The following is a 57,138-nucleotide window of genomic DNA, read 5'->3' on the forward strand; positions in this document are numbered from 1 at the left end:
CCTTGCCCTTGATGGGGAGGATGGCGTGGGCGATGCGGGGGCCCAGGTCGCGGTTCGGGTTGATGGCGTATCCGGTGGGTCCGCCGAGGGAGGCGCCGATGCCGACGACGAGGAGCGCCACAGCCAGCGGGCCAAGCCCGGTCGGCGTCGAACCGAAGGCGATGATCACGAAGACGAGGACAAAGGTGCCGATGATTTCGGTGACGAGGTTCCATCCGTAGGAGCGGATGGCGGGACCGGTGGAGAAGACACCCAGCTTGTTGGCGGGGTCCGGCTCGTCATCGAAGTGCTGCTTGTAGGCCAGCCACGCCACGACGGCGCCGACAATGGAGCCGATCATCTGGGCGGCGAGGTACCCCAGCGCGTTGCCGAAGTTCTTGTCGACGTCCGGGGCGAAGGACCCGACGTCCCCGTTCACCCACAGGCCCACGGTGACCGCGAAGTTCAGGTGGGCGCCGGACAGGGCCGCGACGAAGACGCCGGCGAAGACAGCGAGCCCCCAGCCGAAGTTGACCATCAGGAAGCCACCGTTATTACCCTTTGTCTTTGCCAGGGCAACGTTGGCTACGACACCACAACCAAGCAAGAGCAACATCATGGTGCCGAACGCTTCGGCAACAAATACTTCAAGAGACATCTTTGACTCCTTGTGTGTATTTACTTGTGTGCAGGCGCCGCCGCCTGAGCGGCCCCCTTCCCCCGGCAACACCTGCCGTTGGATGGCCCCACCGCCCAAGGGCGGCGGGGCCGATCCCCCGCGGACCTTCCGCTAGGCGATCAAGCTTCGAACCTCGACCCGGTGCGCGTCGGCGAGGACCGCCTCGGCGTGGCGGATCTCGGCCGCCGCGGCCTCCTTGTCCCAGCCCAGCAGCGGTGCGAGCACCGCGGCCAATTCGGCCAGGAGTTCAGAAGTCACCAGACCACGGAAGGCAAGCGAGGTGCGGCGGATCAGGATGTCGATCAGATGACCGACCTGCTCGTTGCGCACCATGTACTCCACCTCCCGGGAACTTAGTTCCTTAGTGGAACTGAACACGGAATCTTCGCCCTGCGCAAGGAACTCGATCACGTCAGTGGCGCGCGCGCCGTAGCGCGTGAGCAGAACCCCGATGCGCTCCTCGTCGTAGCCGGGCCTGACCGCGGCGGCAATCCACTGCTTTTCCGCCTGTTCACCGGCAGGAAAGCCCTCGCCTCCGCCGATGGCGAGGTTGGCCGTCGACTTCCTGCGGGGGACGCCGAGCACCGCAAGGGTGTCGTTGGCCAGGTGCTCGGAGAGCGCCCGGAACGTCGTCCACTTGCCGCCCACGAGGCTCAGCGTGGTCACCTTCCGGCCGCCGCGCTGTTCTTCGCGCTTCTCGATGCGGTAGTCGCGGGAGACGAACCCGGGCGAGGTGTCATCATGGCGCGGCAGCGGCCGGACGCCGGAGAAGCTGTACACAATGTCCTCCCGGCCGACCTGAACCGCCGGGAAGACATGGTGGACCAGGTCGAAGAAGTAATCGATCTCCTCGTCGGTGGTGACCGCGGGAACGCTCATGTCGGCGTCGACGTCGGTGGTTCCGACAAGCACGCGGTCGCCCATGGGGTAAATCAGCACGATGCGCCCGTCGGTGTGCTCGAAGAAGATCTCGCGACCGTCGGTCGCCTCGAGGAGCGCCTCGGAGTCGAGGACGATGTGGGAGCCCTTGGTGCCGCCCATGAAGGAGCTTCCGGCGCCGAGGGCCGCGTTGGTGCCGTCGACCCACGCCCCGGTGGCGTTGATGACGACGTCGGCCTCGAAGGTGAAGGTGGTGCCGGTGAGTTCATCACGGAGCAGCACGCCGTCGTCGGAGGCGCCGATGGCGGTGACGTAATTCACGGCACGTGCCTCCGGGTTGGCCAGCTGGCCGTCGCGCAGGACGTCGAGGGTGAGCCGTTCGGGGTTGTGAACGGATGCGTCAAAGTAGGTGGCGGTGTACTTCACGTCGGGGCGCAGGTCCGGCATGAGGGCCAGCGACTTCTTCCGGCCGACGAACTTGTGGCGGGGAACCGAGCCGCCGTCGCGCGAGAAGGAGTCGTAGAGGCTCAGCCCGACCTTGATCAGGAAGGCGCCGCGCTCGGTGGGCTTTCCCTGCTTGTGCGTGAGGAAGCGCATCGGGGCCGCAAGGATGCCCGAGAAGGTGCTGAAGATGGGGATGGTGGTCTGCAGGGGCTTCACGTAGTGGGGCGCGACCCGCAGGAGGCGGTTGCGCTCAACGACGGATTCGCGCACCAGACGGAACTCCCCGTTCTCGAGGTACCGGATGCCGCCGTGGATCATGTGGGAGGAGGCGCCCGAAGCGCCCTGGGAGTAATCGCCACGCTCGACCAGGGCGACGTCGACGCCCTGCAGCGCGAGATCGCGGAAGGTGCCGACGCCGTTGATCCCTCCGCCGATGATGAGTACCGAGGCACGGGGACGCTCGGAAAGCTTTTTCACCTCGGTCCGCGGTTCGCTGACATTGCCGCTGGCACTGTTGCTGTCGACGGTGTTCATTAAGGCACTACTCCGTAACCGTAAGGATTCTGCTGATATGGGACTGCCTGACCCATTCTTCGAACTCTGGAAATTGCAGTCAACTAAATTGCACAAACGTGCACGACAGGGGTGAGAATAGACTGGTGCCCCACCATGAACTCCCCCGCCCGCGCCGGGCCCCGACCGAAAGGGAGGGCACCGGCCACCGGTCCAGGGACGCCCTCCGCGCGGCCCAGATGTACTACCTCCAGGACCTGACGATGGACGCCATCGCCCGGGAGCTGCGGACGTCCCGCTCCACGGTGTCCCGGCTGCTGTCCATGGCGCGCCAGACCGGCCTGGTGCAGATTTCGATCAACAACCCCGCCGAACGCGCGCCCGTCCTTGAGCAGCAGATCCGCCGCCGCTTCGGCGTCGAGGCACACGTGGTGCCCGTCGCGGACAGCGTGAGCGACTCCGAGGCACTGGAGCGCGTGGCAATCCAGGCGGCGCGCACGATCAGCCCGCTGATGGACTCCAACGCGATCATCGGCGTCGCCTGGGGCTCCACCCTCAGCGCCGTGAGCCACCACCTGACCCGCAAGGACATCCACGACAGCACGATCGTGCAGCTCAACGGGGCCGGAAACACCCAGACGACCGGCATCACCTACGCCAGTGAGATCCTGCGGCGCTTCGGCCAGGCCTACGGCGCCCGTGTTGAGCAGTTTCCCGTCCCTGCCTTCTTCGACCACGCCGACACCAAGCGGGCGATGTGGAACGAGCGCAGCGTGCGGCGCATCCTCGATCTCCAGCACCGGATGACGGTGGCGGTCTTCGGCGTCGGGTCGATCGACGCCGGGATCCCCAGCCACGTGTACAGCGGCGGGTACCTCGACGACGAGGATCTCGCCCAGCTCGCCGAGGACGAGGTGGTGGGCGATGTGGCCACCATGTTTTTTCGGGAGGACGGCAGCCACCGGGACATCCTGCTCAACCAGCGCAGCACCGGTCCCGACCTCGACCACCTCCAGGAGGTCCGGCGCCGGATCTGCGTGGTGTCCGGGGAGACGAAGATCAATGGGCTGCGGGGGGCGCTGGCCGCGGGCCTTGCAACGGACCTGATCCTCGATGAGGCCTCCGCCCGCCGGCTGGTGCAGCTCGCGGCGGACGAGCAGCCCGGCGGCGCTCCAGCGCGGCTGGCCGGCACGTCCCGCGCCGATCGGTAGAGTCGTTCCATGCAACGAGCCCCAAAAGTTCCCCTGAACAACGGCGTGGAGATCGATGCCGTGGGGTACGGCGTCTACAAGGTGCCCCCCGCCGACACCACCGACCTGTGCACGCTGGCGCTCGAGGCCGGCTACCGCACCCTCGACACGGCTACCATGTACGGCAACGAGGCAGGAGTGGGCGAGGCGGTGCGCCGGGCGCTGGCCGGCGGTCGAAAGCGCAGCGACATCTTCGTCACCACGAAGGTCTTCAACCGGGACCAGGGCTACGACTCGACGCTCCGGGCCTTCGATTCCTCCCTCGACCTCCTCGGCCTTAAGTATCTCGACCTCTATCTCATCCACTGGCCCCTGCCCGAGCGCGGGCTGTACGTCGAGACCTACCGGGCCCTCGAGCAGCTCTACCGGGACGGCCGGGTGAGGTCCATCGGGGTGTCGAACTTCCAGCGGCCCCACCTCGAGCGGCTCTTCGGCGAAGCCGGGGTGGTGCCCGCACTGAACCAGATCGAGGTGCACCCCTACCTGCAGCAGCACGACCTCCGGGCCTTCCACGCGGAACATGGCATCGCCACCCAGGCGTGGAGTCCCCTCGGGCGGGGCCACGTGCTGACCGACCCGGTCATCACCGGTATCGCTGCCGATCTGGGCCGCACCCCGGCCCAGGTGATCCTGCGCTGGCACCTCGACGGCGGGAACCTCGTCATCCCCAAGGCGAGCAGCGCCGAGCGGATCCAGGGCAACCTCGACGTCTTCGATTTCACCCTCGCCCCGGACCAGCGGGCGGCCATCGACGGGCTGGAGCGGGGCCACCGATTCGGCTCCCACCCCGACCGGGTGAACTCGTGAGGCTCCACGGCCCGAATGCCGGTACCGGGCCCACCGCAGCAGAACCGGCCCCGGCCGCTGCTGCCCCGCGCACCGCGCAGGTACGGACCGTTCCCTGGGAGGGGAGGCTCCAGCGGTACTGGGACTTCGCACCGCTCGGGCCCGCCGGCCGGCCGGCCGCGCCCCAGGATGCGGCGGAACCGGTGATGTTCCTGGTCCACGGCTTCCGGGGCGACCACCACGGGCTGCTGCGGATCGTCGAGGGGCTGCCCGGCTACCGTGTGATCGTGCCGGACCTTCCCGGCTTCGGTGCCTCGGAGGCGCTGGCCGGCGTCCACGACGTCTCCGCCTACGCCCGGTTCGTCCGCCACAGCCTCGAGGCGCTGGGGCTCGGGCCCTCGACGGTCCTGCTGGGCCATTCCTTCGGCTCGGTCATCGCGTCGCGGTTCGCCGCGGACAACCCGGGCCGCACCGCCGCCCTGATCCTGGTCAATCCCATCTGCGAGCCCGCCCTCGAGGGCTCGAGCCGCCTGGCGTCCCGGGCAGCAGAGCTGTATTACGCCGCCGGCGCCCGTCTGCCCGAACGCCCCGGCCTGGCGCTCCTGACCAACCCCCTGATCGTGCGCGTCATGAGCATCTTCATGGCCAAGACCCGCGACCGGGCGCTGCGCGCTTACATCCATGACCAGCACGCCCGCTACTTCAGTGCGTTCGCGGAGCGCAGGGTGGTCCTCGAGGCCTTCCGGGCCTCGATCGGTGCCACGGTCCGCGACAGTGCCGCCGACCTGACCGGCCCGGTCCTGCTGATCGCCGCCGAACTCGACGACCTGGGGTCCCTCGAAGGACAGCGCCGCCTCGCGGCGATGATCCCCGGGGCGCGGCTGGAGGTCCTTGCCGGTACCGGACACCTCGTGCACTACGAAAAGCCGCTCGAGGCCGCGGCGCTGGTCACGGCCTTCCTGCAGGAGGGCCGGAAGTGAAAATCCTCATCGATGCGCGCTTCACGCGGACCGACCACCACGATGGGATCAGCCGTTACGGGGCAAGCCTGATCGGTGCGGTCTCCACGCTGGCCGAGGTCACAATGCTCATCAGCGATCCGCGGCAGCTGGCGCTGCTTCCCGAGGTGCCCTACGTCCTGGCTAACAGCCCGCTCTCCCCCGCCGAGCTCCTGGTGGCGCGGACCGTGAACCGCCTGCGCCCCGACGTCGTCGTCAGCCCCCTGCAGACCATGGGGACCTGGGGCCGGAAGTACCCGCTGATCCTGACCCTTCACGACCTGATCTACTACACCAATCCCGCGCCCCCGCCCTTCCTTCCGCTGCCGGTGCGGGCGCTGTGGCGCCTCTACCACCTGGCCTACTGGCCGCAGCGGCTGCTGCTGAACCGCGCCGACGTCGTGGCGACCATCTCTGAGACCACTGCCACCCTGATCCGGGAGCACGCCCTGACCCGGCGGCCCGTTCACATCGTCGGCAACGCCCCGCAGGAGGCCGCCGTCGTCCGCGATCCAGCGGTCGCGCCGGAGAAATCCCTCCTCTACATGGGCTCGTTCATGCCCTACAAGAACGTCGAAACGCTCCTCGCGGGAATGGCCGGGCTCGGGGAGTACACGCTGCACCTGCTCAGCAGGATCACGAGCGAACGCCGGGCTGAACTTGAGGCCCTGATCCCGGCCGGTGCCACCGTCGTCTTCCACAATGGCGTCAGCGACGAGGAGTACAACCGGCTCCTGGCCACCGCAACGGCGCTGATCACGCTGTCGAAGGCCGAGGGCTACGGGCTGCCGGTGATCGAGGCGATGGCGGCGGGAACCCCGGTGATCGCCAGCGCCATCCCCATCTTCCGGGAGGTGGGCGGCGGGGCGGCCCTCCTGGTCGACCCGGACGACCCGGCTGCGCTCACCGAGGCCGTCCGCGCCCTGGGCTCCGCCGGGCGGTGGGCCCGGGCGTCCGCGGACGGCCTGGCGCAGGCCGCCACCTACACCTGGGAACGCTCGGCCCGACAACTGATTGACGCGGCCGAGGCGGCGATCAAGGAGCACCGAAGCTGAGACGCGGGCACCGGCCGGGCTGCATTACCGATGCCGTTCCGGAGCCGCGGCGGGCTCCGGAACGGCGCTGAGGCTAGCTGCTGCGCTTAGTGCTGCGGATCCGCAGGGCCGCCGCGGCCGGCACAGCGATGCCCGCGGCGAGCAGGCCCGCCAGCAGGGCTGTGCCCGCATTGTCCTCGGGGGTCGAGACCGCAGCGGTCTGGATGTTCAGCCCGACGTTGGTCTTTCCGGGAGCGGGCGCAGCGGCGGGCGGGGCCGCCGGAGCAAGGACGGGCTGGGGAACCACGACAGGAGGCAGCCCGGTCTGACCCTCGCAGGCGGCAAGGAAAGCCTTGAAGAGATCAAGGAGATTCGTCATGGTGGCCTCGTCGAGGTCGATCCCGGTAAGGGCCATCTCGAACTCGACGAACGCCTGCTCCAGGACCAGGCCGGCTGCTGCAATCTCCGGTGTGTCGATTGAGGCGGTAAAGGCCGCCTCGAGGCCGGGCAGGGCGTTCCCTGCCGCGTCGAAGCGGTCCTGGGCCGCGACAAGGGCCGCCTCGGCCGCCTCGATCGCCTGCGGGTCCCCGGACTTCACGGCAGCTGCGTGCTTCAGCTTCGCGTCCTCAAGGGCGGGGACGGCGGCGTCGAACTCGATGTAACCGGCCTCGAGGGCCGGGCCGGTCACCGCGGCGGCGACCTCGATGAGCGCGGAGTAGGCCTCTTCCGCCTGCGCCATGGCGGCGGCGGCCGCTTCGAGCCGCGTCACCGACGCCGCGGTGATTCCCGCCCCGGCCAGCGCCGAGTTGAACGCGCCCGCAGCCGTCAGGCATCCGGCGTCCCCCGGCGCGGCCGTTGCTGCCGGCGTGCCGAGGAAAAGCCCTCCGGCCAAGACAGCGGCCGCGGAACCCGCTGCAGCCCATTTTTTTGAAATCATCACTGGTTTTTCTCCTGAAGCCCGGAAATGCCCCGCAGGCCGACCCCGCGGTGCCAGCTTGCGGCACCCTCCGTCGGGCGCCGAAAAAAACGGGCGCTGCAAAGCCCGTGGACGCCGGTTGGAAGAGTTGCCGCTGGTCTTGATGCACCAGGACTCAAAGAGAACTGGGAATCGTCTGAGTTTCACCCGGAAGACCGCTGTGGGTCCAAAAGTACAGAAGGCATGTCGATATAGCAATTACGCCCAGTCCCACCCGTAACGGCGTATATTTCCCGTTCTTTTGCCGCTCAGAAATTGAGGACTATTCATCCCGCCAGTCGCGGTGGCCCCGAACGGTCCGAGCGCGGGGGACCGGGACGGGCGGCCAGCGCAGGGGTTAGGCCGTGCGGGGAGTACCGGCGAGGAACTGCACGGGCGGTTCCTGGCCGGACCAGGTGCCCATCAGCGCGTGGGGTCCCCGGATGCCCCCGGACAGGTCAGGCACCCGGAACAGGACGAGGTCAAGGTCCCGTCCGCGAACAGGAGTCTCACTCCCGGCCACGCCGCCGTCAAGGGTGCCGGGATCAGGCACGGGCAGGCCGCGGAGTACGGTGACGCTTGCGGACTGGAGGGACGGCTCAAGGCGGCCGTCGACGTCGACGAACTCATCAGCCTGGCCGGGGCCTCCGAGCAGCGCCGTCGACACCACCGCACTGTAGACCGGGTCGACGCAGGCGTCGTAGACCCACCGCTGCCCCAGGATCGAATGGTCCATCGCACCGACGAATCCTGACTCCGCTCCGGCCAGGGGTGACGATCGGTAGGTCAGGGGAATCTGCACCACCTCCCGGCCGGTGGTGACGAGGAGGGTTTCCATGCCGACCTCGCCGTCCGGGTCGTCGAAGCGGAACGAGGCGACCTTCTGCAGATCGGTAACGCTGTTGTTCCTCCACCAGGGCTGGGCGGGCAGCCAGCCGGCGAGGAGTTCCAATTTGGTCGGGCGCAGCGTTGCTCTGTGAAGGATGGCCATATCCCTTAGCCTAGGGACTCTCAAGGAGGATGACAGGACTATGTCCGGGCAATTTTCAGGAAGATCAGAATTTCCGCGCAAGGAAAAGCGACGGATGCGCCCGAAAGTCCGGATGCGTTGGTCATTTCCGGGTGCACCGCGAACCAGCATGCGACCAGCGCCCCCGAAAACGACCGCCGGGCCGGAAATATCGGGCGCGCCTGTCGTTTTCGGGTCCTCGGGGCACTAACGGGTTCCTAGATCGACGCCCGGGGCCGACCATCCGGAACCGGTGGGCACAGCGGCAACCCGAGGGTCCCGGGTTCCGTGGGCCCGGCGTTCCGGCTACCTCAGGATCCGCTCGATGGCGGCCGCGGCAGCGCAGACGCGGGCGCCGATCTCTTCGGCCGCCACCTCGCTGCTCAGGTAGACAACCGCAAGGGCGGCCGGAAGCTGTCCGGTGACCCGGATGGGGGCGCCGATCGAACTGACACCGGGAATCACCTCGTCCCGGCTGAAGGCGAAGCCGGTGCGCGCCGCCGTCCGGGACTCCGTCCGGTACGGCTCCCCCGGCGCCAGTTCCTCCCACTGCTCCTCGGTCAGCGCCGACTGGATCGCGATCCCGGGCGCTCCCGCAGCGAAGGAATGCCGGGTGCCCGGCCGCTGCACGAGGACCCCTTCGCCGCGGGGCGGTTCGACGGCCACCAGGGTGACGCACTGGCGGCGGTCCCACACGGCGATGAAGGCGCTCATCTGCAGCGACGCGGACAGGGCCGTCAGCTCGGGCAGCGCCGCGCTCTGCAGCTTCCGCGCCACACCCCGAGCCAGGGCCGCGAGCCCCGGGCCGGACCAGAACCGTCCGCCGTCATCCCTGAGCACGAGGGAGTGATCTTCAAGGGTGCGCAGAATGCGGTAGGCGATGGACCGGTGGACCCCCAGGGAGCCGGCGATCTCGGCAATGGTCATCCCGGAGGTGGACTCGGCGAGCACCTCAAGGACCCGGATGCCGCGCGAGAGGGTCTGCGACGTGGACGACGCCGTGGCCTTCGGGGCGCTAACGCCCGGGGACACCGCTGATTCCCCGATGCCCATCCGGCTCACGCACTCCCGACCGGACGGGCCAGGAGCTGGGGCGCGAAGAACGCGGCCAGCTCGGCGGTGGCCGCCAACGGCAGAACGTTCGCCACGTACTGGTCCGGACGGACGACGACGACCGCACCGGCCCGGTCGATGCCCCGCAGGTCGAAGATGTCCGCCGCCGGGTCCACCGCGTAGACCTTGTCGTAGTTGGTGAGCCGGAACGGCCCGACCGGGGGCTGAAAGACGCCCGGCACGTCCCCGAGGTCGATCTGGGTGTGCTTCTGCTGGTGAATGACCACGACGTCGAACCATGCGTCGGGGTCGAGGCCCTGCGGGGTGGCCGCGAGCGGCGACTCTGCCGCATGAGCCATCCAATTGGCGAGCGCCGCCACACCGGATCCGGCACCCGGAGCGGCCGCGTCGGCGAAGACGTAGATCCGCCAGCGGCCGTCGGCGGTCGCCTGGTGGCCAAGGTGCAGGGGAACGCCGTCGCACACGCGCACGACGGGCGCGGACTTGAACCGCTTGCCGATCGGGAAGCCGGAAGCGATGTCCTGGTGGACGGGTTCGGCGATCAGGAGGGAGGGCGAGTACTGGGTCATGAAGCCCATCGGGAATTCGCCGGTGCGCACATAGAAGTCCTCAAGTTCGGAGGGGTCCTCAAACTCCTCCGGCTTCTTGGCCATGAGCGTCGACCACTCCTTGTCGAACTCGATGAGGTTCTTCGCCACGACCTGGCGCTCCGCCGAGTACGTCGACAGCAGGGCCTCGGGGCTGCGCCCCTCCAGCACGTGCCCGAGCTTCCAGCCCAGGTTGAAACCGTCCTGCATCGATACGTTCATGCCCTGGCCCGCCTTGGCGCTGTGCGTGTGGCAGGCGTCCCCGGTGATGAAGACCCGCGGCGTGCGGATTCCCACCTCGTCGGGGAGGACGTCGTCGAACCGGTCGCTGAGACGGTGGCCCACTTCGTACACGCTGTGCCACGCGACGTGGCGGACGTCGAGCGTGTAGGGGCTGAGGATCGTGTTGGCCTTGGCGATGATCTGTTCGAGGGTGGTCCGGCGCACGGCGCCGTTGTCGTCCGGTGGGACCTCGCCCAGGTCGACGTACATGCGGAACAGATGCCCGCCCTCACGCGGAATGAGCAGGATGCTGCCGCCCCCACCTGACTGGATGGCGCACTTGAGACGGATGTCGGGGAAGTCGGTGACCGCGAGCGCGTCCATCACGCCCCAGGCGTGGCGGGCCTGGTCTCCGGCCAGCGTGCAGCCGATTGCCCGGCGCACCCGGCTCCGGGCACCGTCGGCGCCAACCACGTACTTGGCCCGCACGGTACGCGGAGTACCCGCCCGCTCCCCCGCGGTGTGCGTCAGCGTCACCTTCACCGGGTACCCGCCGTCGCCCGTGACCTCAAGGTCCTCGAACTCGAAGCCGTAGTCCGGGGTCATCCGGGCCGGGGAGTTCCGCATGAATTCCGCGAAGTAGTCGAGCACGCGCGCCTGGTTGACGATGAGGTGGGGGAACTCGCTGATCACCGCCGGGTCGTCCTCGGGGCGGGCGGTGCGGATAATCCGCGCGGGATCGGCGGGGTCCGGCTTCCAGAAAGCCATCTCGACAATGCGGTACGCCTCCTCGGTGATCCGCTGGGCGAAGCCGAAGGCCTGGAAGGTTTCGACGCTGCGCGCCTGGATGCCGTCGGCCTGGCCGATCGCGAGCCGGGCATCCCGCCGCTCCACGATCCGGGTGGTGATCCCGGGGAACTGGGACAGCTGGGCGGCGGTGATCATGCCGGCGGGGCCGGTGCCGACGATCAGCACGTCGACCTCGTCGGGAAGGTCTGCAGGGCGGTCGATGCCGGTGCCGGCCGCCGGCTGGATGCGGGGATCACCCGAGACGTATCCGTGGTGGTGGAACTGCACGGGCTTCCTCACTTCGTTGTGGTGAAAGTTCGATTATCGAACGCCTCGTTCGACTATCGTACGGCTGATGCTACTGCCGGGCCGGTGACCGGACAAGGCCCAGGTACCCGCGGCGTCGCAGGACCCGGGGGCCCGCCGGGAGCGGCAGCCCGGCTCGTCGGCGGGAAGCGGCGTGCTGCCGCCCTTGACGCGCCCTCCGGCTCCTCCTAGGCTTCGTATACGATTTCGTACTTCCTGAGGAGCACCCCCTGGAACTGGCCACCGCATCCACCCTGGCCGCGGCCCGCAAGGTCATCGCCGTGCATCTGAACTATCCGAGCCGGGCCGCCCAGCGGGGACGCACCCCGGAGCAGCCTTCCTACTTCCTCAAGCCCCCGTCCTCCCTCGCGCTCAGCGGATCGGCTGTCGAGCGCCCTGCCGGGTGTGAGCTCCTCGGCTTCGAGGGCGAGATCGCCCTGATCATCGGCAGGCCGGCACGCCGGGTGGGCATCGACGCCGCCTGGAGCCACGTCGGCTGGGTCACCGCCGGCAACGACCTGGGCGTCTACGACCTGCGGTACGCGGACAAGGGCTCCAACCTGCGCTCCAAGGGAGGCGACGGGTTCACCCCTATCGGCCCGGGCCTCCTTCCCGCGGACTCTCTCGATCCGGCCTCCCTGCGCATCCGCACCTGGCACAACGGCGCCCTGATCCAGGACGACACCACCGCGGACCTGCTCTTTCCCTTCGCTCGGCTCATCGCCGACCTGTCCCAGCTGCTGACCCTTGAGCCCGGCGACATCATCCTCACCGGCACCCCCGCAGGGGCCTCGGTCGCCGCGCCCGGCGACGTCGTCGAGGTCGAAGTCTCGGATGCCCGGACGGCGGGCGGCAGCCCCGGGCCCACCTCCGGGCGGCTGCTCACCCGGGTCGAGCAGGGATCGGTTTCCTTCGCGGACTTCGGCGCTCTCCCCCGGTCCGATGACCTCCAGCGGGAGGAGGCGTATGGATCCCGCGAAGCTGCGGGCCTGCCGGAACCGGAACCGGTCCTCACTCCGGCGCTGAAGGCAGCCCTTGAAAGTGTCTCCACCGCCACCCTGTCCTCCCAGCTCCGCAGGCGCGGCCTGAACAACGTCAGCATCGACGGCCTCACCTCCACCCGTCCCCAGCGGCGGGTGGTGGGGCTGGCCCGCACCCTGCGGTACGTGCCCAACCGGGAAGATCTCTTCGCCAACCATGGCGGCGGCTATAACGCACAGAAACGGGCAATCGACTCCGTCAACGAGGGTGAGGTCCTGGTGATGGAGGCGCGCGGGGAAAAGGGAACGGGCACCGTCGGCGACATCCTGGCCCTCCGCGCCCAGGTCCGCGGCGCCGCGGCCATCATCACCGACGGCGGGGTCCGGGATGTCTCCGCCGTGGCTGCCCTGGACATGCCCACCTACTTCGCCAATCCCCATCCCGCCGTCCTCGGCCGCCGGCACATCCCGTGGGACACCGACATCACCATCGCCTGCGGCGGCGCCACGGTCCAGCCCGGTGACATCATCGTCGCGGACGCCGACGGCATCCTGGTGATCCCGCCGGCCCTCGCCGGGGAACTCGCCGAAGATTCCATCGCACAGGAGCGCGAGGAGGCGTTCATCGCCGAAATGGTCGAACAGGGCCACAGCGTCGACGGGCTCTACCCGCTGAACGCCGCCTGGCGTACCCGGTATGACGAGTGGGCGGCGGAGCGTGGCTGAGGCCGTTCCGGCGGCACCCGCCGGCAGCAAGTCCGAGCAGGCCTACGCGCTCATCAAGGCCCGCATCGTCGAGGGCACCTACTCCCCCGGACACCGGCTGGTGCTCGCGCGGATCGCCGGGGACCTGGGGGTTAGCGTTGTGCCGATCCGCGAAGCGATCCGCCGGCTCGAGGCCGAAGGCCTGGTGACCTTCGAGCGCAACATCGGGGCCACCGTGGCGGGGATCGATCCCACCGAATACCTCTACACAATGCAGACCCTCAGCATCATCGAGGGCGCGGCCACCGCGTTGTCCTCACCCCTCCTCGGGGCCGCTGACATCGCCCGGGCCCGGGCCGTGAACGAGGAGATGCGCGCCTGCCTGAAGGACTTCGACCCGGTGCGCTTCACCCGGCTCAACCAGGAGTTCCACAGCGTCCTGTTCGAGCACTGCCCCAACCCGCACATCCTCGCCCTGGTGCACCGCGGCTGGAACCGGCTGGCCTCCCTGCGCTCGTCCACCTTCCGCTTCGTTCCCGGCCGCGCCCACGAGTCAGTCGATGAGCACGAAGCGCTGCTGAGGCTCATCGAGTCACAGGCGGACGCCGACGCCATCGAAAAGGCCGCCCGACTCCACCGCAGTGCCACCCTTGACGCCTACCTCGCGCAGTCCTCTGCCGCCGATCCCAGTTAGGACCCTCCAATGACGACCTCCAGCAGCACAGCACTCGGCCAGCACGTCCCGGAAGGGCTGCCCGCGCATCTCCAGCACTACATCGGCGGACAGTTCGTTGACTCCCTCGGCGGGCAGACCTTCGACGTCCTCGACCCCGTCTCGAACCGGAACTACGCCACCGCGGCCGCCGGCCAGCAGGAGGATATCGACGCCGCGGTCGCCGTCGCCCGGAAGGCCTTCCTCGAGGGACCGTGGCCGACGATGAAGCCGCGCGAACGCGCCCGGGTCCTGAACCGCATCGCCGACGCCGTGGAGGCGCAGGAAGCGCGGCTCGCAGAGCTCGAGACCTTCGACACGGGCCTTCCGATCACGCAGGCCAAGGGACAGGCGCTGCGGGCGGCTGAGAACTTCCGCTTCTTCGCCGACCTCATCGTGGCCCAGTTCGACGACGCCATGAAGGTCCCCGGATCCCAGCTCAACTATGTGAACCGGAAGCCGATCGGCGTCGCCGGCCTCATCACCCCCTGGAACACCCCCTTCATGCTCGAATCCTGGAAGCTCGCACCGGCCCTGGCCACCGGCAACACCGTGGTCCTGAAGCCGGCCGAATTCACCCCCCTGTCGGCCTCGCTCTGGGCGCAGATCTTCCAGGATGCAGGCCTGCCCGACGGGGTGTTCAACCTGGTCAACGGTCTCGGTGAGGAGGCCGGGGACGCCCTCGTGAAACACCCGGACGTGCCGCTGATCTCGTTCACCGGCGAGACCACGACCGGGCGGACGATCTTCCGCAACGCCGCCGAGAACCTCAAAGGCCTGTCGATGGAGCTCGGCGGGAAGAGCCCGTGCGTGGTGTTCGCCGACGCAGACCTCGACGCCGCCATCGATTCGGCCCTCTTCGGCGTGTTCTCCCTCAACGGCGAGCGCTGCACGGCAGGCTCGCGGATCCTCGTCGAACGCTCCGTGTACGAGGAGTTCTGCGGGAAGTTCGCCGCCCGGGCGAAGAACATCGTGGTCGGCGATCCGCACGACCCGAAGACCGAGGTCGGAGCCCTCGTCCACCCGGAGCACTTCGAGAAGGTCGCCTCCTACGTGGAGATCGGCAAGACCGAAGGCCGGCTCCTGGCCGGCGGCGGACGGCCCGAGCACCTGCCGGAGGGCAACTACATCGCCCCCACTGTCTTCGCCGATGTGTCCCCGGATGCGCGCATCTTCCAGGAGGAGATCTTCGGCCCGGTGGTCGCGATCACCCCCTTCGACACCGACGCCGAGGCCCTCGCCCTGGCGAACAACACCCGGTACGGGCTCGCCGCCTACATCTGGACGCAGAACCTCACGCGGGCCCACACCTTCTCCCAACGGGTCGAGGCAGGCATGGTGTGGCTCAACAGCCACAACGTCCGAGACCTGCGCACCCCCTTCGGCGGGGTGAAGGCCTCCGGGCTGGGCCATGAGGGCGGCTACCGCTCCATCGACTTCTACACCGACCAGCAGGCCGTGCACATCACCCTTGGCACCGTCCACACCCCGAAATTCGGAAACATCGAGGCCTCCGCGGCCAACGAAGGCTGAAACCAGCGGCCTCAGCACCTCCCTCACCTGCCCGAAGAAGAGAGAACCCCAATGACCGACTTCGTTCCCACCCCCACCCTCCCGGCGCCCGACATTGTCCGCTGCGCCTACATGGAGATCGTCGTCACCGACCTCGCGAAGTCCCGGGAGTTCTACGTCGGCGTCCTCGGCCTCCATGTCACCGAGGAGGACGAGAGCACCATCTACCTGCGCTCGCTCGAGGAGTTCATCCACCACAACCTGGTCCTGCGGCAGGGGCCCGTGGCGGCCGTGGCCGCCTTCGCCTACCGGGTGAAGTCGCCCGCCGAGGTGGACGCCGCGGAGGCCTACTATCGGGAGCTGGGCTGCCGCACCGAGCGCCGCCCGGAAGGGTTCACCAAGGGGATCGGCGATTCGGTCCGCGTCGAGGACCCGCTCGGCTTCCCGTACGAATTCTTCTACGAGACCGAGCACGTCGAACGCCTCACCCAGCGCTACGACCTCTACTCCGCCGGGGAACTTGTGCGCCTCGATCACTTCAACCAGGTCACCCCCGATGTCCCCCGCGGCCGCAGATACCTTGAAGACCTCGGCTTCCGCGTCTCCGAGGACATCCAGGACTCGAACGGCGTCACCTACGCCGCCTGGCTGCACCGCAAGCAGACAGTCCACGACACCGCCCTGACCGGCGGCGACGGGCCCCGCATGCACCACGTCGCCTTCGCCACGCACGAGAAGCACAACATCATCCAGATCTGCGACAAGATGGGCGCCCTGCGGATCTCGGACCGGATCGAACGCGGGCCCGGCCGGCACGGGGTTTCCAACGCGTTCTACCTGTACATCCTTGACCCGGACGGGCACCGGATCGAGATCTACACCCAGGACTACTACACGGGCGATCCCGACAACCCCACGGTGACCTGGGATGTGCACGACAACCAGCGCCGCGACTGGTGGGGCAACCCCGTCGTCCCCAGCTGGTACACCGAGGCCTCCCTGGTGCTCGACCTCGACGGCAAGCCCCAGCCGGTCACCGCGCGCACCGATGCCTCCGAGATGGCTGTCACCGTGGGCGCCGACGGCTTCTCCTACACCCGTCAGGACGGCGAGGACAAGGGCTTCAAGGTCGGCGCCCAGCTCTGACCCCGGGGCCCGCCGAGGGCGCCTCCCCTTCCTGCTGCCGAACGGAGCACCCCATGTTGAATCCCGCCATCATCGAATCGATAGCCGACGAGCTGCTTGAAGCCGGACGGTCCCGCACCCCGGTCCCCCTGCTCACCGCCCGCTATCCCGCCATGACCGTCGAGGACTCCTACGCCGTCCAGCGCCTGTGGCGGCAGCGCAGCGAGGACGCAGGCCGCCGGCTGGTGGGCCGGAAGATCGGTCTCACCTCGAGGGCGATGCAGGCGGCCACGGGCATCACGGAGCCCGACTACGGCGCGATTTTCGATGACATGGTCTTCGAATCCGGGTGCTCGGTGCAGTGGGACCGGTACACCCGTCCCCGGGTGGAGGTCGAGCTGGCCTTCGTGCTCAAGACCGACCTCGCCGGCCCGGGCTGCACGATCATCGACGTCCTGAACGCGACCGACTACGTCGTGCCCGCCCTGGAGATCCTCGATTCCCGGATCGAGATGGAGGGACGCACGATCGTCGACACCATCGCGGACAACGCCGCGATGGGTGCCATGGTGCTCGGCGGCAATCCGGTGCGCCCGGGGGCGGTCGACCTGCGCTGGGTGGCCGCCATCCTCTACAAGAACCAGACAGTCGAGGAGACGGGCGTCGCCGCCGGCGTCCTGAACCATCCCGCAGCCGGGGTGCACTGGCTCGCCAATAAGATCGCCGCCCATGGGGAGGGCATGAGGGCCGGAGACACCATCCTCGCCGGCTCCTTTACCCGGCCGCTCTGGGTCGATCCCGGCGACACGATCCACGCCGACTACGGACCCCTGGGGAGCATCACATGCCGCTTCGAGTAGCACCCGACGCCACCTTCCGGGAGGCTCTGGCCGCCGCGGACCGCCCGCTGGCCGGCATGTGGGTCTGCTCCGGCAGCCCCCTGGTCGCCGAGATCTGCGCCGGGTCCGGCCTCGACTGGCTCCTGGTGGACGCCGAACACAGCCCCAACGGCCTCGAATCCATCCTCGCCCAGCTCCAGGCCGTCAACGGGTATCCGGTCACCACCCTGGTCCGCCCGCCGGTCAACGACACGGTGCTCATCAAGCAGTACCTTGACCTCGGCGTGCAGAACCTGCTCGTGCCGATGGTGAACACCGCCGCCGAGGCCGCCGCGGCCGTTGCCGCGACCCGCTACCCTCCGCACGGTGTGCGCGGGGTGGGCTCCGCCCTGGCCCGGGCCGCCCGGTGGAACCGGATCCCCGGCTACCTGGCGCGCGCGGGCGAAACCATCAGCGTCACCGTCCAGATCGAGTCCACGGCGGCGGTCGACGCCGTCGAGGACATCCTCGCCGTGGACGGGGTCGACGCCATCTTCCTCGGCCCCTCGGACCTCGCCGCGTCGATGGGGCACCTCGGGGAACAGGAACACCCGGACGTGCGCGGCGCCGTCGAGAAGTGCCTGCGCGCCGCCCGCGCCGCCGGCATGCCGGCCGGCGTCAACGCCTTCCGGCCGGAAACGGCCCGCGGCTACCTCGACGCCGGAGCCTCCTTTCTCCTCGTCGGGGCCGACGTCGCCCTCCTGGCCCGCGGTTCCGAGGCCCTGGCCGCCGAGTACACCGCGGGCGGCTCCACCGGCGGTGCGACCGCCGGCTACTGAGGCGGCGGCGGGGCTTCCTTCCACCCGCGCGCCCCGGTGCTACATTGGCTGCACGCAGCGGGTCACTGGGGATTCCCGCACGGTAAGGGGGAACCGGTGGGGGTAACGGGTGCCGCGCGTGCGGCTCAGGCAGGCGGACCGCCTCCGGGCCTGGTCCGCACCGAACCGCTGATCGGAATCCTTGTCCTGACGGTGGTGACCGGCTGGGAGACCCTCTGGATGCCGGCCCCGCTGACCGCCGGTGTCCTGGCCGCCATCTTCCTCGCGTTCGCGGCCCAGCTCCTCAATGCGACCCTCGACAACCTCCGCACCGCCGGGCGGTCGCGCTCGCGCCGGCCGCCGATGGCTCTCGGTGTGGCGGCTCTCCTCCTGCCCGCCCTGCTGGTCCTGCTCAGCAGCTACTCCCTGATCGTGAGGGACAACCTCTTCTCGCTCACCGGGCTCGCCGTCGGCGTCCTGCTGTTCTGGGCGGGCAGGATCTCCCTCGACGCCCTGCGGAGGGCGGGAAGCCCGGGGCGGACGCTGGTCGAACCGAACGGAGGCTCACGACAAACCTGACGGCGCCGCCCCAAAGAAGGGCTCCACCGGTCTCAGGCCGGGGCGGGGACCGCCTGCCGGGTGCGTTCAGCCAGCTGGAAGGCCGTGGCAACCAGGATTAGGAGAACTCCCACCGCGAGCCCGGGGAGCTCAACCGCCGGGCCCGTCAGTGCGATCCCTTCAACAGCGCCATCCGCGAGCGGCACGAGCAGCCCGAGGGAGTCCGCGACGGTGGTGGCGGCCATGGCCTCGAGGGATCCGGGGATCAGCGCGGCGAGGATCAGGGCAACCCCGCCGGCGCCCAGGGAGGACGAGACGGCCTTGGCGAAGGGGCGGAATCGAAGGAGGTGGTGGCTGAGCAGTGCGGCCGCGCCACAGACCGCAACGGCCGCTGCACAACGGATTCCCGCCGCCAGCGTCAGCATGGTCAGCGCGCCGATCGGAGGATCCTGCACGGTGATCGACGCGCTTTCATACTCTCCGGCAATGACGAGCGGGGTCTCCTCGGCGAATTCCGGGAAGCGACCGTTCACCAGCGGCACCGACCCGGTGAAGTCCCCCTGCCACAGCGAGGCCACCTGCACACCGGTGCCGATCACCACGCCGGCGGCAACCACCAGTGAGACGCAGAGTGCGCCCCAAAGCGTGCCTCGTTCGATCCGTGAAAACTTCCGCACCGCTGATTCCCCCATCGTGCTGGTCGTGGCCGCGCCCTGGCCTGAACGGCGCCTGAAGAGTCTACGTGCCGGCGGGGGCTTTCCCGGGGACCGACCGGCCGGGGGTTCCGGCCGGTCGGATGGCGCCTAGAGGGAGCCGGTGGTGAAGGTCCAGCTTGAGCCGGCCGACGGGTTTCCGGCCAGGTCCCGGATCCCCGTGGTGCCTCCGGTGAGCGTGGCGGTGTACCGCGTGTTCGCCGCCAGGGTGACTCCGGGATTGAGGATCCACTGGTTCGTGGTGCCGTTCCGTGTGACGGTCGCCGAGACCGCTGCGCCCGTCGCCGTGTTCTTCAGCCGGAACGTAGTGGTCCCCGCACCCTGGATCGGCTCGCTGAAGGTGGCCCCGATGTTCGCGACGCGCTTGACCCCGACGGCGTTGATGCCCGGGATGCGGGCAGTGACGGTGGGGGCGGGCCCGGCGGTGAAAACCCACGTCGAGGCCGCAAACGGATTGCCGGCGGCGTCCCGGATGGCGGTGATGCCACCGGTGAGTGTCGCCGTGTACTTCCGGTCGGCCACCAGGTTCGAGACCGGATTCAGCACCGCCGTGCGGGTCGTGGCGTTGTAGGACACCGCTGCCGGAACCACGGCCCCCGCGGCGTCCCTCAGCACGAAGGTCCCGGCCGCAACGCCAAGGACGGCCTCACCGAAGGTCACCGAAAGGTTGTTCGCCACCGGAACGCTGACGGCGTTGATGCCCGGGGTGCGCGCCGTGACGGCGGGAGCGACGGCGTCGGAGTACAGCAGCCGGTTGGGCGTGCCGGTGGTCGCACCGGTGATGCGCCCGGGGGTTGAACTGCTGATCAACGACGCCGATACCTGGGCGGGGGTGAGTGCGGGGTTCCGTGAAAGCAACAGGGCCGCGGCGCCGGCGGCAAGCGGGGCCGCCATCGAGGTGCCGCTTTTGAAGACGCCTGCGGTCGACGAGCTGTGCGAGGCGGAGAGGATGTCCACCCCCGGTGCGTACAGGTCGACGCAGCTGCCGTAGTTGGAGAAGTACGCCTGGGCGTCCGTACGGTCGCTCGCGGCGATGGTCAGGGCGGCCTGCACCCTCGCCGGCGAGGAGCGGCAGGCGTCCGCCGTAGAGTTCCCGGCGGCGACGACCGCGGTCACGCCGTCGTTGATGACTCCCTGCAGGGCCGCGTCAACGGTCGTGCTGACTCCGCCGCCGAGGCTGAGGTTGGCCACCGCTGGGGTGCCCGCCGGGTGGTGGGCGGCGACCCAGTCAAGCCCCGCCACCACGTCGGAGGTGTAGCCGGAACCGGCACAGTCGAGCACCCGCACCGGGATGATGGTCGCGGCCTTGGCGACACCGTAGGTGGTTCCCGCGACGGTTCCGGCAACATGAGTCCCGTGTCCGTTGCAGTCCCCGTCGCCCGGCCCGTCCGTCACGGCGCTCCAGCCGGGTGCGACGCGGGTGCCGAAGCCGGTGTGCGAACCCAGCACGCCTGTATCGATGACATAGGCGCTCACGCCCGCACCGGTTGCTGAAGCCGAGTACGTTCCGGACAGCGGAAGGGCCCGCTGGTCGATGCGGTCGAGGCCCCACGGGGCGGAGTACTGCGTGGCTGAGATTCCAACCGGTGCGTCCACCTCAACGGCGGCGACCCCGGCCTTCCGCTCGAGTGCGGCGGCCTGGCCCGGGGTCGCGGTCACGACCGCAGCCCGCACCGCGGCCGAGAAGGTGCGTCCGACGCCTATTCCCCGCGAGCGCAGCTCCCGCGCCTGCGCGGCGACATCGGAGCCGGGAGTGAACCGGACAAGGTACCGGGTCGAGGTGCCGTCCCGCTCGGCGCCGGCGGGACCGGGGGGAGCCGGGGCGGGGTCGGCCGGAGCGGCTGGCGGCGGGGGCGCCGGCAGTGCCTGGGCCGGCGCCGTCGATGACAGCAGGACCGGGACCACCAGGGCAGCGGTCAGCACGGACCGAAGGGGGGAAGTGATGAGCAAGGGGTCTCCAGAGGGTACCGGTAGGCAGGGCGGGCTGCGCAGGTGTTGGGGTGCCGTTGTCCGGCCGGCTGCCGGGCCGCACCTCCGTTGGGCACTGTTGGGTGTCGTGCGAGGCCGGCCTCGGTCGTGGCGGGAGTCGGTCCGGAACCGGCGTGTGGGTACCGGGTTGCAGTGCCACCCCTGTTCCGGGCCATGCTCCGGTGGCTCTGCCGATGTCTCAACTGGCTACAGATTGCTCATGCTTCACATCTGACCCACCTGAGGCTACGGAGCCCCAGACTGGTCTGTCTACTACTTTTTTGCCTCCGGAACCGGGCTGCACGCCCGGCCGGCGCCCTGGCCTCCGCGGCGGCCGGAGCTCCCGCTGCCCGCCCCGGGCCAAAGTGGCAGACTTGAGGAATGCTCACCTACTCCACGGACCGCCTGACACTGCGGAACTGGACGGAGGAGGACGCCGGCTTTGTCCTCGACCTCTATTCGCGCCATGAGGTCCAGCGCTTCATCGGCCGGACACCGCGTCTCATGGCGGACCCGGCGGAAGCGCGCGATCGCATCGAGGCCTGGGGGCGCCGGGACGACGGGATGCATGGGATCTGGGCGGTGGAGGCGAAGGAAAGCCGGCGGCTGGCCGGGGTGCTCTTGCTCAAGCCGATCCCCCTGTCCGCCGGAGTACTGGACCCGGGCGGCGAGACCGAAATCGGGTGGCACTTCCACCCGGACTCCTGGGGCCGGGGCTACGCAGCCGAGGCGGCATCCACCGTACTGCAGCATGGGTTCGCGCAGGGTCTGCAGCGGGTTGTCGCGGTCACGCATCCCCAGAACTTTCGCTCACAGCGGGTGTGCGGGAGGATCGGAATGCGGCACCTCGGGGTGTCCACGAGATACTACGACACCGCCTGCGAACTCTTCGCTGCCTCCGCCTGACGGATAAGATTGAGGCTTTCATGCCAAAGCAGTCAATGGAAAAGGACCTCATGACAAACCTTGCCAACAGCGTTGAGCCGCTGGACATCCCGATCCCCGACGGAGCCGGTGCGGAAGTGGTGGCCGCCGTGACCGGGCTCTACACGGACGGGATCATCGCCCGGAAGGGCGCTTTCTCCCGGGAGTGGGCGCAGCGGATGGCCGAAGACATCGACGTCGCCTTTCAGGAGGCCATCTCCCGGCCGGGCGGCGCCGTCGGCCGGGGACCGAACCGCCACTACGTGGAGATCCACCCCGAGCAGATGAAGGGCTGGCTCGAGCTTGTCGACCACCCCTGGGTGCGGATGGTCTGCGAGTCGGTGCTCGGCCCGGATTACCAGTTCGTCGAGCTCGGCTTCGACATCCCCGGCGCCGGCGCCGTCAACCAGCCGTGGCACCGGGACTTCCCCATGCCGGAGGAAACCCGGGTGGGCGGGCGCCTGACCTCGCTCGCCTTCAACCTTACGGCCGTTGACACCGAGCAGGACATGGGGCCTTTCGAGGTGGCCCCCACCACCCAGTGGGATCTGCCGGAGGGGTTCGACCACGAGATGTTCCCCCCGAAGTCGGCCTACGGCCGCTACGAAGCGCTGGCGCAGCGGAAGTACCCGAAGATGGGAGACGTGTCCGCCCGTTCGGCGCTGACCATCCACCGGGGCACCCAGAACTTCTCACAGAAGTCACGGCCGGTCCTGGTGCTCGGGGTCGATGCCCCCGGCGCAGGCAATGCAGAGCACCACGACATGGCCGTCACCCGGAAGTTCTACGACTCGCTCCCCGAGCGCGTCCGGAACCACCTGAGCTGCCCGATCGTGGACGAGCTGACGCCTATCACTCAGAAGCACTCGATCGAAGGCCTGATGATGGGTGATGCCTAGGCGCCGGAGCGCCTGAGCCCGAACCGGCGGCGCGCCGCCCGGGCAGTCGGACATAAGCCCGGCGGGATCGCGAAGCTGCGGATCCCGCCGGGCAGCAGAAGGAGGAGTGCCAGGTGAGAACGGGACGGGAACGGGTGGAGGCCGACGCGGCCGCACGGGGCATCTCCGTCGAATTCGTGGAGCGCACGCACGCCGCCGAGCTCGGGCTCGACCGGGCCGACTTCGTGAAATCGATGCTGGTCAAGCGCCACAACGGCACCTTCCTCTTCGCGCTGGTCCCCCTGGACCGGCAGATCGCCTGGCCGAAGCTTCGGGCGGTGGTGGGCGTCAACAAGCTCCTGCTCCCCGACGCCTCGGTGGCCCTTGCCGTGACCGGGTACGAACGTGGCACTATCACCCCGCTCGGCAGCACTCCGGCGTGGCCGGTGTTCGCCGACGAACGGATCACTGGCCGGCGGATCGGGATGGGCAGCGGCGAACACGGTGTCGGGGCAGTGGTGGACGCCGATCAGCTCATCTCGGGCCTGCAGGCCACGGTCGCCGACATCTCGGCCTGAGGCGGCGCCCCCGGCACACCGGACCCGCCCGCGGCTACAGCAGGTCCAGCGCGTCGCAGCGGATGGACACGGGCTCGGTGGTGCGCCGGGCCGAGAGCACCGCGCGGCGGGTGCGCAGCGCCCCGACCGCCGCGGCGGCTCCCCGGTAGCTGAAGAACAGGAGCAGCCGGCTCGCTCCGTCCCCGGCGAGGTGGCCCGGATCCCGTTCGGCGGCCCGCCAGGGCGGCGGCGGTGCCGGCACCGGTCCGACGGTGCGCAGGAACAGGTCCGGGTCGATTCCCTCCATGAAGGCCGCCAGTGCCTCCCGGCTTCCGGTCAGGGCCGCGTAGCGGACGGCCGGCGGAAGGCCCAGTTCGTGGCGCAGCGCCGCCTCGCGGGCCGCCGCTCCCATCGGATCCCACCGCACGAGGTGCCCCGCGGTCGTGTCGTCGTCGGCGGAAACGACCACCAGGCCACCCTTGCCGGCCGGACGGGCCAGCACGGCGGCCGAGAACCAGCGCCGGAGGGTGTCCTCACCGGTCCGCATCGATTCCCTGCTGAGCATGGCCGTGCCGTCGAGCAGGATGACCGCGGCGTAGCCGCCCTCGGCGACCGGCTCGGCCCCGGGGGTGGCGATGACCACCGCCGGGGTGTCCGGCACGGTATCGACGATGTGCTCGCCGGCCGAGGAGACGACGGCGGTTCCGGGGAAGGCCCGGCCCAGCTCCTCGGCGGTGCGGGTGGCGCCGACCACGGTGGCCCGGATCGCGGTGCCCCCGCAGGTGGGGCAGTGCCAGTTCGGGTCGGGGCGCCCGCACCACCGGCAGCCCAGGATGCCTCCGCGGCTCTGCTGGGCCAGCGGGCCGGTGCAGTGCCGGCAGCGGGCCGGCTGACGGCAGGTGGCGCAGGCGGTCGCCGGGGAGAACCCGGTGCGGGCCACCTGGAGCAGCACCGGGCCCCGGGTGAGCCCGTCCTGGGCCGCCCGCCAGGCGGCCGAGGGGATCCGTGCCTGCGCGGCGAGGGGGTCGCGTTCGAGCTGGAAGGCGTCGGTGGCGTGCTGGACGCGCGGGACGCGGCGGCGGATCTCGGAGCGTTCGGCGTGGATGGACCGCGCCCACCCCGTCTCGACGAGCCGGTGTGCCTCGGTGCTGCGCGAGATCGAGGCGATCAGCGCCGCCGTCCCCTCCTGTTCGGCGCGCAGCAGCAGCACCTCGCGGGCGTGCTGGTAGGGCGCCCGCTGCTCGAAGTGGAGGTCGTCGCCGTCATCCCACAGCACCACCAGGCCGAGGTCCCGCACCGGCGCGTAGGCGGCCGACCGGGTGCCGACGGCTACCCGGGCCTGCCCGTGCAGCAGGCGCAGGAAATTGCGGTAGCGCGGTGTCGGGCCGTCCTCGGCCGTCATACGGGCCACCGCCTCGTCACCCAGCCGGCGCACCAGCGCCGCCTCCGCCCGGGCAAGGTCGCGCTGGTCGGGAACGACGACGACGGCGCCCCGGCCGCTGGTGACCACCGCGGCCACCGCGTCGGCGATCTCCTCCGGCCAGGACTGCGGTCCGTACCCGCCGACCGTTGTGAGCACCGCACGCGGGGACTCCCCGGCCGCGAGGTGAAGCAGGAACGCCTCCCCGTGCACGTACCGGCTGTAGCTCCCCGAGCCGGCGGAGCGGGCGGAAACCACCGTAGGCAGCTGCACCGGTCCCGCGGCCGGAGCCGGCACGCCGTCGAACTCCTTCTCCACGCGCGCCGCCCGCGGAGGCACCGCCGCCCGCAGGACGTCGCTGACCGACCCGGCGAACCGCGCGGCCACCGCCCGGGCCAGCTCCAGGACGGCTGGGGTCAGGACCGGGTGGGAGGAGACCACCTTCGCCAGGGGAAGCAGCGTGGCCTTCGCCTCAGAGGACGGGATACGGCCGGCGATGTACCCGGTGTGCTCCCGCCCGGCGAACCGGACCTTCACCCGTGCGCCGGGCACCGCCTCGCCGTCGAGTTCCTCCGGAACGTAGTAGTCGAAGACCCGGTCGAGGTGCGGCAGCGGGGATTCAAGGATCACCTGCGCCACCGGGTTAATCTTCGCCGCGCCGGGGCTGCCCGGGGGCAGGCGCGGCGCGCCGAAGCCATGGAGCAGTGACAGCTGCCCGCCGTCGGCGCCCGTGCTGGTGGTCATGGGAAAATTATGCCGCCGATCAGGCGTTGAAGTAGCTCCGCAGCTTGTCGACGCGGTCGGTCAGCTCCCAGTTGAACCCTTCGTCCTCGCGGCCGAAGTGCCCGTGGGCCGCGGTCTTCTGGTAGATGGGACGCTTCAGGTCGAGGGCGTTGATGATGCCGAGCGGGCGCAGGTCGAAGATCTCCCGGATCGCCTTGCCGATCGCCAGGGGGTCGACTGTCTCGGTGCCGAAGGTCTCCACGTAGATCCCGACCGGATGCGCCATGCCGATGGCGTAGGCAACCTGGATTTCGGCCCGGCGGGCCAGACCTGCGGCCACGACGTTCTTGGCGACCCAGCGCATGGCGTAGGCGGCGGAGCGGTCGACCTTCGAGGGGTCCTTGCCGCTGAACGCTCCCCCGCCGTGCCGGGCGCTTCCGCCGTAGGTGTCGACGATGATCTTACGGCCGGTCAGGCCGGCGTCCCCGACCGGACCGCCGATGACGAAGGCGCCACCCGGGTTGAGGATGTGCCGCACGGAGGAGGCGTCAAGGTCGGAGGTTTCGAGGACCGGATCGATGACATGGGTGACGAGGTCCGCGCGCAGCTCGTCGAGGGAGACCTCGGCGGCGTGCTGGGAGGAGATGACGACGGAGTCGACCGAGACCGGGGTGTCGCCGTCGTAGCCGATGGTGACCTGGGTCTTGCCGTCGGGCCGCAGGTAGGGAAGCGTGCCGTCCTTACGCACGGCCGTCAGCTGCTCCGAGAGCCGGTGAGCCAGCCAGATTGGTGCGGGCATGAGCACGGGGGTCTCATCGCTGGCGTAGCCGAACATGATCCCCTGATCGCCGGCGCCCTGGGCGTCATAGGGATCGAGGCCCTTGCCTTCGCGCACCTCGAGGGAGTGGAAGACCCCGGAGGCGATCTCCGGGGACTGCTGGCCGATGGAGACCGAGACGCCGCACCGGGCGCCGTCGAACCCGTTGGCCGAGGAGTCGTAGCCGATCCCGAGGATGGTGTTGCGCACGATCTCGGGGATCTCGACATACGCCTCGGTGGTGACCTCGCCGGCGACATGGACCAGGCCGGTGGTGACCAGTGTCTCCACGGCCACCCGGGCGTCAGGGTCCGCCTGGAGCATGGCATCGAGGATGGCGTCGCTGATCTGGTCGCAGATTTTGTCGGGGTGGCCCTCGGTGACCGATTCGGAGCTGAAAAGCCGCAGCGCGGCGGGATTGGGGCTGGCAGGATTCACGTGCTCACTCTACTTGGTTCGGGTGCGTAAGGTGCGGGCGGCGTCATCGGGAACCGCGCGGGTTCAGGCGTTCAGCACCGCCGCGGCGCGGGCGAGGACCGCCTCGGCGACCTCGCGTTTGCTGCCGGAGACCGGCTCCGGTTCGCTGCCGTCCGCCGCCAGGATGAGCGCGGCGCTGGTGTCGGAGCCAAAGACAAGGTCCCGGCCCACGACGTTGAGAACCAGCAGGTCACAGCCCTTGCGTTTGAGCTTCAGCTGGGCGTGCGTCAGCGGGTCCGTGTCCGGGTCGCCCGTCTCGGCGGCGAATCCCACGATCACCGCAGGGCTCCCCGAGTCGGCGCGCCGCAGCACGCTTTCGGCGAGGATGTCGGGATTGCGCACCAGCTGGAGCACGGGCTCGGCGGCGTCGTCGCTCTTCTTGATCTTCGACTCCGCCACCTCCGCGGGGCGGAAGTCGGCGACGGCGGCCGCCATGATGAGCACGTCGGAGTCGGCGAGGGAGGCAAGCACGGCGCCGCGCAGCTCAAGGGCGGTCTCGACGCGCGTCAGGCGCACCCCGGCCGGGGCCGGCACCTCGACGGCGGCGGCGATCAGGTTCACCGACGCGCCGGCGGCCAGCGCCGCCTCGGCCAGGGCCATCCCCTGTTTGCCGGAGGACCGGTTGCCGAGGAAGCGGACCGGGTCGAGCGGCTCGCGGGTTCCGCCCGCGGTGATGGTGACGGTGCGTCCGGCCAGCGGGCCGGCGGCGGCACCCGTGCGGCTGCGGTGGAAGGCGAGGGCGGCGGCGAAGATGTCGGCCGGCTCGGGAAGCCGTCCGGGCCCGGAGTCGGACCCGGTCAGGCGCCCGGTGGCCGGCTCCATCACGTGGACTCCGCGGGAGCGCAGGAGGGCAACGTTCGCGGTGGTCGCGGGGTGCCGCCACATCTCGGTATGCATGGCCGGGGCCATAAACACCGGCCCGGAGGCCATCAGCAGTGTGCCCGTGAGGAGGTCGTTGGCAAGGCCGGCGGCGGCGCGGGCGAGGATGTCCGCGGTGGCCGGGGCGACCACGATCAGGTCGGCCTCGTGCCCGAGCCGGACGTGGTTCACCTTCTCCACGTCGTCGAAGACGCTGTTGCTCACGGAGCGCCCGGAAAGGGCCTCCCAGGTCGCGGCGCCGACGAACTTCGTGGCGTTGTCCGTCGGGATGACTGTGACTTCGTGGCCTGCCTCGGTAAAGAGGCGGAGGAGGGATGCGGCCTTGTACGCCGCGATCCCTCCTCCAACGCCGAGGACTACCCTCACGTTCGGATCCTGCCCGTCGGGGCCGTTACTCGGCCTGCTCCATGGGGGCGGCGACGAGCATTCCCTCGTCGATCTCGCGCAGGGCGATGGAGAGCGGCTTCTCGTTCAGCCGGGTGTCGACCAGGGGGCCGACGTACTCGAAGAGGCCCTCGTGGAGCTGGGAGTAGTAGGCGTTGATCTGGCGGGCGCGCTTGGCACCGTAGATAACCAGGGCGTACTTCGAGTCCGATGCCTCAAGGAGCGAATCGATCGGCGGGTTGATGATGCCTTCGGGCTGTGTTGACACGGAATATCTCCAAAAGATAGGCGTTACTTGAGCTGTTACTTATTTCTGGCCTGCGCTTTAGCGCTGCAGGGGGCGCAGTCCCATCAGCGAAACAAGCTCGTCAGCCGCGTGTTCGACACTGTCGTTGACCACGGTGTGGTCAAACTCCGGTTCGGCGGCAAGCTCCAGTTTAGCTGTTTCCAGCCGATGCTGCTGTTCCTCGGTGCTTTCGGTGCCCCGGCCGATCAGCCGGCGGACCAATTCCTCCCAGGTGGGTGGGGCCAGGAACACGAAATTTGCCTCGGGCATCGTCTCCTTGACCTGCCGGGCGCCCTGCAGGTCGATCTCCAGGAGCACGCATCGGCCCTCGTCCATGGCCTCCTGCACGGTGCTGCGCAGCGTGCCGTACCGGTTGCGTCCGTGCACCACGGCCCACTCGAGCAGCTGGCCGTCGGCGACCAGGGCGTCGAACTCCTCCGGGGAGACGAAGAAGTAGTGGATCCCGTGGACCTCGCCGGGGCGCGGGGGCCGGGTGGTGGCCGACACCGACAGCCACACGTCGGGATAGTTGTCCCGGATGTAGGTGGAGACGGTTCCCTTGCCCACGGCCGTAGGCCCGGCCAGTACTGTCAGCCGCGGCTTCGACACGTAGTTCCTCACTTCCTGGCGGAGCCAGGGTTCGAATCGTTCAAATGGTCAATGAGCGCTTTGCGCTGGTGGACTCCCAGCCCGCGCACGCGGCGGGTAGGGGCTATGCCGACGGCGCTCATGATGGCCGCCGCCCGTACGTCGCCCACGCCCGGGAGGGCCTTGAGCAGGTCGAGGACCTTCAGCCGCCCCACCGCCTCGTCATCGGTGCTGCTCTCGATGACTTCCGCTACTGAGACTTTACCTGCTTTGAGGCTTGACTTTATTTCCGCGCGGGCCGCCCGCGCGGCGGTGGCCTTCTTCCGTGCCTGAGTTCGTTCGACGTCCGTCAAAGGCTTCAGGCTCACAAGTGCTCCCTGCATTGGACGGCCCCGGTGAAATGCCGGTCACCGCTGGTCTTGGAGAATGGGCTGGATCTGAACCTATCTTCTCAATCGGCCCAAAATCAATCCGCTGCAGGGAGCGGATCAAGTTCCCGGCGGGCGGACCGCGCGGCCTCCCGCAGCCGTGCCGGATCCGGCCCCGCCGCGAGGACGGCCCGGCTCGAGGTCGGCAGCACCAGAGGGCGGGCGGCGCCGAAGCTGGCCTCGAGTTCACGGGCGCCCGCGCCCTGGGCCCCGACGCCGGGGGCCAGGATGGGCCCGTTCAGCGCACCGAGGTCAAGGCCCAGGGACGTCACCGCGGCCCCGACGGTCGCCCCGATGACCAGGCCGACGGACCCGGGCGCTCCGACCTCCGCCGCCGCCCGGTTCTCCGCAGCGGCGGCCCGCACGATCCTCAGCGCGACCGATTCCGCGCCGCCGGCGTGCTGCACCGAGGCACCCTCGGGGTTGGAGGTGAGGGCGAGGATGAACACGCCCCGGCCGGTGCCTTCGGCCAGGTCGAGGGCCGGTCGCAGCGATTCGAAGCCGAGGTACGGGTTGAGGGTGACGGCGTCCGCGGCGAACGGCGCGCCCTCGGCCAGCCAGGCCTCCGCGTAGGCGGTCATCGTTGAGCCGATGTCGCCCCGTTTGGCATCGGCGATCGTCAGCACGTCCGCCTCCACCGCCCGGGCCAGCAGCGTCTCGAGCACGGCCAGCCCCTTGGAGCCGTGCCGCTCGTACAGGGCCACCTGCGGCTTCAGGGCCGCCGCCTCGGGCCCGAGGACCTCCAGCGCCGCCAGGGAAAACCGCTCAAGGCCCGCTGGGCTGTCCGGCAGGTCCCAGGCCGCCAGCAGGGCCGGGTGCGGGTCGATCCCGATGCACAGGCCGCCGCGGCGCCGCCGCGCGGCCGCGAGGCGCACCCCGAACGGTTCGCGGGGCGCGCCGGCGGGGCGGGTGCCGCTGCTAGGAGGCATGCTGGGCCTCCGTGGAGGCGCGCAGGTTCGCTGCGTGTTCCTGAAGGCTCGTCACCGACCATTCGAAAGAGCGCATAGCCTCGATCGCCTGCACGGCGGCCCCGACCTCGGGGATGGTGGTGACGACGGGAAGCCCGTAGGAGGTCGCCGCCGCCCGGATCTCGTACCCGTCGCCGCGGGCCTGCCCGCCGGAGGGGGTGTTGATGATCATGTCGATGCCGCCGCTGGTGATCAGGTCGACGACGGTGCCGGTGCCGTCGGCCCCGGCGCCCTCGGCGACCTTCCGCACCGTCGTGGCGCTGATGCCGTTGCGCCGGAGCACATCGGCGGTGCCGCCGGTCGAGACGATCTGGAAGCCCAGGTCGACGAGGCGCTTGACCGGCAGGATGATTGAGCGCTTGTCCCGGTTGGCCACGGAGACGAAGACCTTGCCCGAGATCGGCAGGGCCGCGTTCGCCGCGGCCTGGCTCTTGGCGAACGCGGTGTCGAAGTACCGGTCGATGCCCATGACCTCGCCGGTGGAGCGCATCTCCGGGCCGAGCAGCGAGTCGACGACGACGCCCTCGGGGGTCCGGAACCGGCTGAAGGGCAGCACGGCCTCCTTCACCGACACCGGGGCGTCGAAGGGCAGGGACCCGCCGTCGCCCTGCTGCGGCAGCAGGTGGTGAACGCCCCGCAGTTCGGCGATGCTGACGCCGACCCCGATCAGGGCGGCCGCCTTGGCGAGCTGCACGCCGGTGGCCTTGGAGACGAACGGCACGGTGCGGGACGCGCGCGGGTTCGCCTCCAGCACGTAGAGGATGTCGGAGGCCAGGGCGAACTGGATGTTGATCAGCCCGCGCACCCCCACCCCCTCGGCGATGGCCAGCGTCGCCGTCCGGACCCGCTCCAGGACGTCGGCGCCGAGGGTGATCGGCGGCAGCACGCAGGCGGAGTCGCCGGAGTGGATGCCGGCCTCCTCGATGTGCTCCATGATTCCGCCCAGGTACATGTCGGTGCCGTCGTAGAGCGCGTCGACGTCGATCTCGATGGCGTCTTCGAGGAACCGGTCGATCAGCACCGGGTGGTCGGCGGTGATCTCGGTGGCGTTGGCGATGTAGCGCGAGAGGTTCGGCTCGTCGTACACGATCTCCATGCCGCGCCCGCCCAGGACGTAGGAGGGACGCACCAGGACGGGGTAGCCGATCTCGTCGGCGATCTTCTTGGAGTCCTCGAAGGAGACGGCGGTGCCGTTCTTCGGGGCGATCAGCCCGCCGGCGTCGAGCACCCGGCTGAAGGCCCCGCGGTGCTCGGCCAGGTCGATGGCCTCCGGGGAGGTCCCCAGGATGGGGATGCCGGCGTCGGCCAGTTCCTGCGCCAGTTTCAGCGGCGTCTGCCCGCCCAGCTGGACGAAGACCCCCATCACTCCCCCGGTCCGCTGCTCCGCGGCGATCACCTCGAGGACGTCCTCGAGGGTGAGCGGCTCGAAGTAGAGGCGGGTGGAGATGTCGTAGTCCGTCGAGACCGTCTCGGGGTTGCAGTTGATCATCACCGTCTCGTACCCGGCCTGGCGCAGCGCCATGGAGGCGTGCACGCAGGAGTAGTCGAACTCGATGCCCTGGCCGATCCGGTTCGGCCCTGAGCCGAGGATGATCACCGAGGGCCGGGCGTGGTCGGCCACCTCGTCCTCCTCGTCGTAGGAGGAGTAGTGGTACGGGGTGAAGGCGGCGAATTCGGCCGCGCAGGTGTCGACGGTCTTGAAGACCGGGCGCACGCCCAGGGCGTGGCGGACCCCGCGCACCACCGCGTCCGGGATGTGCCGCAGGGCGCCGATCTGTTCGTCGGAGAAGCCGTGGCGCTTGGCGAGGCGGAGGATGTCCTCGCTCAGGTTCGCGGCCGTCCGCACCTGCTCGGCGGTCTCGTTGAGCAGGACCAGCTGGTCAAGGAACCAGGGGTCGATGCCGGTGGCCTCGTGCAGGTCTTCGATGCTCGCCCCGCCCAGCAGGGCGCGCTGGACCTGGGAGAGCCGTTCCGTCGTGGGGCGCTTCGCCGCCTCGATGAGGGCGGGGACCTCCTCGGCGGGCACGGGCGCGAAGGACAGCTGGGAGCCCTTCTGCTCAAGGGAGCGCAGGGCCTTCTGCAGCGCCTCGGTGAAGTTGCGGCCCATGGCCATGGCCTCGCCGACCGACTTCATGGTGGTCGTCAGGGTGGTGTCCGCGGCCGGGAACTTCTCGAAGGCGAAGCGCGGAACCTTCACCACGACGTAGTCGAGCGTCGGCTCGAAGGAGGCCGGCGTCTTCTGCGTGATGTCGTTGGGGATCTCGTCGAGGGTGTAGCCCAGGGAGAGCTTCGTGGCGATCTTCGCGATGGCGAAACCGGTGGCCTTGGAGGCCAGCGCGGAGGAGCGCGAGACGCGGGGGTTCATCTCGATCACGACGACGCGTCCGGTCGAGGGCTCGATGGCGAACTGGATGTTGCACCCGCCGGTGTCCACTCCAACCTCGCGGATGACGGCGATGGAGATGTCGCGCAGCCGCTGGTACTCGCGGTCGGTCAGGGTGAGGGCGGGGGCGACGGTGATGGAGTCGCCGGTGTGGACCCCGACCGGGTCGAAGTTCTCGATGGAGCAGACCACAACGACGTTGTCGTTTCTGTCCCGCATCATCTCGAGCTCGTACTCCTTCCAGCCCAGGATGCTCTCCTCGAGCAGCACCTCGCTGGTGGGGCTGTACTGAAGGCCCTGCCCGACGATCCGGCGCAGGTCGGCCTCGGTGTAGGCGAGGCCGGAGCCGAGGCCGCCCATGGTGAAGGAGGGCCGCACCACCATGGGGTAGCCGAGGTCCCCGGCGGCCGCCAGGGCCTCATCCAGGGTGTGGACGATCACCGAGCGCGCCGATTCGGCGCCGCAGCGTTCGACGACGCCCTTGAACTTCTCCCGGTCCTCGCCGAGCTCGATGGCGGCGATATTGGCGCCGATGAGCTCGACGCCGAATTTCTCCAGGATGCCGTTCTTGTCCAGGGCGATCGCGGTGTTGAGCGCGGTCTGCCCGCCGAGGGTGGGAAGGAGCGCGTCGGGGCGTTCCTTCTCGATGATCTTGGCGACCACCTCGGGGGTGATGGGTTCGACGTAGGTGGCGTCGGCGAACTCGGGGTCGGTCATGATGGTGGCCGGGTTCGAGTTGACGAGGATGACCCGCAGGCCCTCCTCCTTGAGCACGCGCAGCGCCTGGGTGCCCGAGTAGTCGAATTCGGCGGCCTGCCCAATCACGATGGGGCCGGAGCCGATGACCAGGACGCTGCGAAGGTCGGTTCTGCGGGGCATCAGTTCTCTTCCTGGGGGGTGCTCGGGGCGGTGCTGTCGGGGCTGATCTGCTGCGCGCCCTGAGCGGCAGCCATCAGGTCGATGAAGCGGTCGAACAGGTAGGCCGAGTCGTGGGGGCCGGCTGCCGCTTCGGGGTGGTACTGGACGGAGAAGGCGGGAAGGTCGAGGCACGCGAGCCCCTCGACGACCGAGTCGTTGAGGCTGATGTGGCTGACCTCGACGCGGCCGAAGGCGCCGTGCGGTGCCTCGACGGGGCCCTCGAGCGGGGCGTCGACGGCGAACCCGTGGTTCTGGGAGGTGATTTCGACCCGGCCGGTCCGCCGGTCCAGGACGGGCTGGTTGATGCCGCGGTGGCCGTAGCGCAGCTTGTAGGTGCCGAAGCCCAGGGCACGGCCCAGGATCTGGTTGCCGAAGCAGATGCCGAAGAACGGGATCCGCCGCTCCAGGACCCGCCGCAGCAGCTCCACCTGCACGTCGGCCGTCGCCGGGTCCCCGGGACCGTTGGACATGAACACGCCGTCAGGGCCGGCCTCCGTGAGTTCCTCGAAGGAGGTGTCGGCAGGGAAGACGACGGTGCGCACCCCGCGCTGGGCGAAGTGCCGAGGGGTCATGGTCTTGATCCCGAGGTCCAGGGCGGCGACGGTGAACCGGGGCTCGCCGTCCCACCCGTGGTCGGCCGGTTCGACGGTGTACACCGCCGCGGCGCTCACCTCCTCCGCAAGGCGCGCCCCGGCCATCGACTGCTGCGCCTGGACCAGTTCCAGCAGCTGCGCGGCGGGCAGGGCGGCGGCGGCGCCGGAGAAGATGCCGGCCTTCATCGCGCCGCGCTCACGCAGGTGGCGGGTGACGGCGCGGGTGTCCACGCCCTCGATCCCGACGACGCCCTGGTCGCGGAGCTGGGCGTCGAGGCTGAGTTCGGAGCGCCAGTTGGACGGGCGGCGGGCCGCGTCGCGCACGATGTAGCCGGCCACCCAGATGCGCCGAGACTCGGCGTCGTCCGCGTTCACCCCGGTATTGCCGATGTGGGGGGCGGTCTGCACCACGAGCTGGCGGGCGTAGGAGGGGTCGGTGATGGTTTCCTGATAGCCGGTCATGCCGGTGGCGAACACCGCCTCACCGAGGGCGGTGCCCTCGGCGCCGTAGCTGCGGCCGCGGAAGGACCTGCCGTCCTCAAGGACGAGCACCGCCCCTGCCGGGGACGTGGGGGGTTGGTTCACTGGGGGTTCCTGCCTTCGGGATCAATCGGGGAATCGTTCGTGGGGTCGGTCGGGCGTGGGCTGCCTGGGGTGAGGGCGGCGACCGCCGCGAGGAGCTGGGTTTTATCGGTGGCGTGGCGGGTCCGGAACCCGGTGTCGACGCCTTCGCCGTTGAGCCGCCAGGAGAGCACGATCAGGCCGTTCTTTTCAACGAACTTGCCGGTCATGCCCGATTCGAGGCGGACCCCGGTGAGGTCGCTGCGCGGCACATACACGTCCGGGGCGCCCCGGCGGGCCAGCAGGACGCCTTCGGGGTGCACCGTGACGACGGCCTCGGAGCGCACTCCCAGGCCGTGGACGGCGATGCGGTCGAGCCAATCCCCCGCCGTCGTCGTGGCCACGTACTGGCCTTCAGTCCGGTAAAGCTCCCGGCCGGGGTCGGCCGGGACGGCAGGCGGAGCGGGCACCGCGGCCTGCCGGCGCAGCCGGTTGCGCCAGCCCACGGCCATCAGGGCGAAGACGGCGACGACGATCAGGAGGGTGAGGCTGAGCGGGCCTAGCCAGTCCACGCGGTTTCCTTAGCAGCCGGGGTGAGCGGCGCATTGAGGGCGCCGTCGAGGACGGTGGGGTGGCCGCGGTAGAACGTGGCCTGGACCCGGCCGGGGAGCCGGAGCCCGGCGAAGGGGCTGTTGCGCCCCATGGTCGCCATCCGATGCGGGTCGACCGTCCAGCGCGCCGCGGGGTCCACCAGGATGAGGTTGGCCGGTTCACCCTCGGCCAGCGGCCTGCCCTGGTGGGCCAGCCGCCCGATCTCCGCGGGCCGGGTGGAGGTGACGCGGGCGAAGCCCTCCCAGTCCAGCAGGCCGGTCTCCACCATGGCGTGCTGCACCACGGACAGGGCGGTCTCCAGACCGGTCATGCCCATGGCCGCCTGAGCCCACTCGCATTCCTTGTGCTCGCTGGGGTGCGGGGCGTGGTCGGTTCCCACGGCGTCGATGGTGCCGTCGGCGAGGGCCTCACGCAGGGCCTGCACGTCCTCGGCGGTGCGCAGGGGCGGGTTCACCTTGTAGACGGGGTTGTAGCTGCGCACGAGGTCGTCGGTGAGCAGCAGGTGGTGCGGGGTGACCTCGGCAGTGACGCGGATGCCGCGGGCCTTGGCCCAGCGCAGGATCTCGACGGACCCGGCGGTGGAGACATGGCAGACGTGCAGCCGGGAATTCACGTGCTGGGCCAGGAGGACGTCGCGGGCGATGATGCTCTCCTCGGCGACGGCCGGCCAGCCGGTCAGGCCGAGAACGGCGGAGACCTCCCCCTCGTTCATCTGCGCCCCCTCGGTGAGCCGGGGCTCCTGGGCGTGCTGGGCGATCACACCGTCGAAGGCCTTCACGTACTCGAGGGCGCGGCGCATCAGGACGGGGTCGGAGACGCAGATGCCGTCGTCGGAGAAGACCCGCACCCGGGCGCGGGATTCGGCCATGGCGCCGAGTTCGGCCATCCGTTCCCCCGCCAGGCCGACAGTGACGGCGCCGACCGGGCGGACCTCGACCCAGCCCGCGCGCTCCCCCAGGCTGTACACCTGTTCGACGACGCCGGCGGTGTCGGCCACCGGCGAGCTGTTGGCCATGGCGTGAACCGCGGTGAACCCGCCCAGTGCGGCGGCGCGGGATCCGGTTTCAACGGTTTCGGCGTCCTCGCGGCCGGGCTCGCGCAGGTGGGTGTGGAGGTCGACCATGCCGGGAAGGGCGATCAACCCGTCGGCGTCGATCACCTGCGTTCCGGGGTCCGGGGCGGCGCCGGCGCCGACCCGCGCGATGCGTCCGTCCCGGATCAGCAGGTCCCGGCGGGGTCCGCCCAGCGGGGAGGCGCCCCGGATCAGGTACCCATTTCCGGGTGTCGGTGCTGCACCGGTCATACTGCGGGCTCCTTCGTGGGGGAAAGTGCGGGGTTCTCGCGGACGGTCGGCGCGGCCGGGTCGCCATGGGTGCCGCCGGCAAGCAGCAGGTAGAGCGCGGCCATGCGCACCGAGACGCCGTTGCGCACCTGGGCCAGCACGGTGGAGCGGACCGAGTCCGCCGCGGCGGCCGAAATCTCCAGCCCGCGGTTCATGGGTCCGGGGTGCATAATGACCGTGTCGCCGAGGCCCAGGGTGTCGAGCGCCGCGAGGCGGGCGTCGTCGAACCCCCAGCGCCGGGAGTACTCCCGGGTGGAGGGGAAGAAGGCGGCGTTCATCCGTTCGGCCTGCAGCCGGAGCATCATGACAGCGTCGGGCCGGGCGGCGAGCGCCTCGTCCAGGTTGTACCGCACGGTGCAGGGCCAGGTGTCGACCCCCACGGGGAGCAGGGTGGGCGGGCCCACCAGGGTGACGTCCGCGCCGAGGGTCTTCAGGAGCCACACATTGGAGCGGGCGACGCGCGAGTGGAGGATGTCCCCCACGATCAGGACCCGCATGCCGGTGAGGTCGCTGCCGGGAGAGCCGGTGCCGGCCAGCTTCGCCCAGTGGCGGCGGAGCGTGAAGGCGTCGAGCAGCGCCTGGGTGGGGTGCTCGTGGGTCCCGTCGCCGGCGTTGAGGACCGCCGCGTCGATCCAGCCGGACGCGGCCAGGCGGGCAGGGGCGCCGGAGGCGGGGTGGCGGATGACGACGGCGTCGGCGCTCATCGCCTCGAGCGTCTGGGCGGTGTCCTTGAGCGATTCGCCCTTGGAGACCGAGGAGCCCTTGGCGGCGAAGTTGATGACGTCTGCGGAGAGCCGCTTGGCGGCGGCCTCGAAGGAGATCCGGGTCCTCGTCGAGTCCTCGTAGAACAGGTTCACCACGGTGCGCCCGCGCAGGGCGGGCAGCTTCTTGATCTCGCGCTCGCCCACGGCCGCCATCTCCTCGGCGGTGTCGAGCAGGCGCAGCGCGTCGGGCAGGGCCAGGTCATGGGTGGAGAGAAGGTGCTTCATGCGCCGCCCTCGATGACGACTTCGTTCACGGGACGCCCACCGGCGGTGTCGATCTCCTCGAGGTGCACCCGGACCCGCTCAGCCGAGGAGGTCGGCAGGTTCTTGCCGACATGGTCGGCTCGGATCGGAAGCTCCCGGTGCCCGCGGTCCACCAGGACGGCGAGCCGCACGATGCGGGGCCGGCCGAGGTCGGCCAGCGCGTCAAGGGCGGCCCGGATGGTCCGCCCGGAGTACAGGACGTCATCGACGAGCACCACGACCTTTTCGTCGATCCCGGTCGGCGGGAGCTCGGTGGCCCGCGGCGGCCGGGTGGGATTGCGCTGGAGGTCGTCCCGGTACATGGTGACATCGAGCTGGCCGGTGATGGCCCGGGGGTCGACGGAGGGATCGACGGCGCCGATGCGGCGGGCGAGGCGCTGGGCGAGCGGGTAGCCCCTGCGGGGAATGCCGAGGAGCACAAGGTCGGAGGAGCCTTTGTTGGCTTCGAGGATCTCGTGGGCGATGCGGGTGAGCGCGCGGTCTATATCGGCTTCGGCGAGAACAACGCGCGGTGCGGCTCCGGCATGCGGTGCGGGCACGGTCATATCACGCTTCCTCCTTCCCCGCCTCACAGGACGGCATTTAAAGGTTGGCTGCGTTCTCAAAAGTATCACAGGACTCACGGCGAATAGTCTGGGCGTATGTCGCTTTACGATCCGTCCGGCTCGGCCCGCCCCGGCCCCCGGGGGCTTTCCTGGTGGGACGCCTCGACCCAGCACTCGACCCCGCCGGCGCCCCAATGGAACCGGCCCGCTCCCCCGCCTCCGGTGTGGAACCGGCCCGTGAGGCGCGGAGCCGGCGCCCTGAACGTCGTGCTGCTGCTCATCACCGCGCTGGTGCTCGCCGCGCTCGCCTGGTTCCTGTCGCAGTCCCTTGGCACGACCGCGCTGGTGCTGTGTGCGGTGCTGGCACTGGTGCCGCTGGCCATCTGCGCCCTGGGCATCGGCTGGATCGACCGGTGGGATCCGGAGCCCCGCGGGGCGTTGCTGTTCGCCTTCCTGTGGGGTGCGGGGATCTCGGTGGTCGTAACGCTGCTGCTGGGAAACTACGTCCTTGGCCTGCTCAGCGTGGCACTGGCCTCAACCTCGACCGACGTCATCGGCCCGGTCCTGCAGGCCCCGGTCGTCGAGGAATCCGCCAAGGGACTCGGGGTGCTGATCCTTGTCTACTCCCGGCGCAGCCACTTCGATGGGCCGGTGGACGGCATCGTCTATGCCGGCACGATCGCCGCGGGGTTCGCCTTCACCGAAAACATCCTCTACTTCAGTTCGGCCATCCTTGAGTCGGGAACCCTGGGCGCGGTCGTCGGCGTGTTCGTGCTGCGCGGGCTCTTCTCGCCGTTTGCCCACGTGATGTTCACCGCCGCCCTGGGTTTCGTGGTGGGGCGGGCGGTCAGCCGGGGCGGCGGACCGGCCCGGGTGCTGCCGGCCTTCCTCCTGGGCCTGATTCCCGCCATCGCCGGGCACATGCTCTGGAACGGCGGGACGGTGCTGCTGTTCGACGATTTCTTCTCCTTCTACCTGCTCGTCCAGGTCCCGCTGTTCTGCGTGGCGATCGTCGCGGTGGTGCTGATCCGGCGGGCGGAGCGCCGGCTGACCGAATCCCGGCTCGGTGACTATGTCGACGCCGGCTGGTTCACCCCCCAGGAGGTGTCGATGCTCGCCACCGGTCCGGGGCGGGCCCAGGCCCTCACCTGGGCGGGGTCGTTCGGCGCCCGCAGCGAGATGAAGGCGTTCATCCGGGCCGCCACCCGGCTCGCCTTCACCCGTCAGCGGATGGTCAACGGCCGGCCGGGGGCCGCTCATGCCGCCGAGGAACGGGCACTCCTTGACTCGGCGACCCACCACCGGTCGCGGCTCTTCACGCTGGCCTCGCCACGCCCGTAAGCCCTGCCGGGACCGGCCCCGGACAGGACCGGTCCTTTCGGCCCTAGTGCGGCGCTGTGCGGGTGGTTAGCATGCTGAACATGCGTTCAGCCGGCGCTTTCGTTCAAGCTGACCGCCCGGAGGACCGGACGGCCAGGGCACGTCTCCGGGACGCCGCGGTCCGGCTGTTCGGGCGCGACGGCTTCCGGGTGGGACTGCGCGCCATCGCCCGGGAGACCGGGGTGAGCCCGGCCCTGGTCCTTCACCACTTCGGCTCCAAGGATGGGCTCCGGGAGGCCTGCGACGGCTACGTCCTCGAGCAGATCCGTTCCTACAAGAGCCAGGCGACGGGCGGGCCGGCGGCGGTTGAGGGCCTGCTGGGCCTGGCCAGCGTCGAGGAGTCCGCCCACCTCCTCGCCTACGCCATCCGCTGCCTCCAGGAGGGCGGATCCGCCGCCGGGTCGTTCCTCGACCATTTCGCCGAGGAGGTGGAGGGGTGGCTTGCCGAAGGAGTCGCAGCCGGCACCATCCGCCCCTCCCGGGACGAGAAGGCCCGTGCCCGCTGCCTGGCCCTGCAGGGGTTCGGTTCGGTGCTGCTCGATCTCAGCGTGCACCCGCCGCGGGACCCCCACGACTTTCCTTCGATCCTGCGCGGCTACCTCGAACGCCACGCACTGCCGACCCTCGAACTCTTTTCCCAGGGGCTCACCACCGACCGATCGATGCTCGACACCTACCTCATGTACGTTCCGGACCCTCCGCAGGAAGAATCCCCCCGCTGACCCCAGCCCTTCTTCCACCAGGAGCATCCCGTGAACCCTGTCATTGACGTGCAGAAACTGAGCAAGAACTTCGGTGCCGTCCGGGCACTCGACGAACTGGACCTGCGGCTTGAGGCCGGCGAGGTCCACGGCTTCCTCGGCCCCAACGGAGCCGGCAAGTCCACCACCATCCGGGTCCTCCTCGGTGCAGCGAAGGCCGACTCCGGGACCGTGAGGCTCTTCGGGGAGGACCCGTGGACGGAGGCGGTGCGGCTCCACCGCAGGCTCTCCTACGTTCCCGGGGATGTGAACCTGTGGCCCAAGATCACCGGCGGCGAAGCGATCGACCTCCTCGTGAGCCTGCGCGGCGGCGCCGACGGCAGGCGCCGCGCCGAACTCCTCGAGCGTTTCGATCTCGACCCAGGCAAGAAGACCCGCACCTACTCCAAGGGAAACCGGCAGAAGGTCGCACTCGTCGCGGCGCTTGCGAGCGACGTCGAACTGCTCGTGCTCGACGAACCCACCTCCGGCCTCGATCCCCTGATGGAGCGGGTCTTCCAGGACTGCGTCCGGGAGGCCAAGGCAGCCGGACGCACCGTGCTGCTCTCAAGCCACCTCCTTGCCGAGGTCGAAACCCTCTGCGACCGGGTGACAATCATCCGGCAGGGGCGGACCGTTCGGTCGGGCGCGCTCAGTGAGCTGCGGCACCTGGCCCGTGCGGCGGTGTCCGTGGTGTGCGGGAAGGATCCGTCGGGTGTCGCCCTGCTGCCCGGGGTCCACGACGTCCGCCGGGACGGCGAGCGCCTGCTCTTCAGTGTCGAGGACGGCGCGATGCCCGCCGTGCTGGAATATCTCCTGCCCCTGGACATCCGCAGCCTCACCTCGACGCCGCCCACCCTTGAGGAACTGTTCGTCCACCAGTACAGCCCGGACGCGCAGGGGGCGCGCTCATGAGCATCACGGCCCCTCCCCGGGGACGGCGGGGCGGGCTCCGGGGTGCCCGCGCCGCCGGCGCCCTCACCGGAACGGGGAGGCTGTTCCGCTTCGCCCTGCTGCGGGACCGCCTCCGGATCCCGCTCTGGGCCCTGTCGCTGGGCGGGCTCGTCGGCTACTTCGGCGCGGTCCTTCCGCTGGCCTATCCGGATCAGGCGGCCCTGCAGACCCGCGCGGCGATTATGAAGGACCCCTCCGGCGCCCTGCTTTCCGGCCCGGGGTACGGGCTGGGGAACTATACGCTGGGCGCTCTGCTGGCCAATGAGGTGCTGGGCATGCTGGCGGTCGCGGCGGCGCTGATGTCAATTTTCCTGGTAGTCCGGCACACCCGGGCCGAGGAGGAATCCGGGCGGGCCGAACTGGTGCGCGCCGGCGTCGTGGGGCGGTACGCCCCGCTCACGGCTGCCCTCGGAGCGCTGCTGGTGGCCAATGGCGCCGTCGCCGTCGCCCTGGCCGCCGCGCTGCTCGGCAACGGACTTGCCGGTGCCGACTCGCTCGCCCTTGCCGCCGGGGTCGCGGCCGTCGGCCTTGTCTTTGGCGCAGTAGCAGCGGTGACGGCCCAGCTCAGCCAGTCGGCCCGCGGCGCCACCGGCATGGCGGGAGGGGCCCTCGGGCTTGCCTACCTGCTCCGCGGGATCGGCGACGCGCAGCGCGTCGGCGGGAGTGCGTTGTCCTGGCTCTCCCCCATCGGGTGGAGCCAGCAGACCCGGGCCTTCGTCGACCTGCGCTGGTGGCCGCTGCTGCCCTCGGTTGTGCTCGCCGCGCTGCTCTGCCTGAGCGCGTACCTGCTGGCCTCCCGGCGGGATCTCGGGGCGGGCCTGCTCTCCGCCCGCCCGGGCCGCAGCCGCGCGACGCGGGCGCTGGCCTCGCCCGCGGGACTGGCGCTTCGGCTCGAGCGCGGCAGCATCCTCAGCTGGTGCCTCGGCCTTTTCGTCTTCGCCCTGCTCACCGGGTCGATGGGCGAGACCATCGTAGAGAGCTTCGAGACCCGGCCCGAGCTCGCCGTGGTGATTGGGGGTTCGACGGGCGGGGATGCCCTGCGGGCGACCCTTTCAGCCTTCCTTCGGTACTTCGCGATGGCGGTCGCCGTCCATGCGGTGGTCTCGGTGAACCGGCTTCGCCGGGAGGAGGACTCGGGGCGCGCCGCGCTGCTGCTGGCCGCCGGCGCCGGGCGGACCAGGCTGCTGCTCCACTGGCTCGCGGTCACCCTCGCGGCGGACGCGGTGCTGCTGCTGGCCGCCGGTTTCGGGCTGGGGGCCGGCGCGGCTTCCGCCGTCGGACCGGGCGCGGGGAACCTGACGCTCGGGTTCACCGCGGCGTCCCTGGCCTACCTGCCCCTGGTCTCCTGCTTTGCGGCCCTGGCGGCGCTGGCCTACGGCCTGCGGACGGATTCGTGGTGGGTGTGGCTGATCCTGATCGCCTCGCTGCTGATCGGCCTCTACGGACCGATCCTCCGGCTTCCCCAGGCCCTTCTGGATGCCGAGCCGTTCGGCCTGGTGCCAGCGGTACCGGCGGCTTCGTTGGACGGCGGCCCGCTGCTGCTGATGGGCTTCACCGCCCTGACGCTGCTGGCGGCTGCGGTCCCGGCGTTCCGCCGCCGGGATCTCTCCGTGTAGATTCGTCTCCGCCCCGATCCGCGGGCACCCGCCGGGGTGCAGCGCTTCAGCCAGCGCTCCGGCCGGCGCTCCAGCCGGCGCTCCAGCCGGCCGTTTAGGTGGCCGTTCAGGTGGCCGTTCAGGTGGCCGTTCAGGTAGCCGTTTGGGTGGCTCGCCGGAATCAGGACGGCGCCAGGAAGTCCCGGACCGCCGCCGTGACCTCGCCGCGGGTGCCCCCGAGCCAGAAGAGGTGGCTGGGTGCCGAGAGCTCCACCAGCCGGGCGGCAGGGATGGTGTCCCGGTAGTCCTCGGCATGGGCATAGGCGACGCCGCGGTCGTGGCGGGAAGCCGTGATCAGGGTGGGGCAGTCGACGCTGGCCTGGGTCCGGCGGCGGTAGGAGGACCGGGCGCGGCGGGCCTGGCGCAGGTCGTTGGCGAACCCGGACCCGGATGCCATTCCCTGGAACAGCTCCCGTGCCCGCTGCCGGTCCTCGGCCGGGAAGGTGTCCCACCACGCGCCGGTCGGAAGGTCCGAAAGTGTTCCGGCCATGCGCCGCAGCCCGGCGTCGGTGGCCACGCTGCGTGCGACCGCCCGCCAGGTGAGGCCGGAAAGCGCCGGCCCGAAGACCACCGGAGCGATCCGGGCCTGCAGGGGCGAGTCCGGGTACGGGTGGGTGGACGGGGCACAGCTGTGGAGCACCAGCCGGGGTGCGAGGTGTGGCAGCGACACGGCCGTGGCGACGGCCTGCATGCCCCCGAAGGAGACCCCGACCGCCGCGGTGGCCCTCTCGATGCCGAGGCATCGGGCGCTCTCGGCCACAGCGGGAAGAAACTCAGCGGCGGTCAGCGGACCCACATCGGTGCGCCCGTACCCGGGCCGGGAGAACGCGAGCACCCCGTAGCCCAGCGAGGTGTAGAGGCTCCACCCGCAGTCGCTGCCGGCCCGGCAGTGGCCCCCGGGGAAGAACAGCACGGGCGGTTTTACCCCGGGTACGAACAGGATCTCGACGTCCCCCAGGGTCGTCTGCACCACCTGGACCTCACCCATTGCCCCAGTGTAGGTTCCTGCCCGGGCCCAGCGCCCAGGTCCCGCTCCGGCTGGACAGGAGGGCCGGCCGGGGCGCAGTGCCCCGGCCGGACGGGAGGCCCCTGCCAGGAAGGCAGCCTACCCGGCGGTTCCTGCCCCGGGCGCGGCCGGTGCTGCCGGGGGTGCGGGCCTGCTGTAGGAGTCGGCCTCCTCGAACGTCCCGCGCGGGGTCTGCAGCCCGCGCAGCCCGGCGGTGTCGCGTCCCAGCCAGAGGTTGTTCCACCACCCCCACAGCACCCGCCACTTCCGCTCCCAGGTCGGGATGGCCAGCACATGGTAGCCGCGGTGCATCACCCAGGCGGGGAATCCCTTGACCACGATCGGGCCCGACTGGAACACCCCGGAGCCAAGGCCCAGGGTGGCCACCGCGCCCAGGTTGCGGTGGAAGTACCTCTTCGCCTCGCCGCCGCGGAGGGTGTCCCGCAGGTTCCGGGCGAGCAGTTTGCCCTGCCGGATGGCGTTCTGGGCGTTGGGGACGGTGAAGCCGCCGACGCCGCCTCCGGAGAGGTCGGGGATGGCTGCAATGTCTCCGGCCGTCCAGGCATCGGCAACCGGGGTGTCGTCGGTGCCCACCCGCAGGTCGGCCCGCGCCCTCAGGCGTCCGCGCTCGTCGATAGGGAGGTCGGTGTGCCGTGCGAGGCCGGGGTTCGCGAGGACTCCGGCGGTCCACACCAGCAGGCCCGTTTCGAATTCCTCGCCGGTGGAGAGCCGAATCGTACCCTCGACGGCGGAGTCCAGCTGGGTGTTCAGGTGGACCTGCGCTTCGCGGGCGGCAAGATGCCTGAGCACCCACCGGCTGGTCTCCTCGGAGACCTCGGGCAGGATCCGGCCGGTCGCCTCGATCAGGTGAAAGTGAGTCTCGGCGGGGCTCAGTTCCGGATAGCGCTTCAGCGTGGCCGTGGCCAGCGCCCGCAGCTCGCCGAAGGCCTCGATCCCGGCGTATCCGCCGCCCACGAACACGACGGTCAGCAGTTTCTCCCGGGCCGGGCCCGGGGGAAGCGACGCGGCCATGTCGATATTGCGCAGCAGGGTGTCACGGATGAACACGGCCTCCTCGATGTTCTTCAGCCCGACGGCCTGGGCGGCCACCCCCGGGATGGGGAAGGTGCGGGTCACCGCACCGCCGGTGACGACCACGATGTCGTAGCTCTCCGTGTCCTCGTGCCCATCGGGGAACTGCAGCGTGGCGGTCTTTGCCGCATGGTCGAGGTAGCTGACCTTTGCGGTCAGCAGGCGTGTCTTTCGAAGGTGCCTGCGGTGCAGGATCACACTGTGCCGGGCCTCGATCGACCCGGCCAACACCTCCGGGAGGAACGGCTGGTAGGTCATGTAGGGCAGCGGGTCGACCATCGTGACCTGTGCCTCGCCGGGGCGGAGGTACTTCTCCAACCGCCAGGCGACGTAGAAACCGGCGTAACCGCCGCCGATAATGAGGATTCTGCGCATTATCCTGCGCCTCCAATTTCATTCTGGTACTGCTGGAATGGGCACCTTGAGCGCCGGTGCCCGGGCGGAAGACCCGTCCCCCTGGCCGGTGGGACGGAGCTCCGGCCTTGCGGGTCGGAGGAGAGAACCGGGGTGAGCCCCGGTCCGTGGCGGCCGGCGTCGGCGCGGTGGCGCTCCCGCCGTGGACGGTCAGGGGTTGACCTCATAGGCGCTGCTGAGGGCGATGCGGTTGTAGCTGTTGATGACCAGGGCCACCCATGACACCGCGGACATCTGCCCCGAAGAAAGGTGTGCGGCGGCGGACCCGTAGAGACCCGTGTTGGAGTGGGAGTCGCGGATGTCCGTGATGTACTCGGCCAGCGCCAGGGCCGAGCGTTCCTTCTCGTCGAAGTACCCGCTTTCCCGCCATGCGGGCAGCAGGCTCAGCCGTTCGGCGCCCGCGCCCTTCGCGAGGGCGTCCAGAGTGTGGATGCGGAGGCAGAACGCGCACCCGTTGATCTGGGAGACCCGGATCTTGACCAGTTCGATCAGCACCGGTGTGAGCCCCTCGGCGAGCGCGGCCTCCTCCGCACGCTTCGCCACCTCGGCGAGAGCCCTGTAAGTCTCCGGGTGCTCCGATCCGATGTTCGTCCGCCGGGGCTGTGCCTTGATCGTCATAGTGTGGTTCCTTCAACGGCTGGGAGTTTCGGCGCTTGTTGGTGCGCCGGTGCCACTTTCGCGCGGCGGGACCCGGACAGTCGAAGGAACGGGACGAAGGGGCGCCGATCGTTCCACCGCTCAGTTCCGTGACCTGTAGGCCTCCCGGTAGGGCGCGGTCGCGGTCCCCTCGACGGCGAAGCGGGCCAGTGCCCGCAGGAACGGCCCGTCGACGTCCTGCCCGGTGGCGATGAGCCGGTGGTGCAGGGCCCCGTAGACCGCGTCGATAACCATCACCAGGTCAACATCGTCGCGGACCTGGCCGCGCAGCTGGCCCCGGCGCAGGATCACCAGGAACCCGTGCCGGCGTTCGCGCAGCAGCGTCTGGCGGAACTGGGCGGCGAACTCCTCGCTCTGGATCGCCTCCGCCAGGAGGTTCGCCACGGTCGACGCCGCCCCGCCGACCTTGAGGCAGTAGGTCAGCGACACCAGGTAGGAGTGAAGGTCACGGCCCATGTCGCCGGTGTCCTCGACCGTGGTGAGCAGGTTCGTCTTGTAGGTGAAAGCTTCGAGGACGAGCAGCTGGCGGGACGGCCAGTGCCGGTACAGGGTCGATTTGCTCACCCCGGAGGCCCTGGCGACGGCATCGATGGTGACGGCGTCGTAGGTCAGCCGGTCCACCAGGGCGCTGGCGGCCTTCAGGACGCGTGCGCGTACCTCCGCCTCGTGTGAGGCGATCAACGGATGCGCGGGATCCGCCACGCTGCGCTGGGCCACCCGGGCGATGGGTGCACGGGCTATGGGTGCACGGCCGACGGCTCCGGGATCAGGCCGCATGCCAGGCGCCCAACCGCCCGCGCAGGTGCGTGAGCCCCCTGCGGATATGGCTCTTGACGGTCCCCAGCGGAAGATTGAGCAGCACCGCGATCTGCTGGTGCGTCAGGTCCTCGTAGAAAGCGAGCCGCAGGATGGAGCTGCGGGGCTCCCCCAGCAGTTGCAGCTCCCTGTCGAGGGCCACCCGGTCCGTCACGGCATCCACTTCCCGCGCGCGGTTGCGATAATTCCGGAGATCCGTGTGCATCCCCCACCGTGCCACCAGGTGGTTGTGCCGGCTCCGGGCGGAAAGACTGTCATTGACCACATTCCGGCAGATTCCGAAGATCCACCTCGGCACCGTGCCGGACCGCGGATCGAAGCTGTCCCGGAAGCGCCAGGCCCGCACGAACACGTCCTGCGTGATGTCGGCGGCCACTGCGCGGTCGTCCACGGACCGCAGGGCAACCGTATAGACCAAGGGGGCGAACCGCCGATAGGCAGCGATCAGGGTTTCCTCGTCCCCGGCGAAGAACTGTGCGTCAAGCTGCGGTGTCCACTCGAAGCCTGGAGAGGTCACGCTTCACTCCTCTAGCGCAGTGCGGGCCCGGCACCGCGCCAAAAGACGGCCTGCTGTCCTTCGCTGCCACCTCCCGGCGTGTGGGAGGTCTGGGGTTCAACTGATCGGCGGAGGGACTGCACTGATGCCGCGTTCAGAGGGGCAAGGCTGTAAGGACAACATTATCCTCGTAATCTCCCTTCTCGGGCAGCCATTTTCCACCGCACGTAATGATCTTGAGCTGGGCGGGGCCGTCGCGTCGAAACACCTCGGATCCGTTGAGGGTGGCCTTTGGCACGTTCCTCACCTCTGTTACCTCATACCGCAGTGACCGTCCGTCGGCGAGGCCGACCGTGATGACAGTGCCCGGTTCCACGGCCCTGAGCTGGGCGAAGGGCAGCACTTCGGTCTGGCTGTCGACGTGGGCGGCGATGACGGCGTTTCCGGCCTTCGAGCCGGGCGCGGGTCCGTAGCGGTACCAGCCCGCTTCCCAGAAGCTGTCCGGAATCTCCATGGCATCGTTCTTGTCAACCCCCACATCGACCACGTTGACGGAAATGCCGGTGTTGGGGATGTCAAGGGACACGGGGGGCACGGGGGGAGGCTCGGCGTCGGCCTTGGCCGGCCGGACCGGAATCTTCTCGGGGGGCGGCAGCACGGGAGCAGGGGGCGGCGGCGCGCCCGTCGGCTTCCGTGTGGGGTTTGCTTCGGGCAGCACGGGCGGCGACGCCGGGCCCACGGCCTCCCGCGGGGATGCCACCTCGGCTGCGGCAGTCATGCCCTGCTGCGGCGCCGGGTCGGACCAGAGGCTCACCGAGCAGCAGATGGTGAGCACGCCAGCCGCGACCGACGCCGCAGTCAGTGCGAAGGACTTTCGTTGATGGTGCACAGGATGGGTTCCTCGGTCGTGCGCCGGGCGGGGTGTGCGTCCAGCTGCGACGCACACCCCGCAACGTGTCAGGCCCGGGCGGTGCGCCTCCGGCCTGCCATGGCGGCGCCCCCCAGAAGTGCGAGAAGCAGTGCGCCGAGGCCGAGTCCGAGCGCCGCGCCGTCATTGCCCTCCGCATTCTGCGCTGCCAGACCGGACTGGCCGCCGGGGACAGCCCCGGGGGTGGACTGAAGGCCCTCGATGACCTGGGTGGCCAGCGCGAGGTTCCCGCCTTCGAGGCTTCCCCACGCGTAGACGATCGTCGAGGTGCCTTCGGCGAGGTTGAGGTCGGCCGGGCCGATCACGGGCTCGGTGGTGCCTGCGGCCGCGACCGCCGCCGACACCGTCCCGGGAGCGGTGCTCAATGACGCCTCACCCGGGTTGCTCAGGTTCGGGACGATCGGTGCACCGCCGGCGAGGACGTCGACCGCCGGAGCTGCGGCAACATGCCGCACCGTCAGCCGGGCCTTGCCCGCCTCTACGGGGGAAACATCATTGGTGTAGAAGTTGGCCGTCGGATTCCCCGCGGCGTCGAGGTTGGCAGTGGCGGTGTAGTTGCCGCCGGCCTCAAGGGTCACGTCAACGGGACCGATGACCGGAGCGGAGGCATCCGGCGCGTCTGCCGCCGTCACCGCCAGCTGGTAGTCTCCGGCGGGCAGCGGGAGCGGACCGGCAAGCTGGCCCGGGGTGAAATCGTCAAGGGTGAGAGCCCCGTTGACGTAGACGTCGACCGTCAGGTCGGGGACCGCGTGCAACACGGACAGCGATGCCTGGGATTGGGTCTCGGCTGCCGAGGCCGGACCGGCCATGGCCGCGGCGCCCATCACCAGCACGGTTCCAACGGTGTACAAGCTTCTTCGCATGACAACTCCTTTGTGTCGCCCGACCGGGCGCGTTTCTGCTGACACCGGTACTACCCGGAAGCGGCACCGGAGGGATGCACAACGGGCAATTTTTTCGGCAAATAGAGTACCGCCCTCCTGCCGGGAATCGGCAGGAGGGCGGCCGGCCTAACCTGCCGGACGCAGCGCCGGCTGGACCAGGATCAGGTCTGGGCCGAACCGTTCGTCGAGGGAGCGCTGGATATCGCCTGCGTCGTAAATGACGCTGACCACCAGGAAGCCCTGGGTGGTCCATGAGCCCAGGATGGCGGGATCACCGGAGGCGTGGAGCTCCTGCTGGATGCGCTGGAGCTGCGGCTCGTCGCCGGCACCGGTCCCGCCTCCGGCCAACCGCGGGTCCTCGAACGGCATCGCGTCATACAGCGACAACGGAATGGGCGCCCGCGTCGAGGTGAACTCGGTGCCGTTCCAGGTCCCGAAGACTGCGTACGTCCCCCAGGTCACGCCCGAAGCGCTCTGGGACTGCTCCACCGCGGACCAGTCCCAGCCGTTGATGACCGGTCCCGAGCACTGGGGCGGGTAGGACTCCGCCACCGGCCCCAGGCACAGCTCGGCCGGACCGCCGTCCTTCTGCAGGACGGTTCCCTGCCCTACCAGCTCGGCGGAGGCGGAGACGTTCGAGACGGCATCCGCTGGTGCCGCCTGCCGGCGCGGGGCATCGGTTCCGCAGCCCGAAAGGACGACCACCACAGCCGCGGCGGCACCAACGGACATCAACGTCCTGAAGCTCATGCGGACATGATCCCCCGATCCCCCGGGGCGTGGGAACGTGTCCGGCGGAATCGGCCCCGGATCGTGACCCGGGCCGCAGCGGGACGCCTACCCCCGGGCCCACCTTCGGGGACACGTGAACAAAATCATCCGCACAAGGGCCGCCGTTCCCACGGTGATGATGATGCTTCGAAGCGCCTCCGGGGCAAGGCTGCGCCCGGAACGCGCACCGATGAAGCCACCCGCAAGCGAGCCGCAGGCGATCAGCAGCACCGCCGTCCAGTCGATGAGCTCCCACGCGGCGTTCCGGTCCCCACCGCCGCGTCGATCATCCCCGCCGCAAAGCCGGCGAGCAGGATGGCAGGCGACTCAGTCAATCCCCGGGTCAGTCCCTTAGGGCGCTCCGGGACCTGCGGCGGTTAAGCCCGACAAGGATCTTCACGGCAGCCCGCGGGAGCGGCCTCTCCAGCCGGGCGTAGGTTTCGGCGATGGCGGCGTTCCACAGGGCGTCGTTGTAGGTCGGGTAGGGGTGGGTGACCGCTGTCAGCGCCCGGGTCGTCATCTTCTGGTGCACGGCGAGGGTGAGTTCGGCCAGGGACTCCCCGGCCCGGGGGCCGACGATGGTTCCGCCCAGAATCCTTCCGCGCCGATCGATGACGATCCGCGTGAACCCGCTTGTCTCCTGCTGGGTGATCGCCCGGTCCGAGCCGGCGTGTTCGATGGTCCTCGTGGTGGAGCCCCTGGCGGACGGCGAGGTGAGGCCGACGGCCGCGACCTCGGGTGAGGTGAAGGTCACGCGGGGAATGGTGGTGTCGACGGTGCGGCGGCCGCCGAGGACGGCGTTGAGCGCAGCCGTGCTCGCGTGGACTCCGGCGAGGTGCGTGAAGTCGGGGTGGGGAGTGACGTCGCCGGCGGCCCAGACCGCCGGATTGGACGTACGCATCGAGGTATCCACCCGCACGTATCCCGCGTCGTCGCATTCCACTCCAGCCGAATCGAGCCCGAGCCCGGCCGTCCGGGGGCCCCGGCCGACGGCAACGAGGATGACATCGGCGCCGAAGCTCCGTCCGCCGGAGGCATGGACCGTGCTGCCGGTTTCCCCGGCGCCGACCCTCTCAACGGAGGCACCCTCGACCACGTCCACTCCGTCGGCCGTCAGGCGGGAGCGGACGAGGGCCGCTGCGTCGCGGTCCTCCCGGGGAAGAATGCCGGACCGCGACAGCAGTGTGACCGTGGAGCCCAGCCGCGCGAAGGCCTGTCCGAGCTCGCAGGCGACGGGCCCACCGCCGATGACGACCAGCCGGCCGGGGAGCTCCTCCAGGTTCCACACCGTTTCCGAGGTGACCGGCCGGGCCGCTTCCAGCCCCGGGATCGGCGGCAGGATCGGCGCGCCGCCGGTGGCGATGAGGGCCCGCCGGAAGCGGATTTTCGTGCCGTTGACCTCAGCCTCACGGGGGCCGGTGAACCGGGCGCTTCCAGAGACCACCGTGGCGCCCAACGCCTCGAGCGCCTCCGGGGAGTCCTCCGGCTCGATGGCCGCGATGGCGTCGGCGACCCGCCGGCGCACGGCGGCGAAGTCGGAGGAGGTGCCGGCCCCGGGCCGGCGCGCGTGCGGTCCCTCAGCGGCCGACAGGAGCGCCTTGGAGGGAACGCAGCCGGTCCAGAGGCAGTCTCCCCCGGTCCGGGCCCGTTCGACGAGCACCGTGCGGGCGCCAAGCCGGGCGGCCGTCCGCGCACCCACCAATCCGGCCGTCCCCCCGCCGATCACCAGCAGGTCGACAGGCTCACCGCTTCCGTCCATTGAATTCCTCCATCGTCGTCGGGCCCAGAATTTCCCTCCAGCCTATGCTGTACCCACGGCCGCCCCGGCCGCCGGGCCCGAGGAGGAGGAACCCATCGCCGACAGGTACAGCGTCCTTGCCCCGTTCTACGACCTGCTCTCGGGGGAATTTCCCGTCTACGGCCCGGGCAGGAAGAAAGCAGTGGACCTGCTCGACCTGCGGCGCGGCGCCCAGGTGCTCGACGTCGGCTGCGGCACCGGACTCAACTTCGCCCTGCTCCAGGAGCGGATCGGGCCGGCCGGAATGATCCTTGGCATCGACCGCAGCCCGGGTATGCTCCGGCGTGCGCGCCGGCGTGCGGAGCGTTCCGGCTGGGCTAACGTCCTTCTCGTCCGGGCGGATGCGACGACCCTCCGGCCTGCAGCCGTCGGCGCCTGCGCGGTCGCCCACGGCGGGCGCGCCCTGTCCGATGCCGCCCTGGCCACGTACTCCCTCTCGCTCATGCCCTCCTGGGAGGACGCGTGGGAGCGCATGCTGGCGCTCAGCTCCCCGGGCGCCTCCGTCGCGGTGGTGGACATGCAGGAGCCCACCGGGCGCTTCGCCGCAGCCGCGCCCCTGGCACGGCTCGCCTGCCGGCTGGGTGGTTCCGACATTGCCGCCCACCCGTGGACCGCCGTCGAGCGCGGGCTGCCGGACCTCCGGAGCGCCTCGGTGCGCGGCGGCCATATCCAGATCAGGACGGGCCGGCACTCCACCGGCGGAGGGACGCCGACGGGGACGTAACCGGCCTGGGCGGTTCGAGTCCTGCCGGTGCGGTTCGAGTCCTGCCGGCGCGGTTCGAGTCCTGCCGGTGCGGTTCGAGTCCTGCCGGTGCGGTTCGAGTCCTGCCGGTGCGGTTCGAGTCCTGCCGGCGCGGTTCGAGTCCTGCCGGTGCAGCGTAACACTCGTGCGCCGCTGCGCCGGGACGGTGCCGCCCGTCCGGACCCGGCCTGTTCCACCGGCTTAATCTAGAAGGCGGAGGGCCGGGCCGGTGTACGCTTCCGGCATGGATTCTTCCCTGCCGGCGGGCTGGTTCGAGGGCTTTTCCTCCCGGGAGTTCGCGGTGGACGGGGCTTCGATCTTCGCCCGGTACGGCGGAAACGAGGCTGGTCCAACGCTCCTGCTGGTCCACGGCTCGCCGGAGACCCATGTCATGTGGCGCCGGACCGTTGAGGAACTGCGGGAGTATTTCTTTGTCATCCTCCCGGACCTGCGCGGCTACGGCGACTCCTCCAAGGCCCCGGGAATGTCCGATCACGGCAATTACAGCAAGCGCACCATGGCGCAGGACCTCGTGGCGGTGGTGGACGCGCTGGGCCGTCAACGCTTCTTTCTGTGCGGCCATGACCGGGGCGGACGGGTCGGTCACCGCCTGGCACTCGATTTCCCCGACCGGCTGGAGAAGCTGTGCGTCATCGACATCGCGCCGACGCTGGACATGTATGAGGCCACGGATCAAGCGTTTGCCACGGCCTACTACCACTGGTTCCACCTGATCCAGCCAAACCCGCTGCCCGAGAGCATGATCGGCGGCAGCCCGATGACCTACCTGCGCGCCACCCTGGGCGGACTCGGAAGCGGCGGTCTCGGATTCCTTGAGGATCAGGCCCTGGAGGAGTACGAACGGTGCTTCACCCCCGGAACCATCCACGCCATCTGCGAGGACTACCGGGCGAGCGCCGGCATCGACCTCGACCACGACCGCCGGGACAGGGAACGCGGCCATCGGATCCGGTGCGACACCCACGTGCTCTGGGGCGAGCGCGCCGTGGTGAACCGGCTGTTCCGGCCGCTGGAACTCTGGCAGGCGCAGTGCGACGGAAGGGTCACCGGGGAAGCGCTGCCGTCGGGCCACTTCATCCCCGAGGAGCTGCCGGTGGAGACGGCCGGCGCCCTGAGGGAGTTCTTCGGCCGCTGATGCGGGCCCAACGGATGAGAGCGCGGCCCCGCCGCCCCGAAGGGCGTCCGGGCCGCGCTCTCAGCTGTGTGCCGCTTTCGGCTTCCGGCCTAGGCCAGCAAGGTCGGCTTGAGCTGCTGGAGCCGGCCGAGCAGCCCGTTGATGAACACCGGGGACTCGTCGGTGGAGAGCATCTTCGCCAGTTCCACGGCCTCACTGACCGCGACGCCGTCGGGAACATCCTCGTTGTACAGCAGTTCCCAGCTGCCGATGCGCAGGATCATCCGGTCAACGGCGGGCATCCGCTCAAGCGTCCAGCCCTGCGAGTAGGTGCTGAGGAACTCGTCAATCTGATCGCGGTGCGCCAGGACACCTTCGACGATCTCGACGGTGTAGTCGGCGATGACCATGTCGGTCTTCTCCCGGCGGGCCTTCATCACCTCAAGCGGGGTCACCGAGCGCTGCTCGGCCTCGAAGAGGACGTCCAGTGCCCTGCGGCGGGCCTTGCTGCGTGCACTCACTCGTTGACGCGTCCCAGGTAATCGCCGGTGCGGGTGTCGACCTTGACCTTGGTTCCGGTGGTCAGGAACAGCGGAACCTGGATCTCGTGGCCGGTCTCAACGGTGGCGGGCTTCGTTCCGCCGGTGGAGCGGTCGCCCTGCAGGCCGGGCTCCGTGTAGGTGATCTCGAGGACAACCGAGGGCGGCAGCTCGATGTACAGGGCCGAGCCTTCGTGCATGGCGATGGTGACCATCTGGCTCTCGAGCATGAAGTTCTCGGCGTCACCGACGGTCTTGCCGGGCACGGTGATCTGGTCGTAGTCGGTGGTGTCCATGAAGACGAAGTCTTCGCCGTCCTTGTACAGGTACTGGTAGTCGCGGCGGTCGACGGTCGCCGTTTCGATCTTCAGGCCGGCGTTGAACGTCTTGTCCACCACCTTGCCCGAGAGGATGTTGCGCATCTTGGTGCGCACGAAGGCACCACCCTTGCCCGGCTTGACGTGCTGGAACTCGAGCACGTTCCAGAGGTTGCCTTCAAGCTTCAGCACGGTGCCGTTCTTGATGTCATTCGTGGTGGCCACAGGTTCACTTTCGTCGATCGGGGAAATGGATGGCTGCGCCCGGGCGCAGGGCACGGCGCAGCGCGGTAAAAGTCCAGAGGCAAGTCTACCCTCTGGGGTCAAAGCGGCGCAGGGAAGTCCCTAGGAGGCGATTTCCTGGTAGGCGGCAAAGAGGAGGGACGTGTCGGGCACCTCGAGCATGCCGGGACGTCCGATACCGTCGAGGACGACGAAACGCAGCAGGTCACCGCGCGCCTTCTTGTCGCGGCGCATCCCGTCGAGCAGGGCCTGCCACCGGTCCCTGCGGTAGGTGACCGGAAGCCCCAGCGATTCGAGGATGCTGCGGTGCCGGTCGGCGTCGGCGTCGTTGAGCCGGCCGACCATGCGGGAGAGTTCGGCCGCGAAGACCAGGCCCACGGAGACCGCGGCGCCGTGACGCCAGGAGTACCGCTCGGCCAGCTCGATCGCGTGCCCCAGGGTGTGGCCGTAGTTGAGGTGCTCACGCCGGCCGGATTCGCGGAGGTCCTCGGAGACGATGGCGGCCTTGACGGAAATGGTGCGTTCGATCAGTTCCCGCACCGTGTCGGAGCGGGCGTCGGAGACCGCGGCCGGGTCCGCCTCGATGAGGTCGAGGATGGCCGGGTCGGCGATGAAGCCGGATTTCACCACTTCGGCCATGCCGGTGACGAGTTCGTTCTTCGGCAGGGTGTCGAGGGCGTCAAGGTCGGCCAGGACGGCGGCCGGCGGGTGGAAGACACCCACGAGGTTCTTGCCCTCGGCGGTGTTGATGCCGGTCTTGCCTCCGACCGCGGCGTCGACCATGGCGAGCAGGCTGGTGGGCAGGTGGACGACCTTGACCCCGCGCAGCCAGGTGGCCGCGACGAAGCCACCCACATCGGTGACCGCTCCCCCGCCCACGGTGACGATGGCGTCCGAGCGGGTGAAGTCGTTCTGTCCGAGCACCTGCCAGCAGAACGCGGCCACCTGGATGTGCTTGCCTTCCTCGGCGTCGGGGATCTCCGCGGTCACGGCGGTGAATCCGGCGTCGGCGAGTTCGTCGCGCACCGTGTCGCCGGTGGTGCGCAGTGCCCGGGGATGGATGACCAGGACCCGGCGCACGCGTTCGCCGAGGATGCCCGGGAGCCGGCCGAGGAGCCCGCGGCCCACGACGACGTCGTAGGCGGCTTCGGGGGTGGTCCCCGTGACGGGGATGATCGTGGGCTCAGTGGCCATGTCCGGTGGTCCTTCGTTCGGTAGGTTTCTGGGGTCCGAGTATCCGCTCGACGTCGTCGACGACCTGGCGGACCGTGCGCCCGCGGGTGTCGACGACGCAGTCCGCGACCTCGAGGTACAGCGGCCGGCGCTGTTCGTACAGGGTGGCCCACCGTTCGCCGGCGTCCCCGGCGAGCATCGGCCGTGACGCTCCGGCGTTCAGCCGCGGCAGAACCGTGGCCAGGTCAGCGTCGAGGAACACGACCCGTGCGGCCTTGAGCAGCGCGCGGGTTCCGGCGTCGAGCACGGCGCCTCCGCCGAGGGAGACCACGACGCCGGGCCCTCCCCCGGCCAGGACCTCCCGCACCACGTCCGCCTCGAGCCGCCGGAAGCCGTCCTCGCCCTCGGCCTCGAAGATCGCCGGGATCGGGCCGTGCCGCTGCGTGATGCGGCGGTCCGTGTCGACGAACGTCAGCCCGCGGCGGGCGGCGAAGGAGCGCCCCACGGCCGTCTTACCGGTCGCCATGGGGCCGGTGAAGACCACCGGTGAAGGGTTGCCGGGCATCAGTGCGCGGCTGAGCCCAGGGACTCCGGGATGGCGTCGAGGTAGCTGCGCAGGTTCCGCGCTGTTTCGGCGACGGAGTCGCCGCCGAACTTCTCAGTGACCGCCTCGG

General features: G+C 70.0%; 55 protein-coding genes (2 of these 55 only partly in view). 20 read left to right on the forward strand and 35 right to left on the reverse strand.

All coding sequences use genetic code 11. The features are described 5' to 3' along the window. Positions 1-637, reverse strand: partial view of an MIP/aquaporin family protein gene (locus GVV77_RS04460; RefSeq protein ID WP_159616733.1) — the 5' portion only. The gene continues 110 nt to the left of window position 1, outside the view; only the first 637 of its 747 coding nucleotides appear in the window; its start codon is at positions 635-637; the stop codon falls past the left edge of the window. Between the two features lie 132 nt (positions 638-769). Continuing rightward, entirely contained in the window at positions 770-2,515 is a 1,746-nt protein-coding gene (locus GVV77_RS04465; RefSeq protein ID WP_159616735.1) for a glycerol-3-phosphate dehydrogenase/oxidase, read from the reverse strand. Positions 2,516-2,733: 218 nt separating this feature from the next. Here GVV77_RS04465 and GVV77_RS04470 point away from each other — a divergent pair, with 218 nt between their 5' ends. Genes GVV77_RS04470 through GVV77_RS04485 form a run of 4 tightly spaced genes read left to right on the forward strand, consistent with a single transcriptional unit; the run spans position 2,734 to position 6,583 of the window. Continuing rightward, positions 2,734-3,705 carry a sugar-binding transcriptional regulator gene (locus GVV77_RS04470; protein ID WP_159617021.1) on the forward strand — a complete coding sequence of 324 codons (972 nt, stop codon included), beginning with the start codon at positions 2,734-2,736 and terminating at the stop codon, positions 3,703-3,705. A gap of 9 nt (positions 3,706-3,714) precedes the next feature. Further along, entirely contained in the window at positions 3,715-4,551 is an 837-nt protein-coding gene (locus GVV77_RS04475) for an aldo/keto reductase (protein ID WP_159616737.1), read from the forward strand. After that, the gene (locus GVV77_RS04480; protein WP_246199635.1) at positions 4,548-5,510 is read left to right on the forward strand and encodes an alpha/beta fold hydrolase; all 963 of its coding nucleotides are present in this window, start codon (positions 4,548-4,550) and stop codon (positions 5,508-5,510) included. Before GVV77_RS04475 ends, GVV77_RS04480 begins: the two co-directional genes overlap by 4 nt. After that, positions 5,507-6,583 carry a glycosyltransferase family 4 protein gene (locus GVV77_RS04485; protein ID WP_159616739.1) on the forward strand — a complete coding sequence of 359 codons (1,077 nt, stop codon included), beginning with the start codon at positions 5,507-5,509 and terminating at the stop codon, positions 6,581-6,583. The genes GVV77_RS04480 and GVV77_RS04485 overlap by 4 nt, the downstream gene beginning before the upstream one ends. Positions 6,584-6,656: 73 nt before the next feature. On the opposite strand, the gene GVV77_RS04490 is transcribed toward GVV77_RS04485, so the two are convergent. The 4 genes from GVV77_RS04490 to GVV77_RS04505 all read right to left on the reverse strand — a co-directional run bounded on the left by GVV77_RS04490 (position 6,657) and on the right by GVV77_RS04505 (position 11,486). Further along, positions 6,657-7,499 carry a hypothetical protein gene (locus tag GVV77_RS04490; protein WP_159616741.1) on the reverse strand — a complete coding sequence of 281 codons (843 nt, stop codon included), beginning with the start codon at positions 7,497-7,499 and terminating at the stop codon, positions 6,657-6,659. A gap of 376 nt (positions 7,500-7,875) precedes the next feature. Continuing rightward, positions 7,876-8,508, reverse strand: coding sequence for a CG0192-related protein (locus GVV77_RS04495; protein ID WP_159616743.1), 633 nt, complete (start codon positions 8,506-8,508; stop codon positions 7,876-7,878). 324 nt (positions 8,509-8,832) lie between these two features. Continuing rightward, positions 8,833-9,579, reverse strand: a complete 747-nt coding sequence (locus GVV77_RS04500) for an IclR family transcriptional regulator (protein WP_159617025.1) — start codon at positions 9,577-9,579, stop codon at positions 8,833-8,835. A 5-nt stretch (positions 9,580-9,584) separates the two neighbouring features. Next, positions 9,585-11,486 (reverse strand): FAD-binding monooxygenase, encoded by a 1,902-nt coding sequence (locus tag GVV77_RS04505; protein ID WP_159616745.1) that lies wholly within the window; start codon positions 11,484-11,486, stop codon positions 9,585-9,587. Between the two features lie 248 nt (positions 11,487-11,734). Here GVV77_RS04505 and GVV77_RS04510 point away from each other — a divergent pair, with 248 nt between their 5' ends. The 7 genes from GVV77_RS04510 (at position 11,735) to GVV77_RS04540 (ending at position 18,753) form a co-directional block, all read left to right on the forward strand. Beyond that, on the forward strand, positions 11,735-13,210 hold the full coding sequence (locus GVV77_RS04510; RefSeq protein WP_159617027.1) for a fumarylacetoacetate hydrolase family protein: 1,476 nt from the start codon (positions 11,735-11,737) through the stop codon (positions 13,208-13,210). Beyond that, on the forward strand, positions 13,203-13,883 hold the full coding sequence (locus GVV77_RS04515; protein WP_246199637.1) for a GntR family transcriptional regulator: 681 nt from the start codon (positions 13,203-13,205) through the stop codon (positions 13,881-13,883). Before GVV77_RS04510 ends, GVV77_RS04515 begins: the two co-directional genes overlap by 8 nt. 9 nt (positions 13,884-13,892) lie before the next feature. After that, entirely contained in the window at positions 13,893-15,434 is a 1,542-nt protein-coding gene (hpaE, locus tag GVV77_RS04520) for a 5-carboxymethyl-2-hydroxymuconate semialdehyde dehydrogenase (protein ID WP_159616749.1), read from the forward strand. Between the two features lie 51 nt (positions 15,435-15,485). Then, entirely contained in the window at positions 15,486-16,559 is a 1,074-nt protein-coding gene (hpaD, locus tag GVV77_RS04525) for a 3,4-dihydroxyphenylacetate 2,3-dioxygenase (RefSeq protein WP_159616751.1), read from the forward strand. A 53-nt stretch (positions 16,560-16,612) separates the two neighbouring features. Then, complete coding sequence (gene hpaH, locus GVV77_RS04530; protein WP_159616753.1) at positions 16,613-17,398, forward strand: 2-oxo-hept-4-ene-1,7-dioate hydratase; 786 nt, start codon at positions 16,613-16,615, stop codon at positions 17,396-17,398. Beyond that, on the forward strand, positions 17,383-18,195 hold the full coding sequence (locus GVV77_RS04535) for an HpcH/HpaI aldolase family protein (protein WP_201293169.1): 813 nt from the start codon (positions 17,383-17,385) through the stop codon (positions 18,193-18,195). Before hpaH ends, GVV77_RS04535 begins: the two co-directional genes overlap by 16 nt. Positions 18,196-18,291: 96 nt before the next feature. Continuing rightward, positions 18,292-18,753, forward strand: coding sequence for a hypothetical protein (locus tag GVV77_RS04540; protein WP_159616755.1), 462 nt, complete (start codon positions 18,292-18,294; stop codon positions 18,751-18,753). A gap of 32 nt (positions 18,754-18,785) precedes the next feature. On the opposite strand, the gene GVV77_RS04545 is transcribed toward GVV77_RS04540, so the two are convergent. Together GVV77_RS04545 and GVV77_RS04550 are read right to left on the reverse strand one after the other, a co-directional pair. Next, positions 18,786-19,409, reverse strand: a complete 624-nt coding sequence (locus GVV77_RS04545; RefSeq protein ID WP_159616757.1) for a hypothetical protein — start codon at positions 19,407-19,409, stop codon at positions 18,786-18,788. A 126-nt stretch (positions 19,410-19,535) separates the two neighbouring features. Then, the gene (locus GVV77_RS04550) at positions 19,536-21,395 is read right to left on the reverse strand and encodes a S8 family serine peptidase (RefSeq protein ID WP_246199638.1); all 1,860 of its coding nucleotides are present in this window, start codon (positions 21,393-21,395) and stop codon (positions 19,536-19,538) included. 399 nt (positions 21,396-21,794) lie between these two features. Here GVV77_RS04550 and GVV77_RS04555 point away from each other — a divergent pair, with 399 nt between their 5' ends. From GVV77_RS04555 to GVV77_RS04565, 3 genes are all read left to right on the forward strand, one after another. Then, the gene (locus tag GVV77_RS04555) at positions 21,795-22,319 is read left to right on the forward strand and encodes a GNAT family N-acetyltransferase (protein WP_159616759.1); all 525 of its coding nucleotides are present in this window, start codon (positions 21,795-21,797) and stop codon (positions 22,317-22,319) included. 20 nt (positions 22,320-22,339) lie between these two features. After that, a complete protein-coding gene (locus GVV77_RS04560) occupies positions 22,340-23,236 on the forward strand; it encodes a phytanoyl-CoA dioxygenase family protein (RefSeq protein ID WP_201293170.1) in 897 nt (298 codons plus the stop codon). Between the two features lie 113 nt (positions 23,237-23,349). After that, positions 23,350-23,793, forward strand: a complete 444-nt coding sequence (locus tag GVV77_RS04565; protein ID WP_159616761.1) for an aminoacyl-tRNA deacylase — start codon at positions 23,350-23,352, stop codon at positions 23,791-23,793. A gap of 34 nt (positions 23,794-23,827) precedes the next feature. On the opposite strand, the gene GVV77_RS04570 is transcribed toward GVV77_RS04565, so the two are convergent. The 13 genes from GVV77_RS04570 to pyrR all read right to left on the reverse strand — a co-directional run bounded on the left by GVV77_RS04570 (position 23,828) and on the right by pyrR (position 38,724). Continuing rightward, positions 23,828-25,936, reverse strand: a complete 2,109-nt coding sequence (locus GVV77_RS04570) for a primosomal protein N' (RefSeq protein ID WP_159616763.1) — start codon at positions 25,934-25,936, stop codon at positions 23,828-23,830. Positions 25,937-25,955: 19 nt separating this feature from the next. Continuing rightward, positions 25,956-27,170: a methionine adenosyltransferase gene (gene metK, locus GVV77_RS04575; protein ID WP_159616765.1), complete on the reverse strand. Its 1,215-nt coding sequence runs from the start codon at positions 27,168-27,170 to the stop codon at positions 25,956-25,958. A gap of 63 nt (positions 27,171-27,233) precedes the next feature. Next, the gene (gene coaBC, locus GVV77_RS04580) at positions 27,234-28,454 is read right to left on the reverse strand and encodes a bifunctional phosphopantothenoylcysteine decarboxylase/phosphopantothenate--cysteine ligase CoaBC (RefSeq protein WP_159616767.1); all 1,221 of its coding nucleotides are present in this window, start codon (positions 28,452-28,454) and stop codon (positions 27,234-27,236) included. A gap of 25 nt (positions 28,455-28,479) precedes the next feature. Beyond that, the gene (gene rpoZ / locus GVV77_RS04585) at positions 28,480-28,740 is read right to left on the reverse strand and encodes a DNA-directed RNA polymerase subunit omega (protein ID WP_120165450.1); all 261 of its coding nucleotides are present in this window, start codon (positions 28,738-28,740) and stop codon (positions 28,480-28,482) included. Between the two features lie 57 nt (positions 28,741-28,797). Further along, positions 28,798-29,367, reverse strand: a complete 570-nt coding sequence (gmk, locus tag GVV77_RS04590; RefSeq protein ID WP_133402293.1) for a guanylate kinase — start codon at positions 29,365-29,367, stop codon at positions 28,798-28,800. Positions 29,368-29,375: 8 nt separating this feature from the next. Then, on the reverse strand, positions 29,376-29,714 hold the full coding sequence (mihF, locus tag GVV77_RS04595; RefSeq protein WP_159616769.1) for an integration host factor, actinobacterial type: 339 nt from the start codon (positions 29,712-29,714) through the stop codon (positions 29,376-29,378). 98 nt (positions 29,715-29,812) lie between these two features. Further along, the gene (gene pyrF, locus GVV77_RS04600) at positions 29,813-30,703 is read right to left on the reverse strand and encodes an orotidine-5'-phosphate decarboxylase (RefSeq protein WP_159616771.1); all 891 of its coding nucleotides are present in this window, start codon (positions 30,701-30,703) and stop codon (positions 29,813-29,815) included. Beyond that, on the reverse strand, positions 30,693-34,004 hold the full coding sequence (gene carB, locus GVV77_RS04605; RefSeq protein ID WP_159616773.1) for a carbamoyl-phosphate synthase large subunit: 3,312 nt from the start codon (positions 34,002-34,004) through the stop codon (positions 30,693-30,695). Before carB ends, pyrF begins: the two co-directional genes overlap by 11 nt. Continuing rightward, positions 34,004-35,221 (reverse strand): glutamine-hydrolyzing carbamoyl-phosphate synthase small subunit, encoded by a 1,218-nt coding sequence (carA, locus tag GVV77_RS04610; RefSeq protein ID WP_159616775.1) that lies wholly within the window; start codon positions 35,219-35,221, stop codon positions 34,004-34,006. Before carA ends, carB begins: the two co-directional genes overlap by 1 nt. Then, positions 35,218-35,769 carry a PH-like domain-containing protein gene (locus tag GVV77_RS04615; protein ID WP_425483337.1) on the reverse strand — a complete coding sequence of 184 codons (552 nt, stop codon included), beginning with the start codon at positions 35,767-35,769 and terminating at the stop codon, positions 35,218-35,220. Before GVV77_RS04615 ends, carA begins: the two co-directional genes overlap by 4 nt. Next, a complete protein-coding gene (locus tag GVV77_RS04620) occupies positions 35,757-37,112 on the reverse strand; it encodes a dihydroorotase (RefSeq protein WP_159616777.1) in 1,356 nt (451 codons plus the stop codon). Before GVV77_RS04620 ends, GVV77_RS04615 begins: the two co-directional genes overlap by 13 nt. Next, positions 37,109-38,140 (reverse strand): aspartate carbamoyltransferase catalytic subunit, encoded by a 1,032-nt coding sequence (locus GVV77_RS04625; protein ID WP_159616779.1) that lies wholly within the window; start codon positions 38,138-38,140, stop codon positions 37,109-37,111. Before GVV77_RS04625 ends, GVV77_RS04620 begins: the two co-directional genes overlap by 4 nt. Beyond that, a complete protein-coding gene (pyrR, locus tag GVV77_RS04630; RefSeq protein ID WP_159616781.1) occupies positions 38,137-38,724 on the reverse strand; it encodes a bifunctional pyr operon transcriptional regulator/uracil phosphoribosyltransferase PyrR in 588 nt (195 codons plus the stop codon). The genes GVV77_RS04625 and pyrR overlap by 4 nt, the downstream gene beginning before the upstream one ends. Positions 38,725-38,820: 96 nt before the next feature. Here pyrR and GVV77_RS04635 point away from each other — a divergent pair, with 96 nt between their 5' ends. The 4 genes from GVV77_RS04635 (at position 38,821) to GVV77_RS04650 (ending at position 43,414) form a co-directional block, all read left to right on the forward strand. Next, positions 38,821-40,065, forward strand: coding sequence for a PrsW family intramembrane metalloprotease (locus GVV77_RS04635; RefSeq protein ID WP_159616783.1), 1,245 nt, complete (start codon positions 38,821-38,823; stop codon positions 40,063-40,065). Positions 40,066-40,145: 80 nt separating this feature from the next. Further along, positions 40,146-40,826, forward strand: a complete 681-nt coding sequence (locus tag GVV77_RS04640; RefSeq protein WP_246199639.1) for a TetR/AcrR family transcriptional regulator — start codon at positions 40,146-40,148, stop codon at positions 40,824-40,826. Between the two features lie 30 nt (positions 40,827-40,856). Then, positions 40,857-41,759: an ABC transporter ATP-binding protein gene (locus GVV77_RS04645; protein WP_159616787.1), complete on the forward strand. Its 903-nt coding sequence runs from the start codon at positions 40,857-40,859 to the stop codon at positions 41,757-41,759. Next, complete coding sequence (locus GVV77_RS04650; protein ID WP_159616789.1) at positions 41,756-43,414, forward strand: ABC transporter permease; 1,659 nt, start codon at positions 41,756-41,758, stop codon at positions 43,412-43,414. Before GVV77_RS04645 ends, GVV77_RS04650 begins: the two co-directional genes overlap by 4 nt. Before the next feature lie 160 nt (positions 43,415-43,574). Here GVV77_RS04650 and GVV77_RS04655 read toward each other — a convergent pair whose 3' ends face one another. From GVV77_RS04655 to GVV77_RS04695, 9 genes are all read right to left on the reverse strand, one after another. Beyond that, positions 43,575-44,441 (reverse strand): alpha/beta fold hydrolase, encoded by an 867-nt coding sequence (locus GVV77_RS04655; RefSeq protein WP_159616791.1) that lies wholly within the window; start codon positions 44,439-44,441, stop codon positions 43,575-43,577. Positions 44,442-44,558: 117 nt separating this feature from the next. Beyond that, the gene (locus GVV77_RS04660) at positions 44,559-45,926 is read right to left on the reverse strand and encodes an NAD(P)/FAD-dependent oxidoreductase (RefSeq protein WP_159616793.1); all 1,368 of its coding nucleotides are present in this window, start codon (positions 45,924-45,926) and stop codon (positions 44,559-44,561) included. Between the two features lie 189 nt (positions 45,927-46,115). Further along, positions 46,116-46,583 carry a carboxymuconolactone decarboxylase family protein gene (locus GVV77_RS04665; RefSeq protein WP_159616795.1) on the reverse strand — a complete coding sequence of 156 codons (468 nt, stop codon included), beginning with the start codon at positions 46,581-46,583 and terminating at the stop codon, positions 46,116-46,118. 120 nt (positions 46,584-46,703) lie between these two features. Then, on the reverse strand, positions 46,704-47,399 hold the full coding sequence (locus GVV77_RS04670; RefSeq protein ID WP_159616797.1) for a TetR/AcrR family transcriptional regulator: 696 nt from the start codon (positions 47,397-47,399) through the stop codon (positions 46,704-46,706). Further along, positions 47,389-47,955: an RNA polymerase sigma factor gene (locus tag GVV77_RS04675; RefSeq protein WP_159616799.1), complete on the reverse strand. Its 567-nt coding sequence runs from the start codon at positions 47,953-47,955 to the stop codon at positions 47,389-47,391. The genes GVV77_RS04670 and GVV77_RS04675 overlap by 11 nt, the downstream gene beginning before the upstream one ends. A gap of 133 nt (positions 47,956-48,088) precedes the next feature. Further along, positions 48,089-48,823, reverse strand: coding sequence for a class F sortase (locus tag GVV77_RS04680; protein ID WP_246199640.1), 735 nt, complete (start codon positions 48,821-48,823; stop codon positions 48,089-48,091). Positions 48,824-48,891: 68 nt separating this feature from the next. Then, entirely contained in the window at positions 48,892-49,725 is an 834-nt protein-coding gene (locus GVV77_RS04685) for a DUF4397 domain-containing protein (RefSeq protein ID WP_159616801.1), read from the reverse strand. Positions 49,726-49,872: 147 nt separating this feature from the next. Beyond that, entirely contained in the window at positions 49,873-50,496 is a 624-nt protein-coding gene (locus tag GVV77_RS04690) for a hypothetical protein (RefSeq protein WP_159616803.1), read from the reverse strand. A gap of 364 nt (positions 50,497-50,860) precedes the next feature. After that, positions 50,861-52,276 (reverse strand): dihydrolipoyl dehydrogenase family protein, encoded by a 1,416-nt coding sequence (locus tag GVV77_RS04695; protein ID WP_159616805.1) that lies wholly within the window; start codon positions 52,274-52,276, stop codon positions 50,861-50,863. 181 nt (positions 52,277-52,457) lie between these two features. Between GVV77_RS04695 and GVV77_RS04700 the strand changes: the two genes are divergently transcribed. Further along, positions 52,458-53,039 (forward strand): class I SAM-dependent methyltransferase, encoded by a 582-nt coding sequence (locus tag GVV77_RS04700; RefSeq protein WP_201293171.1) that lies wholly within the window; start codon positions 52,458-52,460, stop codon positions 53,037-53,039. Between the two features lie 262 nt (positions 53,040-53,301). After that, positions 53,302-54,213 carry an alpha/beta fold hydrolase gene (locus GVV77_RS04705; protein WP_159616807.1) on the forward strand — a complete coding sequence of 304 codons (912 nt, stop codon included), beginning with the start codon at positions 53,302-53,304 and terminating at the stop codon, positions 54,211-54,213. Between the two features lie 89 nt (positions 54,214-54,302). Here the strand turns inward: GVV77_RS04705 and nusB are convergent, their stop codons facing one another. From nusB to aroC, 5 genes are all read right to left on the reverse strand, one after another. Further along, positions 54,303-54,713: a transcription antitermination factor NusB gene (gene nusB, locus GVV77_RS04710; protein WP_159616809.1), complete on the reverse strand. Its 411-nt coding sequence runs from the start codon at positions 54,711-54,713 to the stop codon at positions 54,303-54,305. Beyond that, entirely contained in the window at positions 54,710-55,273 is a 564-nt protein-coding gene (gene efp / locus GVV77_RS04715; RefSeq protein WP_120165428.1) for an elongation factor P, read from the reverse strand. Before efp ends, nusB begins: the two co-directional genes overlap by 4 nt. A gap of 120 nt (positions 55,274-55,393) precedes the next feature. Then, positions 55,394-56,485 (reverse strand): 3-dehydroquinate synthase, encoded by a 1,092-nt coding sequence (aroB, locus tag GVV77_RS04720; protein WP_159616811.1) that lies wholly within the window; start codon positions 56,483-56,485, stop codon positions 55,394-55,396. Beyond that, positions 56,475-57,008 (reverse strand): shikimate kinase, encoded by a 534-nt coding sequence (locus tag GVV77_RS04725; protein WP_246199641.1) that lies wholly within the window; start codon positions 57,006-57,008, stop codon positions 56,475-56,477. The genes aroB and GVV77_RS04725 overlap by 11 nt, the downstream gene beginning before the upstream one ends. Positions 57,009-57,028: 20 nt before the next feature. Beyond that, positions 57,029-57,138, reverse strand: the final stretch of a protein-coding gene (gene aroC, locus GVV77_RS04730) for a chorismate synthase (protein ID WP_159616815.1). 1,090 nt of this gene lie beyond the right edge of the window; only the last 110 of its 1,200 coding nucleotides appear in the window; the start codon falls outside the window, past its right edge — the gene reads right to left on this strand; it ends in the stop codon at positions 57,029-57,031.

The organism is Arthrobacter zhaoguopingii, assembly GCF_009828605.1.
Lineage (GTDB): Bacteria > Actinomycetota > Actinomycetes > Actinomycetales > Micrococcaceae > Arthrobacter_D > Arthrobacter_D zhaoguopingii.

Coding starts and splice junctions, on each gene's coding strand:
- GVV77_RS04465 (WP_159616735.1), bottom strand. CDS start 2,515: ATGAACACCGTCGACAGCAACAGTGCCAGCGGCAATGTCAGCGAACCG.
- GVV77_RS04470 (WP_159617021.1), top strand. CDS start 2,734: ATGTACTACCTCCAGGACCTGACGATGGACGCCATCGCCCGGGAGCTG.
- GVV77_RS04475 (WP_159616737.1), top strand. CDS start 3,715: ATGCAACGAGCCCCAAAAGTTCCCCTGAACAACGGCGTGGAGATCGAT.
- GVV77_RS04490 (WP_159616741.1), bottom strand. CDS start 7,499: ATGATTTCAAAAAAATGGGCTGCAGCGGGTTCCGCGGCCGCTGTCTTG.
- GVV77_RS04495 (WP_159616743.1), bottom strand. CDS start 8,508: ATGGCCATCCTTCACAGAGCAACGCTGCGCCCGACCAAATTGGAACTC.
- GVV77_RS04500 (WP_159617025.1), bottom strand. CDS start 9,579: ATGGGCATCGGGGAATCAGCGGTGTCCCCGGGCGTTAGCGCCCCGAAG.
- hpaE (WP_159616749.1), top strand. CDS start 13,893: ATGACGACCTCCAGCAGCACAGCACTCGGCCAGCACGTCCCGGAAGGG.
- hpaD (WP_159616751.1), top strand. CDS start 15,486: ATGACCGACTTCGTTCCCACCCCCACCCTCCCGGCGCCCGACATTGTC.
- hpaH (WP_159616753.1), top strand. CDS start 16,613: ATGTTGAATCCCGCCATCATCGAATCGATAGCCGACGAGCTGCTTGAA.
- GVV77_RS04535 (WP_201293169.1), top strand. CDS start 17,383: ATGCCGCTTCGAGTAGCACCCGACGCCACCTTCCGGGAGGCTCTGGCC.
- GVV77_RS04555 (WP_159616759.1), top strand. CDS start 21,795: ATGCTCACCTACTCCACGGACCGCCTGACACTGCGGAACTGGACGGAG.
- GVV77_RS04560 (WP_201293170.1), top strand. CDS start 22,340: ATGCCAAAGCAGTCAATGGAAAAGGACCTCATGACAAACCTTGCCAAC.
- GVV77_RS04570 (WP_159616763.1), bottom strand. CDS start 25,936: ATGACCACCAGCACGGGCGCCGACGGCGGGCAGCTGTCACTGCTCCAT.
- pyrF (WP_159616771.1), bottom strand. CDS start 30,703: ATGCCTCCTAGCAGCGGCACCCGCCCCGCCGGCGCGCCCCGCGAACCG.
- carB (WP_159616773.1), bottom strand. CDS start 34,004: ATGCCCCGCAGAACCGACCTTCGCAGCGTCCTGGTCATCGGCTCCGGC.
- GVV77_RS04620 (WP_159616777.1), bottom strand. CDS start 37,112: ATGACCGGTGCAGCACCGACACCCGGAAATGGGTACCTGATCCGGGGC.
- GVV77_RS04625 (WP_159616779.1), bottom strand. CDS start 38,140: ATGAAGCACCTTCTCTCCACCCATGACCTGGCCCTGCCCGACGCGCTG.
- pyrR (WP_159616781.1), bottom strand. CDS start 38,724: ATGACCGTGCCCGCACCGCATGCCGGAGCCGCACCGCGCGTTGTTCTC.
- GVV77_RS04635 (WP_159616783.1), top strand. CDS start 38,821: ATGTCGCTTTACGATCCGTCCGGCTCGGCCCGCCCCGGCCCCCGGGGG.
- GVV77_RS04640 (WP_246199639.1), top strand. CDS start 40,146: ATGCGTTCAGCCGGCGCTTTCGTTCAAGCTGACCGCCCGGAGGACCGG.
- GVV77_RS04650 (WP_159616789.1), top strand. CDS start 41,756: ATGAGCATCACGGCCCCTCCCCGGGGACGGCGGGGCGGGCTCCGGGGT.
- GVV77_RS04655 (WP_159616791.1), bottom strand. CDS start 44,441: ATGGGTGAGGTCCAGGTGGTGCAGACGACCCTGGGGGACGTCGAGATC.
- GVV77_RS04660 (WP_159616793.1), bottom strand. CDS start 45,926: ATGCGCAGAATCCTCATTATCGGCGGCGGTTACGCCGGTTTCTACGTC.
- GVV77_RS04665 (WP_159616795.1), bottom strand. CDS start 46,583: ATGACGATCAAGGCACAGCCCCGGCGGACGAACATCGGATCGGAGCAC.
- GVV77_RS04670 (WP_159616797.1), bottom strand. CDS start 47,399: ATGCGGCCTGATCCCGGAGCCGTCGGCCGTGCACCCATAGCCCGTGCA.
- GVV77_RS04685 (WP_159616801.1), bottom strand. CDS start 49,725: ATGCGAAGAAGCTTGTACACCGTTGGAACCGTGCTGGTGATGGGCGCC.
- GVV77_RS04690 (WP_159616803.1), bottom strand. CDS start 50,496: ATGAGCTTCAGGACGTTGATGTCCGTTGGTGCCGCCGCGGCTGTGGTG.
- GVV77_RS04695 (WP_159616805.1), bottom strand. CDS start 52,276: ATGGACGGAAGCGGTGAGCCTGTCGACCTGCTGGTGATCGGCGGGGGG.
- GVV77_RS04705 (WP_159616807.1), top strand. CDS start 53,302: ATGGATTCTTCCCTGCCGGCGGGCTGGTTCGAGGGCTTTTCCTCCCGG.
- aroB (WP_159616811.1), bottom strand. CDS start 56,485: ATGGCCACTGAGCCCACGATCATCCCCGTCACGGGGACCACCCCCGAA.